The sequence below is a fragment of the Streptomyces purpurogeneiscleroticus genome, assembly GCF_020024005.1.
Taxonomy (GTDB): domain Bacteria; phylum Actinomycetota; class Actinomycetes; order Streptomycetales; family Streptomycetaceae; genus Streptomyces; species Streptomyces purpurogeneiscleroticus.
In genome coordinates, this window is record NZ_NHSG01000176.1 from 1 (window position 1) to 40,696 (window position 40,696).

A 40,696-nucleotide genomic window follows, 5' to 3' on the forward strand; every position below is an offset into this window, starting at 1 on the left:
CGTGCGGGCCGTAGGAGCCGGCCGGAGGAGGCGGTGGCGCGGGCACGGAGTCCGTACCGGTGCCCCCGGGCATACCGGGCGCCGCGAGCGTCGGGGAGTACGGGGACGGCGGCGCGGCGGCCGTCACCGTGGCCGGCTGCCCGCCGCTCGCGACCGCCGCCAGCATCCCCGCCAGCTCGTCCGCCGGCAGCCGCTCGCGCGGATCCTTGCGCAGCAGCCCCGCCAGTACGGGCGCCAGCGGGCCCGCCCGGCGCGGCGGCGGCAGCTCCTCGTCGACCAGCGCGCGCATCGTGCCCAGCGGCGTCTCCTCATGGAACGGCGGCGCACCCTCCACCGCCGTGTACAGCGTCACGCCCAGCGACCACAGGTCCGACTCCGGGCCCGGCGTCCGCCCGAGCGCCCGCTCCGGCGCGAGGAATTCGGGCGAGCCGATCAGCTCGCCGGTCAGGGTCAGCGCGGAGGACCCCTCGACCGTCGCGATCCCGAAGTCGGTGAGCACCACCCGGCCGTCGTTCGCGAGCAGGACGTTGCCCGGCTTGACGTCGCGGTGCAGCACGCCCGCCGCGTGCGCCACCCGCAGGGCGGCCAGTACCTCGGCGCCGATCCGGGCCGCGCGCTCGGGGGACAGCGGCCCGTCGGCCGCCAGCGTCTCGGCGAGCGAGAGGCCGCGGATCAGCTCCATCACGACCCAGGGGCGGCTGCCCTCGGTGACCACGTCGAAGACGGTCACGACATTGCGGTGCGCGATCCGGGCCGCGGCCCGGCCCTCCCGCTCCAGCCGCGCGTAGAGCAACCGTTCCTCGTGCGCGGGCAGTTCGCGCGGCGCCCGCACCTCCTTGACGGCCACCTCGCGGCCCAGCAGCTCGTCCCGGGCCCGCCACACCGCGCCCATCCCGCCGCGGCCCAGCTCGTCCAGCAGGCGGTAGCGGCCCGCCAGTACCCGTTCGTTCCCCGCACCTGTGTCCATGGCACGAGCCCCCTCGACCCCGCAAAAGGAGCGATGTGGGGAAAACGTACCCCTGTCCGTCGCCGTTGCCGCCCCTTCGGCGGCAATCCGGCAGCGATACGGAGAGGGGCACCGCGCCTTGTGATGACGCTCCGTCATGGGGGGCGCACGCTCGGGACCACCGTGTGCCCCCGTACGCCGTCAACTCGGCCTGGAGTAGGTGCGGTACGCGGACGTTCCGTATGGTGTTGGTCAACGCCCTTGCGGGGCAGGTGAATACTGATACCGGGCTGCGCGAAGGGCGTGCGGGAGAGATAGGGTTACCCTGCCCGGGCCGGGTGCCCTCGTACGGGTGGGGAGTGTCATGGAACAGATTGCAGTACGCAGCAGGCCGCGAGTGCCTGCCATCACATGCGGCGGCGCGTCCAGTGCGCGTCTGGACCGCCATCTCGCGGTGCTCGGCGGACCGGCGATACCGCAGCGGGAGACCGAAGGCGCCACGTCGCTGATGCAGGAGATCACCAAGCGTGACCACGCGCGGACGCGGAAGAGCCGCGGGGCGCGGGTGTCGCTCTTCGCGCCGCTGCGCCGGCTGCGCCGGTCGCTCTTCGGCGGTCACGGCTGAGCGGGGCCGCGCCGAGCGGTGCTCCGGTGCGCCCCGAGTGCGCCCCGTCAGCTCCCCGCCGCTGATCCGGCCCCGTCCGCGGGCCCCGGAACCGCCCGGCCCCGGCCACCGCATCCCAGTGCCACGGTCGTACGCGCCCGTCCTTCTCCCGGCCAGTCCGGGGGCGGAACGGGCGCGTTCGGCGTTTCCGGCGGCCGCGAGCGAATGGCAGTGGCCGGTGAGCGGTATCGGCACGCCGGATCGCCTGCTGACGCGTACCGGATCAGTGCCGGATCACCGCCTCACTCGTAACGGTGATCTCTCACCGGGCTGTTGACGTGACGATCATTCCGCGCCAGGGTGCAGTCGCTTGCCCCGTACAACCATCTTTGCCGCGGGAGGCGCCGGTGTGTGATCTGCACGACGACCACGAGCACAAGCACGGGCACGACGCGGGGGCGGTCCCCGGCGGGCTCAGCAGACGCAGAATCGTTCAGCTGCTGGGGGCCGCGGGGGTGAGCACGGCGGCCATGAGCGCCGCCGCCGACCCCGCGATGGCCGCGGCGTCCGACGCGGCCGCCGCCGACCCCGACGGATACCGGGCGCCCAAGGGGCTCGCCGAGGACTCCCCGGCCAAGGCCGCCGCGCTGGCCTGGATCGACGACCAGCGGGCGAGGATCACCGGCCTGGACGACGAGATCTGGGAGAACGCCGAACTCTCGCTCCGCGAATGGAAGTCCTCGCTCGCCGAGGCGGACTTCCTCAAGGCCGCCGGTTTCGATGTGGAGTTCGGCACGGCCGGCTTCCCGACCGCCTTCACCGCCACCTTCCGGCACGGCAAGGGCGGCCCGGTGCTCGGCTTCAGCGGCGAGTACGACGCGCTGCCGGGGCTGTCGCAGCGGAGGGGCGTGGGCCACCACGACCCGCTGGAGTACGTCCACGACCCGTTCGCGCCCGGGTACGGGCCCGGCCACGGCTGCGGGCACTGTGCCCTGGGTACCGCGGCGGCGGCCGCGGCCGCGGCGGTCGCCAAGGCCGCCACGGCGCACGGCCTCGACGTGACGGTGAAGTTCTTCGGCTCCACCGCCGAGGAGCAGCTGATCGGCAAGACGTACGCAGTCAGCAAGGGCGTGTACGACGGGCTGGACGCCTTCCTGGACTGGCATCCGTCAACGTCCAACGCGACCGGCTGGGGCTCGTCCACCGCGATGACCGCGATCACCTTCACCTTCCTCGGCGTCGCGGGCCACGGCGGCACCCCGCTCGGCAACAAGAGCGCGCTGGACGCCTCGGTGATGATGGCGACGATGTCGGAGTTCCTGCGCGAGGAGAACCTCGCGCCGTCCGGCCGGCTGCACTGGGTGATCAACAACGGCGGTGACATCCCGAACGTCACCCCGGAGATCTCCGAGATCTCGTACTACGTGCGCGAGGGCAGCCCGGAGCGGGTCCAGGTTCTGCTCGACAAGGTCATCGAGGTGTCCGAGGCGGCCGCCAAGGCCAGCCGGACCACCGTCCGGCACCGGATCACCTCGGCCTGCTGGAACCAGCTGCCGTCCCGGTCCTTCGCCGAGCTGATGCACGACAACATGCGGAAGGTCGGCCCGCCGGAGTTCACCGACGAGGCCCAGCGGCTGGCCAAGGACCTGCAGAAGTCGCTCGGCCTGCCCGAGAAGGGGCTGCACGACAAGATCGGCGAGCTGACCCCGCCCAACCCGGTGTTCATGGGCGGCGGTTCCACCGATGTCGCCGACATCAGCTGGAACGTGCCGACCGTCTCCATGGGCGCGGCCCTCGCGCCCATCGGCACGAAGATGCACACCTGGTCGACGGCCGCCTGCGCCGCGGCGGCGCCCGGCCACGCGGCCCTCCTCGCGGCGGCGAAGTACCTCGCGGCGACCGCGGTGGACCTGATCACCCAGCCCGCGCGGCTGAAGGCCATCAAGGAGGAGTTCGCCGAGCGGACCAAGGGGGTGCGCTGGAAGACCGCCCTCCCGGACGGCTACGAGCCGCCCATGTACGAACCGCCGCAGTGGTTCCTGGAGAAGACCGGCCAGTCCTGGCCGCCGCCGAACATCACCTGGCCCCCGAAGCGCGTGGTGAGCAACGAGAAGTTCAGCTCGCTGGGGCCGGAGCTCGCGCCGCAGAAGTAGCCCCTGCTAGAGCAGCGCGAACTGGCCGTCCGGGCCCTCCTCCTGGTGGTCCAGGACGGAGGCCGGGCGGCGCGCCGCCGCGGGGGGCGGAAGGACGCCCGCGGCGGTCAGCTCCGCGGCGCCGACGGGGGTGGCCGCGGCGAGCGCGGTAGTGAAACTGCCCTGCTCGGGGACGAGTTCGCCGAGCAGGGCCAGTACGGTGATCAGCTCCAGGAGGTCGGTGGTCCACTCCTGGGGCCAGGCGGCGGGGCGCACCGCCTCCAGCGTGCCCGGCTCGACGGCGCCCGTACGCCGCTCCAGCCACGCCTCCAGGACGCGGACGCCGCCCGCGTGCGCGTCCCAGGCGGCGGCCGGCACGGGGGAGATCCGGCCCCCGCCGATGTCCAGCGCCTCCTCCTCCGCGTCGTACGCGAGCTCCGTGGGCAGCCCCCGGGCGGGCAGCGCGGCGCGGACGTACGGGCGGCGGCCGCCGGGCAGCCGGGGGCGCTCGCCGGAGCCCGCGCCCCGGGTGTGCAGCCGGATCAGCTCGCGCCCCAGCGCCACCCCGCGCGCCCACAGGTCCGGGTCCGCGGTGAGCGGGACGGCGATGCCGCCGCCGTCGTGCCGGGCGGTGGCGGTGAGGTAGGCGAAGGCGTCCTCGGCGGTGACGGGGTGTCCGAGGCGGTCGCCGAGGTGGTCGAGGAGGCCGGGCGCGAGGTTCGGTTCGGTGCCCGCGGGGCGGCGGTACAGGGGGCGGACGCGGCCCTGGCGGCCGACGGGCAGGACCGCCGAGACGGCGAGGGCGGGGCCGGTGTCCTGCGGGACGCGCGGCTGCTCGACGGCGAAGAGCTGGGCGGCGTCCGCGACCCGCCACAGCTCGGGCCGGGCCGCGTCGATCAGCCGGTGGTCGGGCAGCAGCCACAGCTGGTCGTACGCGCCGTGCCGGACCCGCACCGGCTCCGGGCAGGGCGCGTCGCCCGCGACCAGCCGGGCCAGCCGGCCGGTCGTGGTGGCCCGGCCGGGGAGCTGGCCGACCGCGGTGTGCAGCGTGCGGGCCCGGGACGGGCGGAAGAGCCGCTCGCGGTCCGCGAGGCCGTCGGCCCGCAGCAGCGCGTCCCAGCGCGCCCGCAGCGACCCGGTGTCCGGCGCCATGATCCAGGCCCGGCCGAGCCGCGGCGCGGCGACGGACCACGGCATCAGGTCGGACAGCAGGGGCACGTCCTGCTTGGCCGTCACGCGGCAACCCTCCCGGACGGTTCGGATGACCCCGGCATCGTAACCACGCCCCCGGAACCGGCGGCAGGGTCGCTCAGAGCAGTGTCAGTGGGCGTCCAGCGTCACCGTGAACGAGAAACGGTCGCCCCGGTAATGGATGCGCGCCACATCCACCACCTGCCCCGCCTCGTCGTACGTAATGCCCGTGTAGTGCAGGATCGGGCTGAGGAGCGGGACATCCAGCAGCCGTGCGGTCTCCGGGTCCGCCAGCCGCGCCTCCACGGTGTCGGTGATCCGGCCGATCCGTACGCCCACCGTGTCCCGCAGCACCTTCGTCATCGGGTGGCGCTCCAGCTCGGCCGGGTCGATGCGGGCGGCGACGTCCGGGCGGATGTGGTTGACGGCGTGGTTGGTCGGCTCGCCGGTCCGCTCGTCGCTGCGCAGCCGCCGGTACACGCCGACCTCCGGCAGCCCGGGGAAGTGCTCGGCCAGCTCCGGCGGCACCGGGCCCGTGCCGTGCTCCAGCAGCTCGCTCACCATGCCGGACTGCTGGGCGACGATCGCGTCCACGGAGCCCAGCAGCCGTACCGGGGCGCCGCGCCGCGCGGCGGGCTCGATGAACGTGCCCCGCCGCCGGTGCCGGCTGATCAGCCCCTCGGTCTCCAGTTCCTTCAGGGCCTGCCGCATGGTCAGCACGCTCACCCCGTAGTGCGCGGCGAGCGTCTCCTCGGTGGGCAGCCGCAGCGGCGCCTCGGGGTGGCGGCCCAGTATCGAGGCCCGCAGCGACTGCGAGACCTGGTACCACAGGGGCAGCTTGCGGTTCAGGGCGAGCGAGTCGGGCGCGAAGGTCGTCACGGCGGGCTCCGGTCAGGGACGGCTGTCTTCTCCGGGGAATCCTCCCTCGGACCCCCACTGGCGTTCGAGACCCTGCCATACGTCGTCGTAGCCCCGTTGCAGATGGTCGGCGCCCGCGGCCTGCTCGGTGAGCAGCACCGGCCAGCGCGTCTCGAACATGAACGCCAGCCCGTCGTCGACCTTCTGCGGCTTCAGCTCGGCGGTGCTCGCCTTCTCGTACGTCGCGCGGTCGGGTCCGTGCGCGGACATCATGTTGTGCAGCGACCCGCCGCCGGGCACGAAGCCCCCCTTGCCGCCGGTCTTGGCGTCGTACGCGCCCTCGATGAGGCCCATGTACTCGCTCATCACATTGCGGTGGAAATAGGGCGGCCGGAAGGTGTTCTCGCCGACCAGCCAGCGCGGTGCGAAGACCACGAAGTCCACGCCGGCCAGGCCCGGGGTGTCGGACGGGGAGGTGAGCACCGTGAAGATCGACGGGTCCGGGTGGTCGTACGAGATCGTGCCGAGGACGTTGAAACGGCGCAGGTCGTAGACGTAGGGGACGTGATTGCCGTGCCAGGCGACGACGTCCAGCGGGGAGTGGTCGTAGGTCGCGGTCCAGAGGTTGCCGCAGAACTTGTTGACGACCTCGTGCGGGCCCTCGACGTCCTCGTATGCGGCGACGGGAGCCAGGAAGTCCCGTGGGTTCGCCAGCCCGTTGGCGCCGATCGGGCCGAGGTCGGGGAGCTGGAAGGGGCGGCCGTAGTTCTCGCAGACGTACCCGCGGGCGCTCGCGTCCAGCAGTTCGACGCGGAAGCGGACGCCACGCGGGATCAGTGCGATATGGCCCGGTTCTGCGCGCAGCAGCCCGAATTCCGTGCGCAGCAGCAGCCCGCCGCGTTCCGGGACGATCAGCAGCTCACCGTCGGCGCTGCTGAACACCCTGCGTTCCATGGACGAGTTGGCGTGGTAGAGGTGCACCGCCATGCCGCTGCGCTCGGTGACGTTGCCGTTGCCGCCCAGCGTCCACAGTCCGGCGACGAAGTCGGTGCCGGGCGCGGGCTCGGGCAGCGGGTCCCAGCGCAGCCGGTTGGGGTCGGGCACCGTCCCGGTGAACGGGGCGGCGCGCACTCCGCCGTTGTCCGCCCGTACGAACGGCGGATGGGCCGCCGAGGGGCGGATGCGGTACAGCCAGGAGCGGCGGTTGGCGGCCCGCGGCTCGGTGAAGGCGGTGCCGCTGAGCTGCTCCGCGTACAGGCCCAGCGGGGCGCGCTGGGGGGAGTTGCGGCCGGTGGGCAGCGCGCCGGGGACCGCCTCGGAGGTGTGTTCGTTCCCGAACCCCGAGGAGTGGGCCAGTCCCTCGGCCGTCTTCCTCGCCCGCTCCTCGCCCGTGCCTGTCATCGCGTGCTCCCGCCGCTCAAGGAATCCTGTGCATGACCCTAGGATTGGCGCCCTGGCCCGTCAACGGAAACGCCCGGGGGTGCTCCCGCGAGAGGCGGGAACCGGCCGGAGGGCGTGCAGGATGGAGCACGTGGATACCCCGTCACTCCGCCGCGCCCCGGTCCAGCGACGCAGCGCCGAGCGCCTGACCCGCATCCTCGACGCCTGCGCCGAAGTCCTCGACGAGCAGGGGTACGAGGACCTGAGCACCCGCGCGGTGGCCGCCCGGGCCGAGGTGCCCATCGGCTCGGTCTACCGCTTCTTCCCCAACAAGCGCGCGATGGCCGAGGCGCTGGCGCTGCGCAATCTCGACGGGTACGCGGAGCGGGTCACCGCCGGGCTCGCGGCGGCCGGTGACCGGCTGGACTGGCGGTACGCCATGGACGTGGTGATCGAGGAGTACCTCGTCATGAAGCGGTCCGTGCCGGGCTTCGCGCTGGTGGAGTTCACCGTGCCGGCGCCGCAGGCCACCCGGGAGGCGAATCACCGCGTCGCCGACCGGCTGCTCGCGCTGCTGGCCGGGCCGCTCGGCCTGGACCCCGCGGAGGAGCGGCTGCGGACCGCGTTCCTGGTGGGCGTGGAGGCGGCGGACGCGCTGGTGCAGCTGGCCTTCCGGGTCGCGCCCGAGGGCGATCCGGGGATCGTCGCGGAGACCAAGGAGCTGCTGCGGGCGTACCTGGGACGGGTGCTGGACTGAGCGCTGCGCGTCGCCGCCCCTATTGACCTGGGGTTTTGCTCGTATTGCTCGCGCGTCAAGGTCTTGTTAACAAAAGTTCGCCGCCCCTAACGTCACCACGACCGCCACCCCCTGGCAGGTGTTCAAGGGCGAACGTGAGGTACCCCCAATGCTGACAATCCTCGGGTTTGTCATGATTGCCACCTTCTTGGTGCTGATCATGATGAAGAAGATGTCGCCGATAGCGGCGCTCGTGCTCATCCCCGCACTGTTCTGCGTCCTGATCGGACAGGGCGCGAACCTTGGTGACTACGTCATCAAGGGCATCGGCGACCTGGCCCCGACCGCCGCGATGCTGATGTTCGCGATCATCTACTTCGGAGTGATGATCGACGTCGGCCTCTTCGACCCGATCGTCCGCGGCATCCTGAAGTTCTGCAAGGCCGACCCGGTCCGCGTGGTCGTGGGCACGGCCCTGCTCGCCGCGATCGTCTCGCTCGACGGCGACGGCTCCACCACCTTCATGATCACCGTCTCGGCGCTGTATCCGCTCTACAAGCGGCTGAAGATGAGCCTCGTGGTGATGACCGGCGTCGCCGCCACCGCCAACGGTGTCATGAACACGCTCCCCTGGGGCGGCCCCACGGCCCGTGCCGCGACCGCGCTGAAGCTGGACGCCGGCGACATCTTCATCCCCATGATCCCCGCGCTGGCCACCGGCCTGCTCGCCGTCTTCGTCCTCGCCTACGTGCTGGGCCGCCGCGAGCGCAAGCGGCTGGGCCTGCTCACCCTGGACGCCCCCGGCAGCGCCAAGGTCATCGCCGAGAACGCCGAGGTCACCGAGAAGGAGACGGTCCTCGTCGGCGCGGGCGCCGGCGGCAAGGGCGGCACCACCGGCCGCACGCTCCCCACCGGAGGCTCCGCCGGAGCCGGCGGCACGGACCACGGCCCGGCGCCCGAGGAGGAGTTCCAGGTCCTGGACCCGCACCGCGCCACCCTGCGCCCCAAGCTGTACTGGTTCAACGCCGCTCTCACCCTCGCGCTGCTCACCCTGCTGATCATGCAGGTGCTGGACATCCCGGTGCTCTTCCTGCTCGGTGCGGCCATCGCGCTCACCGTGAACTTCCCGCACATGAAGGACCAGAAGGCGCGCATCGCCGCGCATGCCGAGAACGTCCTGAACGTCTCCGGCATGGTCTTCGCCGCCGCCGTCTTCACCGGCGTGCTCACCGGCACCGGCATGGTCGAGCACATGGCCCGCTGGCTGGTCGGCAACGTCCCCGACGCGCTCGGCCCGCACATGGGCCTGGTCACCGGCCTGCTCAGCATCCCGCTGACGTACTTCATGTCCAACGACGGCTTCTACTTCGGCATCGTCCCGATCCTCGCCGAGGCCGGCGCAGCCCACGGTGTGGGTGCCCTGGAGATCGCCCGCGCCTCCCTCGTCGGCCAGGCTCTGCACATGTCCAGCCCGCTCGTCCCCGCCGTCTACGTCCTGGTCGGCATGGCCAAGGTCGAGTTCGCCGACCACACCAAATTCACCGTGAAATGGGCCGCGCTCACCTCGCTGGTGGTGCTCGGCGCCGGACTCCTGTACGGAATCATCTGACCCATGAACACTCCGACGCCCGGCAGGGGCTGGCTGCTGCGCCTCGTTCTCACCTTCTCCTTCGCCCAGGCGGCGGTGAGCATGGCACGGCCCGCCGTCTCCTACCGGGCGCTCGCGCTGGGTGCCGACGAGACCGCCGTCGGCGTCATCACCGGCGTGTACGCGCTGCTGCCGCTGCTGATCGCGGTCCCGCTGGGCCGCCGCACCGACCAGGGCCGCTGCACGCCCCTGCTGGCCGTCGGCATCGCGCTGATCACCGGCGGCTGCGCACTCAGCGGCGTGGTGGCCTCGCTGCCCGCGATGGCCGCCTGGAGCGGGGTGATGGGCCTCGGCCACCTGTGCTTCGTGATCGGCGCCCAGTCCATCGTCGCCCGGCGCAGCGCCCCCGAGGAGCGCGACCGCAACTTCGGCCACTTCACCATCGGCGCCTCGCTCGGCCAGCTCGTCGGGCCGGTCGGCGCGGGGCTGCTGATCTCCGAGCACGACGGCGCGATGGCCCGCACCAGCGCCACCGCGCTGCTGGTCTCCGCGGCCGCCGCGGCCTGCGCCTGCACCGCCCTGTGGCGGCTGGAGCAGCGGCAGGAACGGCGAGAAGGTGCACCCGCGGGCGGTACGCCGCGCGCCGCGGCCCGCCGCGTACCGGTCCTCGGCATCCTCCGCACCCGCGGCGTCGGCGCCGGCATCTTCATCAGCCTCTCGGTGCTCTCCGCCACCGACATCCTCACCGCCTACCTCCCGGTCGTCGGCGAGGCCCAGCACATCGCGCCCGCCACCATCGGCCTGCTGCTGAGCCTGCGCGCCGCGGCCACCATCGCCTGCCGGCTGGTGATGACCCCGATGCTGCGGCTGCTCGGCCGTACCGCGCTGCTGACCACCACGTGCGCGGCGGCGGCCCTGCTGTGCGCGGCCATCGCCGTGCCGCTGCCGGTCTGGGCGCTGGCCCTCGTGCTGGCCGCGCTGGGCTTCTGTCTGGGCGTCGGCCAGCCGCTCTCCATGACCACCGTCGTGCAGGCCGCCCCCGACGACGCCCGCTCCACGGCCCTCGCCCTGCGCCTCACCGGCAACCGGCTCGGCCAGGTCGCGGCGCCCGCCGGCGCGGGGCTCGCCGCCGGTGTCGCGGGCGCCGCCGCGCCCTTCGTGCTGCTCGGCGTGCTGCTGCTGGGCTCGGCCGTGATCGCGGTACGGGTGCCGCGCGGGCCCGGCGTGCCCGGCAGGACGGCCGCCAGGGCCACGGAGGCGCGCGCGTGCCGTCCTAAAGCGCGGCGATCTGGGCGCGGGAGCTGAAGCCGAGCTTGGCGAGGATGTGCTCGATGTGCGAGTCGACGGTCCGCTTGGAGATGACGAGCTTCTCGGAGATCTCCCGGTTGGTGAGGCCCTGGGCGACCAGCGCCGCCACCTGACGCTCGCGGGGGGTGAGTTCGTCGGCCGGGCTGCCCGGCCGGACCGGCAGCTCCGGCATCTTCGTGAGGTCCTCGTCCAGCGCCAGGTCCACGGCCTCGGCCAGTGACAGCGAGCCGCCCTCGGCGAACGCCCGGTGGAACGCGTCCGCGCCCAGTGCCTGGCGGGCCAGCTCGGCCGCGCTGCCGTGCAGCTCGTGCAGCACCGGGATGCCGAACCGGGCTTCCTTGGCGGCCTTGCGCCACAGCACGTCGGCAGCGCCCTGCAGGGTGCCCACCCGCTCGAAGTGGCCCTGCTCGGCGGCGTACCAGGCGAAGCCCTCCAGGAAGTGCGCGATGCCCATCGTGTCGCGCAGGGCGGCCTTGGAGTGGATGCCCTCGCGGCAGCACTCGATGCTCTGCGCGCACTCGCCCTTCAGCCACAGGCCGACGCTCTTGACCCACAGTGCCCAGCTGCGCGACCAGTGCTCCTGCGGATGGGCGGCGTTGCGGCGCAGGGATTCGTCGCACAGGGCGATGCCCTCGCCGATGCCGCCGGTGACGAAGTGGGCGAAGGCGAGGTGGAAGGCGGTGATCAGCAGGGCCACTTCGTCGCCTGCTTCGGCCATGCGCCGGCGGGCGTCGTCGTATCCCTCGATGACGCCGTCGATGGTGCCGCGGAAATAGCGGGCGTGGTGCCGGAAGGCGAGCGTCCAGGCGAGGCCGCGGGCATCGCCGGCGCGGGCGGCGATCTCCTCGGCCTCGTCGAGCAGCGCCCAGTTGTCGCCCCGCTCGCCCTGGACGTCCAGATACCAGCTGGTGAGCCAGAGCGCCTTGACGCGTTCGGGAGTCGGTTCGCGGCTGCCTTCGAGGGCGCGGCGCAGCCAGTGGCGGCCCTCGGTGTACAGACCGGTGCACTGCCAGTAGCCCCACAGCCGGGTCGCGAGGCACAGGCCGTCGTACGCCAGGCCCGGGATGGTGGCGCACGCCTCCAGCGCGGCCCGCAGGTTGGCCTGGTCGCAGCGGAGCCTGCGTACCCAGGCGAGCTGGGCGTCGCCGGTCCATTCGGCGTCGAACTGCCCGGTCCGGTCGAGGAAGTAGGCCGCGTGGCGCTTGCGCAGGTCCGCCTCCTCCGCTCCCGCGGCGAGCCGGTCCCGGCCGAACTCGCGGATCGTGTCGAGCATCCGGTAACGGGTGCCCACCTCGGTCTCCACGCGCAGCACGACGGACTTCTCCACCAGTCCGAAGAGCGCGTCGAGGATCTCCTCGGCCGGGAGCGTGCGCTCGTCGGCGCACACCCCTTCCGCCGCCTCCAGGCTGAACTCCCCGGCGAAGACGGAGAGCCGGGTCCACAGCACCCGCTCCTGGGGAGTGGACAGATCGTGACTCCAGCCGATGGTGGTCCGCAGCGTCTGATGGCGGGGCACAGTGGTGCGGCGGCCGCCGGTGAGCAGCAGGAAGCGGCGGTCGAGCCGGCCGAGGATCTCCTCCAGGGACAGGGCGCGCAGCCGGGACACGGCCAGCTCGATGGCGAGGGGGATGCCGTCCAGGCGGCGGCACAGGGACGTGGCGTCGGCGAGGTTGTCGTCGGTGAGGGTGAATCCGGGTACGGCCGCGGCGGTGCGGTCCGCGAAGAGCTGCAGGGCGTCGGAGCGTGCGCCGGGCCGGTCGCGCCGGGCCGCCGCGTCGTCCGGGCCGCCCTCCACGGACAGCGGGGGAATGGGCAGGACGTGCTCGCCCGCAATGTCCAGCGGCTGCCGGCTGGTCGCGATCAGCCGCACGTCCGGCGCGGTGCGCAGGAGCTCGTCGGCGAGCAGCGCGCACGCGTCGATCAGATGCTCGCAGGTGTCGAGGATGATCAGGGCCTTCTTGTCCTCCAGGCAGGTGGTGAGGACTTCCATGGCGGGCCGGGCGGCCTGCTCGGGCAGATCGAGCGCGGCCGCCACGGTGTTGGGCAGCAGCTCGGGTTCGGTGAGCGCGGAGAGCGGTACGAGATGGACCCCGTCCGGGAACCGGTCGCGCAGCTGATGCGCCACGCGCACCGCCGTACGGGTCTTGCCGACCCCGCCGGGGCCGGTGAGGGTGACCATGCGGAAGCGGTCGAGCACCTCCACGACCTGCGCGATCTCCCGCTGTCTGCCGATGAAACTGGTCGTCTCGGCGGGCAGCTCGCCGCTGCGCCGGCGCCCGGTGTCCTGGACCATGCGCGTCGCCACCCCGTACGTCGGAACTCGTGAATGGTGCTGGATGGCGCGCACGGTAGCGGCGGCGCGTGGGGCGTGCGTCCCTTCCGCCGACTGCCACCCGCCGGAAAGGCGGGAGTGGGATACTGCGCCGCCCGTCACCCGTATCTGTCGAGATGGGACCCTTGGCAGGGTGGCGCCCCGCAAACTAGCGGCGATAGTTTGTACGACGCGGCGTATGAGCGGCCGCTTAGCGCACCTGACGACCACCCTCGGGAGGACGCCGAGATGAAGGCACACGACGGCATGTACATCGACGGAGCCTGGCGGGACGCGGCGGGGGGCGACACCATCGAGGTGCGCAACCCCGCCGACGAGCAGGTGATCGCCACCGTTCCGGCCGGCACCGCGGCCGACATCGACGCCGCCGTACGGGCAGCGCGCGCCGCCCTCCCCGGCTGGCGCGCCACCGCGCCCACCGAGCGCGCCGCCAAGCTTGCCGCGCTGGTCGAGCAGCTCAAGGCGCACGCCGACGAGATCGCCGAGACCATCACCGCCGAGCTGGGCTCGCCGAAGTCCTTCGCCGCGAACGTGCAGACCGGCATGCCGATCGCGGTGACCGCCTCGTACGCCCAGCTCGCCGCCGAGCACTCCTTCGAGGAGCGGCTCGGCACCTCGACCGTGCTGCACGAGCCGGTCGGCGTGGTCGGCGCGATCACGCCCTGGAACTACCCGCTGCACCAGATCACCAACAAGGTCGCCCCGGCGCTCGCCGCGGGCTGCACCGTCGTCCTCAAGCCCGCCGAGGACACCCCGCTCACCGCCCAGCTCTTCGCCGAGTGCGTGGACGCGGCGGGCATCCCGGCCGGCGTCTTCAACCTCGTCACGGGCCTCGGCACGGTCGCGGGCCAGGCGCTCGCCGAGCACGAGGGCGTGGACCTGGTCTCCTTCACCGGCTCCACCGCGGTCGGCAAGAAGATCGGCGCCATCGCCGGCGGCGCCGTCAAGCGCGTCGCGCTGGAGCTGGGCGGCAAGTCCGCCAACGTCATCCTGCCTGGCGCCGACCTCGCCAAGGCCGTGAAGGTCAACGTCGCCGACGTCATCCGCAACTCCGGCCAGTCCTGCAACGCGCTGACCCGCATGCTCGTCCACGAGGACCAGTACGAGGAGGCCGTCCGGCTCGCCGCCGACATCGTCGCCAAGTACGTGCCCGGCGACCCCAACGATGAGGCGAGCCGCCTCGGCCCGGTCGTCAACGCCAAGCAGCGCGACCGGGTCCGCGGCTTCATCGCCAAGGGCCAGGAGGAGGGCGCGCGCCTGGTCACCGGCGGCGCCGAGGCCCCCGAGGGCCTGCCGGCCGGCTACTACGTCCGCCCCACCGTCTTCGCCGACGTCACCCCCGGCATGACCATCGCCCAGGAGGAGATCTTCGGGCCGGTCATCTCGATCATGAAGTACCGCGACGAGGACGAGGCCCTGGAGATCGCCAACGGTACGGTCTACGGCCTCGCCGGCGCCGTCTGGGCCAAGGACCAGGAGACCGCGGTGGCCTTCGCGCGCAAGCTGGACACCGGCCAGGTCGACATCAACGGCGGCCGCTTCAACCTCCTCGCGCCCTTCGGTGGGTACAAGCAGTCCGGCGTCGGCCGCGAGCTGGGCCCGCACGGCCTGACCGAGTACCTCCAGACCAAGTCGCTCCAGCTCTGAGCGGCCCGGGGCGCCGGCCCGTACCGGCGCCCCGCCCTCTCATCCGCAGTTTCCGCCCGTACTCCGCACTCCCCACCGAGGAGACCGCACCGTGGTCCGCGCTGCCGTACTGCCCGCCGTCAACGCCCCGCTGGAGATCGCCGAGATCCAGCTGCCCGATCCCGGACCCGGACAGATCCGGGTCAAGCTCGCCGCGGCCGGGGTCTGCCACTCCGACCTGTCGCTGTCCAACGGCACGCTCAAGCAGCCCGTCCCCGCGGTCCTCGGCCACGAGGGCGCGGGCACCGTCACCGCCGTCGGCGAGGGCGTCACCGGCCTCGCGCCCGGCGACCCGGTCGTCCTCAACTGGGCGCCGTCCTGCGGCGAGTGCCACTTCTGCGGGCTGGGCGAGGTGTGGCTGTGCGCCAACTCGGCCGCGGCCGCCGCGAAGCCGTACGCACAGCGCGCTGACGGCAGCGAGCTCTACCCGGGCCTGGGCACCGCCGTGTTCGCCGAGGAGACGGTGGTCGCGGCCCACGCGGCACTGCCGCTTCCGGAGGGCGTACCGCTCACCGAGGCCGCCCTGCTGGGCTGCGCGGTCCTCACGGGCTGGGGCGCGGTGCACAACTCCGCGCAGGTCAGCGCGGGGGAGTCGGTCGTCGTCTTCGGCGTCGGCGGCGTCGGCCTGGCCACGCTCCAGGCCGCGCGGATCGCGGGCGCGGGCCCGATCATCGCCGTCGACGTCTCCCCGGCGAAGGAGGAGCTGGCGCGCGCGGCCGGCGCCACGGACTTCCTGGTGGCGGCGGACGACACGGCCAAGTCGATCCGCAAGCTCACCGGCGGGATCGGCGCCGACGTCGCCCTCGAATGCGTCGGCCGCGCCGACACGATCCGTACCGCCTGGTCCTCGACCCGCCGCGGCGGCCGGACCACGGTCGTCGGCGTCGGCGGCCAGGACCAGCAGGTCACCTTCTCCGCGCTGGAGCTCTTCTACTTCGGCCGCACCCTCTCGGGCTGCGTCTACGGAAACAGCGACCCCGCGAAGGACCTCCCGGTCATCGCCGGGCACGTCCGCAGCGGCGCGCTGGACCTGTCCGGGCTGGTCACCGAGCGGATCGGCCTGGAGGGCATCCCGGCCGCCTTCGACGCCATGCTCGCGGGCAAGGGAGGCCGCGCGCTGATCGTCTTCTGAGGACCTGACGCGGTCCGACCGACCCCCGGGAGCGACCGCCCCGGGGGCCTTCGGGGTGCCCGGACATGCCGCGCCGGCCCGGGCAAAGCCCCGCCCATCCCGCCGTAAAAACTCCTGCTGTGCAGTCCGTTGACGCCCGTACCAGCCGGTCGGTACGGTCACCCGCAATCACGGCGCCGCCCCCCGTTCCCCAGCACCCCTCGGAGCGTGCACGCATGGACACGGCCTCCTCCGCGACACCGAGCCCCGCCCCGGCCCCCACCGCCCGGCACCGCCGCAAGGTGGCCACCGCGGCCGCTCTGGCGTCCGCCGTCGAGTGGTACGACTACTTCGTCTTCGGCATCGCCGCGGCCCTGGTACTGGGCCACGCCTTCTTCCCGTCCGGAAGCCAGGTCGCCGGCGTGCTCGCCGCGTTCGCGACCTTCGCGGTCGGCTTCCTCGCCAGACCCATCGGCGGCGTCATCGCCGGCCAGCTCGGCGACAAACGCGGCCGCAAGCCCATGCTCGTCCTGGCGCTGACCCTGATGGGCCTGGCCACGACCGGCATCGGCCTGCTCCCCACGTACGAGACGATCGGCATCGCCGCGCCGATCCTCCTGGTCCTGCTGCGCATCGTGCAGGGCATCGCGGTCGGCGCCCAGTGGGGCGGCGCGATGCTGATGGCCACCGAGTACGCCCCCGAGGGCAAGCGCGGGCTGTACGGCTCGCTGGTCCAGCTCGGCGTGCCGATCGGCGTGGTCACCGCCAACACCGTCTTCCTGGTGGCCGGCGCGGTCGTCGGCGACGCGGAATTCGCCGCCTGGGGCTGGCGGCTGCCGTTCTTCGTCGGCGTCCTCGTCCTGGTCCTCGCCTGGTACATCCACACCCGCGTCGAGGAGACGCCCGAATTCCGTGACGCGGAGCGCCGGCTCGCCGCCGCCGAGCAGCAGGCGGAAGCCCAGCGCTCGCCGCTGCGCACGATCCTCCGCCAGCACCTCGGCACGGTCCTGCTGGCCGGCGGCAGCTTCACGGTGAACACCGCGACGTTCTACATCCTGATCACCGGCGTACTGGACTACGCGACCCGCGAGCTGGCCATGCAGCGCACGGCCGTGCTGACCGTCTCCCTCCTGGTCAGCCTCACTCAGCTCGCCTTGATCCCGGCCGCCGCGGCGCTCTCGGACCGGGTCGGCCGGCTGCGGATCTACACGATCGGCGCGGTCGGGCTGCTGGTCTGGGCGATACCGATGTTCCTGCTGATCGACACCGCCTCGCTGGTGTGGCTGGCCGTCGGCACGTTCATCGCCAGTTGCTTCCTGAGCATCATGTACGGGCCGCAGGCCGCCCTGTTCGCCGAGCTGTTCTCGGCGGAGATGCGCTACACGGGGGCCTCGCTCGGCTACCAGATCAGCGCCGTCCTCGGCGGCGGTCTGGCGCCGTTCCTGATGGTCCTGCTGCTGGAGGCGAGCGGCACTTCGATGGCGGTCTCCGGCTACATCATGGTGCTCGCCGTGATCGCGCTGGGCTCCATCGCCGTACTCGCCAAGCGCGCCAAGCGGGCGGCCGCCGAGGCCGCCGCGCCCCCGGCTACGCAGCCGCGGCCGGCGGAGTAGCGGGGCCCGTCGGGGCCCCGGACGCCGCGGGCTCGCCGGCCTTCCGCAACCGCGGGAAGGCCGGCACCGCGACCAGGAAAGCCAGCGTGGTCAGCACGAACGGCCAGGTGAAGGTGTGCCCGCCGGACGGGGCGAAGAGCGCGGCGGTCGCCGAGGTCAGGATGGTCGCCGCGGTCGCGCCGGTCACCGCGTACGCCAGCGACCAGCCGTCGGTGGCCAGGAAGACGCCGCCCAGCGCCATCGTGACGAGCACCGCGTTGTATCCCATTCCGCCGTCGGTGATCTGCCCGGCGGGCGCGCCCAGCAGCCAGCCCGCCGCGATGCCCACCACGCTGCCCAGGCAGGCCAGCGCGCCCAGCCGGCGGTCGGCGACGAAGATGCCGAGGAGGAAGAGCGCGCCGACGTACCACTGCGGCATGAAGAAGATCTGGGCGATGTTCGAGAAGAAGGCGTGCCAGAGGTCGGACCAGGTGAGCGCGGTCCGGCCGGACGCCGGGCGGGCGAGCGTGGCCAGGCCGGGGCCCTGGTGCCAGACGCGGACGAAGCCGGGCGCCGCGATGGTCATGGCGCTGGCGGTGACGCAGTACGGCAGGGTCAGCGTGGGCAGGTTCCACGGGCGCAGCAGCGTGCCGACGGCCCCGGTGAGCACGGTGACGACCACGCAGCCGCCCGCCGCCAGCAGCGCCGTGGAGAGATGGCCGGCGCCCAGGAACGCGGCGAACCCCACCGCCACCAGGCAGGAGTTGAAGCCCTCCAGGCCCGCGGTGACCCGGTCGCGGGCGACCCCCAGTGCCTGTGCCGTCAGGGCGCCCAGCGCGGCGCCGCCCAGTCCGTAGGCCCCGTACTCCCAGCCCGCCGCGCAGAGCGCGACCGTGAAGACCACCCCGGCCAGGGCGCTGGACAGGAAGTCGACCTGTGCCTGGCCGCGCAGCACACCCAGCAGAAAGGCGTGGGGACGCCGGACGGGTATCGGCTGGTTCACATGGGTCTCCTGTCGCGACGCGGTGCGTAACGGACGACCCGGATATTACTGAGGTGTTACCGACACCTCACAGGGAGGTGCGACGTACTGAGAGGAGTCCGGTCAGGAGACCGGCTGGTACTGCAGCGCCAGCCCGTCGACCAGGGCCCGCAGGCCGGACTCGAAGGCACCCTCGTCGACCTGCTGCTGGTGCTCGGCGAGCAGATGGGCCTGGCCGAGGTGGGGGTAGTCGGCGGGGTCGTAGGCGGCCGCGTCGTCGACGAAACCACGGGCGAAGGAGCCCAGCGCCGAGCCCGCCACGAAGTACCGCACCATCGCGCAGACCTTGGTGGCCTGCGCGGGCGGCCAGCCGGCCTCGACCATGCCGCCGAACGCCGCGTCGGCCATCTTCAGGCCCGCCGGGCGGCGGCCGGGCCCCTGGGCGAGGAACGGCACGAAGTTCGGGTGCGCGGCGAGCGCCGCGCGGTAGGAGCGGGCCCACTCCAGCAGCCCGCGCCGCCAGTCCCCGTCGGGGCCAAAGCCGGAGACGTCGACCTTGGCGATCACCATGTCCGCCGCGGCGTCCAGGATCTCGTCCTTGGTCGTGAAGTGGTTGTACAGCGACGGTCCGCTCACCCCGAGTTCGGCGGCGAGCCGCCGGGTGGACAGCGCCTGCAGTCCTTCCTCGTCGATGAGCGCGAGGGCCGCCGTGACGATGCGCTCACGGCTCAGCAGGGGCTTGCGGGGTCGGGCCATGACGCACATAGTAGAGGCTGCCGCCGAAAAACTAGCAGTGATAATTAAGGGCGGTGGCGCCTCCTCATGGGCGCCGCCCGCCGTGGTCACCGCCACCGTTCAGAGGAAGACGCACATGAACCTCGAACTCAATGAGGAGCAGGCCGCCGTCCGGCAGCTCGCCAAGGACTTCGTCGACCGCGAGGTCGCCCCGCACGTCACGGAGTGGGACCGCGCCGAGCAGGTCGACCGCGGAATCGTGAAGACCATGGGCGACCTGGGCTTCCTGGGCCTGACGATCCCTGAGGAGTACGGCGGCTCCGGCGGCGACCACTTCGCGTACGCGCTGGTCACCGAGGAGCTGGGGCGCGGCGACTCCTCCGTGCGCGGCATCGTCTCCGTCTCGCTCGGCCTGGTCGCCAAGTCCATCGCCGCCTGGGGGAGCGAGGAGCAGAAGGAGCAGTGGCTGCCCCGGCTCACCTCCGGTGAGGCCCTCGGCTGCTTCGGCCTCACCGAGCCCGGTACCGGCTCCGACGCGGGCAACCTCACCACCCGGGCCGTCCGCGACGGCGGGGACTGGGTGATCAACGGTACGAAGATGTTCATCACCAACGGCACCTGGGCCGACGTGGTGCTGCTCTTCGCCCGTACCGGTGCTGCGCCCGGCCACAAGGGTGTCAGCGCCTTCCTCGTCCCGACCGACACCCCGGGTCTGTCTCGCCGCGAGATCCACGGCAAGCTGGGCCTGCGCGGCCAGGCCACCGCCGAGCTGGTCCTGGAGGACGTGCGGGTCCCGGCCTCCGCGATGATCGCCCCCGAGGGCAAGGGCTTCTCCGTCGCCATGTCCGCGCTGGCCAAGGGCCGGATGTCGGTCGCGGCCGGCTGTGTGGGTATCGCGCAGGCCGCGCTGGACGCCGCCGTCGGGTACGCGGGCGAGCGCGACCAGTTCGGCAAGACCATCGCCCACCACCAGCTCGTCCAGGAGCTGCTCGCCGACATCGCGCTGGACGTGGACGCGGCCCGGCTGCTGACCTGGCGGGTCGCCGACCTCATCGACCGCGGGAAGCCGTTCGTCACCGAGGCGTCCAAGGCGAAGCTGTTCGCCTCCGAGGCGGCGGTACGCTGTGCCAACAACGCCTTGCAGGTCTTCGGCGGGTACGGCTACATCGACGAGTACCCGGTCGGCAAGCTCGTCCGGGACGCCCGGGTGATGACGCTCTACGAAGGCACCAGCCAGATCCAGAAGCTGCTCATCGGGCGCGCGCTGACGGGGGTCTCCGCCTTCTGACCGGAGCCCGCCTCCCGAGGACATGGCTCCCAGGACCTAAGCGCTTGCTCAGTCCTGGGGTATGGTGTTCGATCTGATGGCCCGCCGCGGACGGACCGCGGCGGACCGCCAGGATCGGAGTGCGCGATGGGAGCGGAGCGGGCGGACGAGGCCGCAGGGGAATGGGCCGAGGTGGCTCCGGACGCGGCCCAGCGGCTGGTCGGGGCTGCCGTCGAGGCGTTCGCGGAGCGCGGCTACCACGCCACGACCACCCGTGACATCGCCGGGCGGGCCGGCATGAGCCCGGCCGCGCTCTACATCCACTACAAGACCAAGGAAGAGCTGCTCTATCGCATCAGCGTCACGGGTCACGAGCGGGCGCTGAAGATCATGACAGCCGCGGCCGGCGCCGAGGGCACGGCCGCCGACCGGCTGCGCTGCGCGGTACACGCCTTCGCCAGCTGGCACGCCGAGCGGCACACGACCGCGCGCATCATCCAGTACGAGCTGAAGGCGCTGAGCGAGGAGCACTACGCCGAGATCGCGGATCTGCGGCGGAAGACCGACCGGCTGCTGCGGGAGATCATCCAGGACGGCGCGGACGCCGGGGAGTTCACCGTGCGGGACGTGCCCGGCACGACGCTGGCGGTGCTGTCGCTGTGCGTGGACGTCGCCCGCTGGTTCACCGCGGACGGCAAGCGCACGCCGGACCAGGTCGGCGAGCTCTACGCCGACCTGGTACTGGGCATGGTGGGCGCCCGGCGCCCGTGAGCGCTGTGCGCCTTACAGGTAGAAGCGGCTGACCGACTCCGCGACGCAGACCGGCTTGTCGCCGCCCTCGCGCTCCACGGTCACCGTCGTCGTCAGCTGGACGCCGCCCGGCACCTCGGTCACCTCGGCGATCTTCGCGGTGGCGCGCAGCCGCGAGCCGACCGGCACGGGGGAGGGGAAGCGCACCTTGTTCGTGCCGTAGTTGATGCCCATCTTGACGTTGTCGACGCGCATCAGCTGCGGTACGAGGGCGGGCAGCAGCGACAGCGTGAGGTAGCCGTGCGCGATGGTCGTGCCGAACGGCCCGGCCTTCGCCTTCTCCTGGTCGATGTGGATCCACTGGTGGTCGCCCGTGGCGTCGGCGAACAGGTCGATCCGCTTCTGGTCGACCTCCAGCCAGTCGCTCGGGCCGAGCTCCTCGCCGACGGCTCCACGCAGTTCTTCCAGCGAACCGAACACTCGGGGGTCTGCCATGTCCGTATGCCTCCTCATCGACTAAGCGCTTGCTCAGCTTGCTGTGCAGATCCTCCGCTGTCAACGGCTCGTCGCTTCGCACACCCCGTAGGCTGGCCGACGTGCCCCAGCTTTCCCGTAAGGTCCACGAACTCACCGTCGGCCAGCTCTCGGCGCGCAGTGGCGCCGCCGTCTCCGCCCTGCACTTCTACGAGTCCAAGGGGCTGATCAGCAGCACCAGAACGGCGGGCAACCAGCGCCGGTTCACCCGTGACGCGCTGCGCCGCGTCGCCTTCGTCCGGGCGGCGCAGCGCGTCGGCATCCCGCTCGCGGTGATCCGTGACGCGCTCGCCGAGCTGCCGGAGGAGCGCACGCCCAACCGCGCCGACTGGGCCCGGCTCTCCGAAGCCTGGCGCAGCGAGCTGGACGAGCGCATCAACCAGCTGCAGGAGCTGCGCGACAGGCTGACCGACTGCATCGGCTGCGGCTGCCTCTCCCTGGAGAAGTGCGCGCTCTCCAACCCGTACGACGAGCTCGGCGAGCAGGGGACGGGCGCGCGGCGGCTGCGCGTGGACCGTGCGGCGGGGGACGGGCGGAGCACGCCCGGACCTACCCGGTGAACAGCTGCGTCATCTTGAGCGTCAGCTCGTACAGCCCGTAGGCGAAGGGCAGTCCGACCCACAGCCAGACGAGGACGAGCAGGGCGGTGCGGCGGCCGGTCACCGGGCGGCTCCTTCTTCCTGTGCTTCCCGGTGCTCCGGCACCGGTTCGTGGTGGCGGGGATGCACCGGCCGGACCAGCTCGTTGGCGACGAAGCCGATGACCAGCAGGCCGATCATGATGAAGAACGACGTGGTGTAGAGGTCGGGGCCGCTGCGCCCGGCGGCGTGCTGGGAGTCCGCGATGGCGTTGACGATCAGCGGGCCGAGGACGCCGGCGGTGGACCAGGCGGTGAGCAGCCGCCCGTGGATCGCGCCGACCTGGTACGTGCCGAAGAGGTCCTTCAAGTACGCGGGGACCGTGGAGAAACCGCCGCCGTAGAAGGACAGGATGACGACCGCGCAGCCGACGAAGAGCGGCTTGGACGTGTCGCCGGTCAGTGCCAGTACGAGATACAGCAGCGCGCCGACGCCGAGGTAGAGCCGGTAGATGTTCTTGCGGCCCACCAGGTCGGAGGTGGTGGACCAGGCGAACCGGCCGAGCATGTTGGCGAGCGAGAGCATGCCGACGAAGCCGGCCGCCGCTGCCGCGCTCACGGGCGTCGCGGTGTCCGCGAAGAAGTCCGCGATCATCGGCGCGGCCTTCTCCAGGATGCCGATGCCGGCCGTGACGTTCATGCAGAGGACGACCCACAGGCACCAGAACTGCGGGGTGCGCAGCGCGTTGCGGGCGGAGACCTGGGCGGTGGTGACCAGGGGGCGCCGGGCGGTCCGGGCGGGCGCGGCTCCCGGGGGCCGCCAGTCGTCCGGGGGTACGCGGACCAGCAGCACGCCCAGCGACATGAAGACCGCGTACACCAGGCCCATCACGAGGAAGGTCCGCGCAATGCCGGAGGAGTCGGCGCCGAGCGCGTCCAGCAGCCCGCTGGACCAGGGAGAGGCGATCAGCGCGCCGCCGCCGAAGCCCATGATGGCGATGCCGGTGGCCATGCCGGGGCGGTCCGGGAACCACTTGATCAGTGTGGAGACGGGGGAGATGTAGCCGATGCCCAGGCCGATGCCGCCGATGAAGCCGTAGCCGAGCACGACCAGCCAGTACTGGCGGGTGGCGGCGCCGAGCGCGGCGACCAGGAAGCCGGAGCAGAAGCAGAGGGTGGAGACGAGCATGGCCCAGCGCGGGCCGCGCCGTTCGACGAGCGTGCCGCCGAACGCCGCCGACAGGCCGAGCATCACGATGGCGAGCTGGAAGGGGAGCGCGGAGGCGGTGCCGGAGAGCCCGAGCGAGGACTCCAGCGGGGGCTTGAACACGCTCCAGGCGTATGCCTGGCCGATGGCGAGGTGGATGGCGAGCGCGGCGGGCGGGACGAGCCAGCGGCTCCAGCCCGGCGGGGCGACGGTGGCGGAACGGGCGAGCGGGAGCATGCACGGGAACGTACAACGTTCATGCACTCGCGGGAAGAGGCCCTCAAGTGCGATGCCGCGGTGCCTCCTGGGCGGTTCGCGGGCGGCGCGGGTCCCCCGTACCGGTGCGTCCGGTCCCACGTCCGCCTGATGCGGCAGGTGCGCGCCCGGCGCCCTGCCGTTTCCCCCTGTGCTGCACCCTGTTGCCGGGTGCTGCCCCGTGCTGCCGCGTGCCGGCCGTGGCTCAGGCCGCGGCGAAGGCCCGGTCGGCGTTGGCGCGCCGGGCGGCGGAGAGCACGGCGGTGGTCAGGACCGCCGACGGGGTGACTACTCCGCATTCCTGACAGACCGGCCCGTTCACCGAGTGCGCCCCGTCCGTGTGCCAGACGAAGCGCCGGCCCCCGCACACCGGGCAGTCCTCGCGCTGCCGGCCCGACTCCATGGCCGCGATCACCCGGCGCAGCACTTCGGCCAGGCGTGCGGTCGGATGCCGGTGCGGTGACTCGCAGGGCACGATGTCGCACCCGCCCCAGGTGCGCAGGTGCCATTCGTGCAGGGCGCCCGGCTGCCGGATGCCCTCGTGCTTCTCACGCCGCCTCCGGGCGGCGAAGTCCTCTTCATAAGCGAGCCAGAGGTTGCGTGCCTCCTCCAGTTCCGCCAGGGCGGCCATGAGCCTGCCCGGGTCAGGGTTGCGGTCCTGCGTCCCGATGCCTGCGCGGGTGCACAAGTGATGCCAGGTCGCCCGGTGCCCGTACGGGGCGAACCGTTCGAGGCACTTGCGCAGCGCCGTCCGCCGCTGGGTCGCGACGAGCCCGGGGTTGCGGACCTGCTCGGCGAGAGCTCTGAAACCGGCCAATTCATCCCACCTCCGTGGGGAGGAACCCGACTGGACATGGAATGGACGTAACGGAACGGCATCCGGATCCATCGAACTGCCGTGCGAGAAAGGGGTGTTACCTGGGGTGTAGAGGTGGTGCGTGGGAGAAGTGAGGGTTGAACGAAAGTTGACTGTTGTTCATCTTCCGCCGTGGATTTACCGACGGTAACGTCCAGCGCACCCGCCTCCCAAGGAGCAGGAATGCGACGACGTACCGGAGGACGCGCCGCTGCCGCCGTGGCAGCGGTGTGCGCCCTGGGGGCCAGCGCCCTGGCACCCCTCCCCGCCGCGGCGGCCACCGCGGACCCGCCACCCGTCACCGACCACTGCCGGGGCCAGTGCGCCGACATCCTGCCGCCCGGCGAGAACGGCAACGCCACCCTCGCCGAGATCCTCGGCAACAAGCTCTTCGGCACCCGCCCCGCGCACGCCTCCGACCAGCTCGGCCCGTACAACGATCTGAACGGCGGCCACCAGTCGCTCACCGACGACACCCTGAAGAACTTCTTCAACGACGCCTCCTTCGGCGTCCCCGAGGGCCAGGTCGGCAAGGTCACCCGGCCGCGCGACGACGTCACGATCACCCGTGACAAGAAGACGGGCGTGCCGCACATCAAGGGCACGACCCGCTACGGCACCGAGTACGGCGCGGGCTACGCCGCGGCTCAGGACCGGCTGTGGCTGATGGACCTCTTCCGGCACATCGGCCGCGGCGAGCTGACCTCCTTCGCCGGCGGCGCGCTCGCCAACCAGGGCCTGGAGCAGGAGTTCTGGCCCAAGGCCCCGTACACCGAGCAGGACCTGAAGGACCAGGTCGAGGCCATCCGCGAGAACAACGGGCCGCGTGGCGAGCAGGCCATGGCGGACGCCCAGGCGTACGTCGACGGCATCAACGCCTACCGCGAGAAGTCCAAGAAGGGCCGCTACTTCCCCGGCGAGTACGTGCTGACCGGGCACGTGAACGCCGTCACCAACGCCGGGGAGATCAAGCCCTTCCAGCTCACCGACCTGATCGCCCTCGCGTCCGTCGTCGGCGGGCTGTTCGGCAACGGGGGCGGCGGCGAGGTACCGCAGGCGCTCGCGCTACTGCAGGCGCAGCAGAAGTACGGCGTCGAGAAGGGCACCGAGGTCTGGGAGTCCTTCCGCGAACGCAACGACCCCGAGGCCGCGCTGACACTCCACGACGGCCAGTCCTTCCCGTACGCGGTCAAGCCGGAGAACGCCAAGGGCACGGCGCTGCCCGACCGGGGCTCGGTCACGCCCGAACCCCTGGTGTACGACCGGAAGGGCGCGGCCACCGCCAAGAGCGACCCGCCGCAGGCCGACGTGCGGACCCCGAAGAAGCTCAAGCCCCTGGAAGGCGTCTTCAAGGACGGCGTGCTCCCGAAGGGCAGCTTCGACGCCACCCGGCACCGCGGCATGTCCAACGCCCTGCTGGTCTCCGGGAAACACACCGCGAGCGGCCACCCGGTCGCCGTCTTCGGGCCGCAGACCGGCTACTTCGCCCCGCAGCTGCTGATGCTCCAGGAGATCCAGGGGCCGGGCATCAGCGCCCGCGGCGCGTCCTTCGCGGGCGTCGGGATGTACGTCCAGCTCGGCCGCGGCCAGGACTACGCGTGGAGCGCCACCTCCGCGAGCCAGGACATCACCGACACCTACGCGATCGAGCTGTGCAACGCCGACGGGTCCGAGCCCACGAAGGACTCCACGTCCTACCGCAAGGACGGCCGGTGCGTGCCCATGGAGAAGCTGGAGCGCACCAACTCCTGGAAGCCGACCGTCGCCGACCCCACGGCCGCCGGCTCGTACCGTATGCAGGTCTATCGGACCGACTACGGCGTCGTGACGCACCGCGCGACCCTCAAGGGCAAGCCCGTCGCCTACACCGCGCAGCGCTCCACCTACCGCCACGAGGCCGACTCCATCATCGGCTTCCAGATGTTCAACGACCCGTCCTACGTCAAGGACGCCAAGTCCTTCCAGCGGGCCGCACAGCACATTGGATACGCCTTCAACTGGTTCTACGCCGACTCCGAGGACATCGCGTACTACAACAGCGGCCTCAACCCCGTCCGCAACCCGGACGTCGACCCGTCCCTCCCGGTCCGCGCGGAGAAGGCGTACGAGTGGAAGGACTGGGACCCGAAGACCAACACCTCCGCGTACACCCCGCCCGAGGAGCACCCGCGGTCGGTCGGCCAGGACTACTACATCTCCTGGAACAACAAGCAGGCCAGGGAGTACGACTCGGCCGGCTTCGGCAACGGCTCCGTGCACCGCGGCAATCTCCTCGACGACCGGGTGAAGGAGCTCGTACGGGACGGTGGCGTCACCCGCGCCTCCCTGACCCGCGCGATGAGCGAGGCCGCCGTCACCGACCTGCGCGGCGAGGACGTGCTGCCGGAGCTGCTCAAGGTGCTGCGCTCGGCGCCGGTCGACGACCCGCAGGTCAGGACCGCGGTGCAGCAGCTCGACGCCTGGCGTAAGGACGGCGCGCAGCGCCGTGAGACCAGCCCGGGATCGAAGACGTACGCCCACTCCGACGCCGTACGGATCATGGACGCCTGGTGGCCCCTGATGATCGAGAAGGTGTTCGCGCCGGGCCTCGGGGACGGCCTCTACGACGCGCTCAAGGCCAACCTCGCCATCGACGAGTCGCCCTCGGCCGGGCACGGGCCGACCGGCAGCCACGCCGGCTCCGCCTTCCAGTACGGCTGGTGGTCCTACGCCGACAAGGACCTGCGCGCGGTGCTCGGCGAGAAGGTCCGCGGCGGCCTGGCCGAGCAGTACTGCGGCAAGGGCGACGTGGACGCGTGCCGCGGCACGCTCGTCAGCACGCTGCGCGAGGCGGCCGCGAAGACCGCCGAGCAGGTCTACCCGGGCGATGACGCCTGCAAGGCCGGTGACCAGTGGTGCGCGGACGCCATCATCCAGCGCGCGGTCGGCGGCCTCACGCACGACCCGATCGGCTGGCAGAACCGGCCCACCTATCAGCAGGTGGTGGAGTTCCCGAGCCACCGCTAGGCGGCCCGGGGAAGCGGTGCGGTGCGCGGAGCTGTGGGGGCTTCGCGCACCGCACTTTGCGCTCTGTCCTGTCAGGCGCGGCCGATCCGGCCCGCCTCCAGGACCACCCGGGCCAGCTCCGGGTGGCAGATGTCGCTGTGCGCGCCGGCCGGCGGCGCGCCGCGCCGGACCACGGCGGCGGCGTCCACGTTCACGCACCCCGGCGACGTCGGCAGCTCTTCGCCCAGCCGGATCCGCCGCGTCCCGTCCACGCCCTGGATGCCGTTGAACCCGTTCGCGCCCCACCGGTCGAACACGCCGAGGAAACTGGCGGAGTCCCCGGCCAGCTTCGAGGCCAGCGGGTAGAACGTGCCCAGCGCGTCGTCGTGCCGGGAGTAGCAGCACACCAGCGGGCCGTCGATCCGCTCCTGCGCGCCGTCCAGCGTCCCGGCGCGCGCCCGGTCGTGCGGCAGCTCCGCGCAGAACGCGTAGTGCGAGAAGGCCCCTTGCAGCAGCGTCACCGACTTCACGTGCCGCGCGTTTGGCGGCATCCCGCGCAGCGCGTACGAGACCAGCCGGGCGCCGAAGGAGTGCCCGGCCAGGTGCACCCGCAGCCCGGCCGGCTCGTCCGCCAGCCGGCCGAGCACCGGGCCCAGCCCCAGCTGGCCGATCGTCCCGGCGCGCCGCTTCATGCCGTAGTACGCGCCCTGCCGGAGCATTTCGTGGGCGCCGTTCCACATCCGGGTCAGCCCGCCGCCGAACAGCGGCCGCTGCTCGGCGTCCACGGCCTCGCCCGGCCACACCGCCACGCCCGCCGACCGCAGCGCCGCCGTGAAGACCTCGCAGACCTCCAGCGGGTCGTCGGTCAGCATGCCGGGCATCCCGTCCCCGCCGTCCGCCGCGAACAGCAGGTCCGGACTGTCCTGCCGGACCGAGACCAGCTCCCGCACCAGCCGCGCGAACTCGTCGAACGCCGAGCGTGCGTCGGGCCGCTCCGACAGCAGCTGCGCGAGCCGCTCCAGCACCATCTCCCGGCCCGGGAACGCCTGCGCCAACTGGTGCCGCAGGGCGTCCTCCAGTACCGGTTCGCCGGCGGCCGCGGCGTGCGCCGCTGCCCGGCCCGGCGGCGAGGGGCCGAAGTCGGGGATCGGCTCGTCGGTGAAGCGCAGCGCCGGCCAGATCACCCCCGCGTACCCCACCCGGGCCCGGCTGCCCGCCAGCAGCTCCGGGAAGGGTTCGAAGAAGCGGGTGTACAGCCGGGTGGCCATCGACCGGTCGTTGTTCCACCCGTGCGCGAGCACCACGAGATCGGTCAGCCGCTCCCGCGCCGCCCCGGCGAGCAGGGCGTCGCGTTGCCGCGGATCGACGTCCCCGTCGGCGTCAAACGTCAGTTCCCAGTACGGCTCCACCCCGACACCCGCCATGACGACCCCCTTCGCTGCCGCTCGTGCAGCGCATCGTCCTGCGCATCGGCCGTTCCCGCCATACGCAGGTCTACGGCGAACGCCGGAGGCCCCCGGGGGTCAGGCCAGCTCGCGCTCCTTGGTCTCCGGCAGCACCAGGACGCACAGCAGGGAGACCACGGCCATCGCCGAGACGTACCAGCCGACGGAGGAGGACCCGAAGGCGGACTGCAGGCGGGTGGCGATCAGCGGGGAGACCGCGCCGCCGAGTACGCCGCCGAGGTTGTAGGCGAGCGAGGCGCCGGAGTAACGGACCTTGGTACCGAACAGCTCGGGCAGGTAGGCGCCCATCGGCCCGTACACCACGCCCATGCAGAACAGGGCGCCGCCCAGGGCGAGGGCCATCAGCACCGGCGACTCGGTGTCCAGCAGCGGGAAGAGGACCAGGCCCCAGACGACGGCGAGTCCGCAGCCGGCCAGGACGAGCTTGCGGCGCCCGGCGCCGTCGGAGCGGGTCGCGGCGAGCCAGGTGCCCGCGGCGAGGAAGAGGCAGGCGACCAGGGACAGGGCCAACATGGTGTTGCGGGAGACACCGAGGGTGCCGGTGGCGTAGGAGAGGCAGTACGTCGTGGCCGTGTAGAAGAGCCCGTACGCGATGATCATGCCGCCCGCGCCGAGCAGCAGCTCGCGCCAGTGACCGCGGATCACGTCCAGCGTGGGGACCTTGCTGGCCTCCTGCGCGTCCATCACCTTCGCGAAGACCGGCGTCTCACTGATCTTCAACCGGACGAACAGACCGACCGCCACCAGCAGGAACGACAGCAGGAACGGGATCCGCCAGCCCCAGGACAGGAACGCCCCGTCGTCCAGCGACGCGGACAGCAGCCAGAAGATGCCGGTCGCGGCGAAGAACCCGACGGACGGGCCCAGTTGGGGGAACGCGGCGTACAGGCCGCGCCGTTTCTTCGGGGCGTGCTCGACCGCGAGCAGCGCCGCGCCGCCCCACTCGCCGCCCAGGCCGATGCCCTGAATGAAGCGGAGCAGGATCAGCAGCAGCGGGGCCCAGATGCCCAGCGTGGCGTAGCCGGGCAGCAGCCCGACGAAGGCCGTGGACAGGCCCATCAGCAGCAGCGAGACGACCAGTACGGACTTGCGGCCCACCCGGTCGCCGAAGTGCCCGAAGACGATCGAGCCGAGCGGCCGCGCCGCGAACGCCACCGCGTAGGTGGAGAAGGAGGCGAGGGTGGCGTTGACCGGGTCCAGGGTCGGGAAGAACGCCTGGTTCAGTACGAGCGCGGCCGCGGTCCCGTAGATGTAGAAGTCGTAGAACTCGATGGCCGTCCCGATGAACGACGCCACGGCCACCCGCCGCAGGCTCTCGGGGCTGCTCTCGCCGCCGGCGGGTCCGGCCGTGGTCTCTTCTGCTGTCGCTTCGCTGTGCACGAGCCGCATGCTCACGGTCGTTGTACTGGGCAGTCAATAGGTGGGACTCGTGGTCTCAACCATTGAGACAGTTTCGTGCGGCTCCGGCCGTCCGGCTCAGTGGTAACGCAGGTAACCGGCGCGCAGCGCACGGAACTTGGCGAGCTCCGCCTGCCAGGCGCCGACGACCTCGTCCGTCCCGGCGCCCGCGTCGATCATCGTGCGCACCTTGTCCGAGCCCGCGAGCCGGTCGATGCCGTTGTCCGGGCGCCAGGCGAACCCCTTCCACACCTTCTTCGCGGTCACCAGCAGCGCGATGCCCGTACGCACCGGATCGAACGCCGCCCGGTCCTGGACGTGCAGCTGCACGCCGCCGATCGTCTTCCCCTGGAACTTGGAGAACGTCGGCGCGAAGTACGCCTCACGGAAGCGGACCCCCGGCAGCCGCTCGGCGTTGACCGTCTCGGCCCACTTCCGGTCGATGCCCTCCGCGCCGAGCAGCTCGAACGGCCGTGTCGTGCCCCGCCCTTCGGAGAGGTTCGTCCCCTCGAAGAGACAGGTGCCGGAGTAGACCAGCGCGGTGTCCGGGGTGGGCATGTTCGGGCTGGGCGGCACCCACGGCAGCCCGGTCGCGTCGAAGAAGTCGGTGCGCCGCCAGCCCTTCATCAGGACCGTGTCCAGCCGTACCGCCTTGCCGGCCGCCGCGGGCACGAACCGCTCGTTGAAGAGCAGCGCCAGCTCCGCCACCGTCATCCCGTGCGCCTGCGCGATCGGCTCCCGGCCGACGAAGGAGGCGTACTTCTTGTCCAGCACGGGGCCGGACGCGTCGCGCCCGGTCACCGGGTTCGGCCTGTCCAGCACGACGAACCGTTTCCCTGCCATCGCCGCCGCCACCATGCAGTCGTACAGCGTCCAGATGTAGGTGTAGAAGCGCGCGCCCACGTCCTGGATGTCGAAGACCACCGTGTCGACCCCCGACTCGGTGAAGATGTCCGCCAGCGCCCGGCCGCTCTTCTGGTACGTGTCGTGCACCGGCAGCCCGGTCGCCGGGTCGGTGGACTTCCCCTCCGAACCGCCCGCCTGCGCCGTGCCGCGGAAGCCGTGCTCGGGCCCGAACACCGCGGTCAGCCGCACGCCCTTGTCCGCGTGCATCACGTCCACGAGGTGCTGTACGTCCTGGGTGACGCCGGTCGGGTTGGTGACCACGCCGACCTTCTGCCCGGACAGCAGCGCGTATCCGTCGGTGGACAGCCGGTCGAAGCCGGTCCGTACCCGGCGCCCGGCGGACGGTGGGGGAGCCGCCGACGCCGTGCCCGGGGCACCGGCGATCGCGCCGGTCATTGCGCCGGTGACCGTCAACAGGGTCCGTCTGGACAGGGCCATGCGCACACCTCCGTGATCGGGGTTCGTGTGCTGTGACGCTAACGCGCGCGAGGCCGCACGGGAACGCGCCGCACGCGGTGCGTCGGACCCTTCCCTTCGCACATACCGACTGGTTAGTCTGCCGTTCGGTCGTGATGCCGGTCGAGCCGAGGGAGACACACGTGGAAGCCGTGCGGGACAAGACCGTGGTGGTCACCGGGGCGGGCGGCGGCATCGGTGCCGCACTCGCGGCCCGCTTCACCGCCGAGGGCGCGCGGGTCGTCGTCAACGACCTGGACAAGGAGAAGGCCGACCGCACCGCCGCCGAACTGGGCGCCATCGCGATCCCCGGCGACGCCTCGGCGATCGTCCCGGCCGCGCGCGAGGCCCTCGGCGGCCGCATCGACATCTTCTGCGCCAACGCGGGCGTGGGCACCGGCGGCGGCCCCGAGGCGCCCGACAGCGACTGGGACTTCGCCTGGGACGTCAACGTCATGGCCCACGTACGGGCCGCGCGCGAGCTGATACCGGAGTGGCTGGAGCGCGGCGGCGGCCGCTTCGTCGCCACCGTCTCGGCCGCCGGCCTGCTCACCATGATCGGCTCCGCGCCGTACAGCGTGACCAAGCACGCCGCGTACGCCTTCGCCGAATGGCTCTCCGCCACCTACCGGCACCGCGGCATCGACGTGCACGCCATCTGCCCCCAGGGCGTACGCACGGACATGCTCAGCAACACCGGGTCCGCCGGCGACCTCGTCCTCACCGCCGGAGCCATCGAGCCCGCCGCGGTCGCCGACGCGCTCTTCGACGCGATCACCGAGAACCGCTTCCTGGTCCTGCCGCACCCGGAGGTCGCCGGTTACTACGCGGCCCGCGCCGCCGACCCCGACCGCTGGCTCGGCGGCATGAACCACCTCCAGCGCAAGCTCGAAGCCGCCGGGGAAGCCGGCGCCTGAGCGGCGCACGAGCACAGCACCGTACGGCGCGGCGGGGACGGCCGCGCCGTACGGCACACCGGAACCGAGTACCGACACCACCGGGACGAGAAGAGAGAAGGGCCGCACGCCGATGACGTCGTACCAGGACATGCCGTGGCTGTCGCAGCTGAACGAGGCACAGCGCGCCCCCGTGCACCCGCACCCCTCCACCCTGCACGCCTTCAAGGAAGCGGTCCGCCGGGTCCCCGACCGGACCGCGCTGGCCTACTTCGACGGCCGGCTGTCCTACGCCGAGACCGACGCGCTCTCCGACGGCATTGCCGCCTACCTGTGCGACCGCGGCTTCCGGCACGGGGACCGTGCCGCGATCATGCTGCAGAACACCCCGCACTTCGTCCTCGCGCTCTTCGGCGTCTGGAAGGCGGGCGGCGTCGTCGTCCCCGTCAACCCCATGTACAAGTCCGGCGAGATGACCCACGTCCTCACCGACGCCGAGGTCACCGCCGTCGTCTGCGCCGACCACACCTGGGACGGCTTCCTGCGCGACACCGCGGCCGCCGCCCCCTCCGTACGCATCGCCCTGACCGCCTGCGAACGGGACCTGCAGACCAGAGACGACGCCCGCGTGCTGCGCGGCGAGCGCCTCGGCCCGCGCGAGGGCGCCGACGACCTGCTGGCCACCGCCCGCGCGCACGAGGGGCGCGGCCCCGCCGCCGACGTCCCCGAGCTCACCGCCGACGACATCGCCTTGATCAGCTACACCTCGGGCACCAGCGGCACGCCGAAGGGCGCCACCAACACCCACGGCAACATCTCCTACAACGCCGAACGCCAGCGCACCGGCCTCGGACTCCCCGACGGCGCCACCTACTTCGCGCTCGCGCCGCTCTTCCACATCACCGGCATGGTCTGCGAACTGGCCTCCTGCGTCACCGGCGGCGGCACCCTGGCGCTCGCGTACCGCTTCGAGGCCGGCGTCGTCCTGGACGCCTTCCTGGAGCACCGCCCGGCCTTCACCGTCGGCCCCTCCACCGCCTTCATGGCCCTGATGGCCCACCCGGACGTCTCCCGCGACCACTTCTCCTCCTTCACCACCCTCTCCTCCGGCGGCGCGCCGCTGCCGCCCGCCCTGGTCGAGAAGTTCCGCGCGGAATTCGGCCCGTACATCCGCAACGGGTACGGCCTCACCGAGTGCACGGCCCCGTGCGCCAGCGTGCCGCCGCAGCTCGAAGCGCCCGTCGACAAGGCATCCGGCACCCTCGCGGTCGGCGTACCGGGCCCCGACACGGTCGTCCGGATCATCGACGACCAGGGCCGGGACGTGCCCTTCGGCGAACACGGCGAGATAGCCGTCCGCGGGCCCCAGGTCGTCCCCGGCTACTGGCGCCGCCCCGACGCCACCGCCGAGGCGATCCCCGACGGCGAGCTGCGCACCGGCGACATCGGCTTCATGGACGCCGACGGCTGGCTGTACGTCGTCGACCGCAAGAAGGACATGATCAATGCGTCCGGCTTCAAGGTCTGGCCGCGCGAGGTCGAGGACGTGCTCTACAGCCACCCCGCCGTGCGCGAGGCCGCCGTCGTCGGCGTGCCGGACGACTACCGCGGTGAGAGCGTCAAGGCGTACGTCAGCCTGCGCTCCGGCGAGGCCCCGGACCCCGCCGAGCTGGCCGCTTACTGCAAGGAACGGCTGGCCGCGTACAAATATCCCCGGGAGGTGGAGGTCCTGCCCGAACTGCCGAAGACGACGAGTGGCAAGATCCTCCGACGGGAGCTGCGCAACCGCGGCTAGCCTCCGGTGAACGAGCACGTCAGTACGGAGAAGGACAGGTGAGGGCGATGGCCGGCACGACGGACGGGAGCACGAAGCCCGTGGCACAGCGGCTGCTGGCCACCGCCACCCGGCTCTTCGCCGAGCAGGGGTACGACCGGACCTCGGTCCAGGAGATCGTCGAGGCGGCGGGCGTCACCAAGGGCGCGCTGTACCACTACTTCGGTTCCAAGGACGATCTTCTGCACGAGGTCTACGGGCGGGTGCTCCGCCTCCAGCAGGAGCGCCTGGACCGGTTCGCGGGCGCCGACGCGCCGGTGGAGCAGCGGCTGCGGGACGCCGCCGCGGACGTCGTGGTCACCACGATCGAGAACCTCGACGACACGAAGATCTTCTTCCGCTCCATGCACCAGCTCTCGCCGGAGAAGGACAAGCAGGTACGCGCCGAGCGCCGCCGCTACCACGAGCGCTTCCGCGCGCTCATCGAAGAGGGCCAGCACGCCGGCGTCTTCACCACCGAGGTCCCCGCCGACCTGATCGTCGACTACCACTTCGGCTCGGTCCACCACCTCGGCACGTGGTACCGCGAGGGCGGCCCGCTGACGCCGCGGGAGGTCGCGGATCACCTGGCGGACCTGCTGCTGCGGGCGCTGCGGCCGTAACGGCAAGGGGAAGCGCCCCCACGTTCGCCGTGGGGGCGCTTCCGTATGGGTCACACGTACTTCTTGATCTCCCGCCGTGCCAGCGACCGCTGGTGCACCTCGTCCGGGCCGTCCGCCAGGCGGAGCGTCCGCGCGCCGGCCCACAGTTCGGCGAGCGGGAAGTCCTGGCTGACGCCGCCCGCGCCGTGCAGCTGGACCGCCTGGTCGATGATGTCCACGACCGTGCGCGGCGTGGCGATCTTGATGGACTGGATCTCCGTGTGCGCGCCCTTGTTGCCGACGGTGTCCATCAGCCACGCGGTCTTCAGGACGAGCAGCCGCAGCTGCTCGACGGCGACCCGCGCGTCCGCGATCCACTCCTGGACGACGCCCTGCTGGGCGAGCGGCTTGCCGAAGGCCGTACGCGCCACCGCCCGCTTGCACATCAGCTCGATCGCCCGCTCGGCCATGCCGATCAGCCGCATGCAGTGGTGGATCCGGCCGGGGCCGAGGCGGGCCTGGGCGATGCCGAAGCCGCCGCCCTCCTCGCCGATGAGGTTCGCGGCCGGGACGCGTACATTCTCGAAGAGCACCTCGGCGTGGCCGCCGTGGTAGTGGTCCTCGTACCCGTAGACCTGCATCGCGCGCTTGACCGTCAGGCCAGGCGTGTCGCGCGGGACGAGGACCATCGACTGCTGGCGGCGGATGTCCTCGCCGTCCGGGTCGGTCTTGCCCATCACGATGAAGATCTGGCACAGCGGGTTCATCGCGCCGGAGATGTACCACTTGCGGCCGTTGATGACGTACTCGTCGCCGTCCCGCGCGATGTGCGTCTCGATGTTGGTGGCGTCGGACGAGGCCACGTCCGGCTCGGTCATCGCGAACGCGGAGCGGATCTCGCCCGCCAGCAGCGGCTGCAGCCACTGCTTCTGCTGCTGCTCGTTGCCGAACTGGGCGAGTACTTCCATGTTGCCGGTGTCCGGTGCCGCACAGTTCAGCGCGGTCGGCGCGAGCTGCGGGCTGCGGCCGGTGATCTCGGCGAGGGGCGCGTACTGGAGGTTGGTGAGCCCGGCACCGTGCTTCGCATCCGGCAGGAACAGGTTCCACAGCCCCTGCTTGCGGGCCTCCGCCTTCAGCTCCTCCACGATCGCCGGGGTGTCCCAGGGCGAGGCGAGCGCGGCCCGCTGCTCGTGCGCGATCTGCTCGGCGGGGTAGACGTGCTCGTCCATGAACGCGAGCAGTTTCTCGCGCAGCTCCTGCGTGCGGGCGTCGAATGCGAAGTCCATGAGCGTGCTCAGCCTTCCTTCACGGGGGACAGGGTGGAAAGAGTGCGGCGGCCGTTCTCGATGAAGCGCGGCACGACCTCGCCGATCCGGTCGAAGCCGGCGCCGACGGTCTGCCCGAGCGTGTAGCGGTAGTGGATGCCCTCGAGGATCACCGCGAGCTTGAAGTACGCGAACGCGGTGTACCAGGCGACCTGCGAGACATCGCGCCCGGACCCGGCCGCGTACCGCTCGATGAGTTCGCCCGGCTCGGGGTGTCCGGGGGCGCTGCGCGTCGTGGTGACGGGCGAGTCGGGGGACTCCTCCTGCTCGCTGTACATGGCCAGCAGGCCCAGGTCGGTGAGCGGGTCGCCGAGCGTGGACATCTCCCAGTCCAGTACCGCGGCGATCCGGTCGTCCGCGCCGACCAGGACGTTGTCCAGGCGGTAGTCGCCGTGCACGATCGCGGGCGCGGGGGAGTCGGGCAGCTTCCTGCCGAGCGCCTCGTGGAGTTCGTCGATGCCGGGCAGGTCCCGGTTCCGGGACGCGGCGAGCTGCTTGCCCCAGCGGCGCAGCTGCCGCTCCAGGAAGCCGTCGGGCCGCCCGAAGCCGCCCAGGCCCACCGACTCCGGGTCGACGGCGTGCAGGTCGACGAGGGTGTCGACGAGGCGGAGGACGATGTCGCGGGTGCGCTCGGGGCCGAGCGGCCGCAGCTGCTCGGCCGTACGGTACGGAGTGCCGTCCACGAGCTCCATCACGTAGAACGGCGCCCCGATGACCTCCTCGTCCTGGCAGAGCGCGAACGTTTCCGGCACCGGCACCCGGGTATCGTGCAGCGCGCTGATGACGCGGTGCTCGCGGGCCATGTCGTGCGCGGTGGCCAGGACGTGGCCGAGCGGCGGGCGGCGGACGACCCAGCGCCCCGTGCCGTCGGTGACGCGGTAGGTGAGGTTGGACCGGCCGCCCTGCACCAGCTCGGCGCTCAGCGGGCCCGCCACCAGGCCCGGGCACTCCCGGTCCAGATGGGCGCGGAGCCGCCCCAGGTCGAGGCCGGGCGGGTTGTCCTTGCTCATCGTGCGCCTCCGTGTGCTGACCGGTGGAGTGGGACCGTCCACGATCATGCCGACTAGTCGGTATGGCGTCCAGAGGGCGGAGTGGACCGGTTGGGGACGAGGGGTGTTCCGCGCGTCACACAGGGGCGCGATCGCCTCGCGCCCGGCCCGGCCCCTACAGCACGATCCCCGCGCCCAGCCCCACCAGTACCAGCGTGCAGGCCGTTGCCAGCAGGGCCGTGCGGGCGGTCATCGTGCGCGGCGGGCCCGCCGACGGGGGCGCGGCCAGGGTGCGCATCCGGATGTGCGCCGCAGTGAGGAAGACCAGACCCGCGAGGACCAGCAGGGCGACGAGGACGACCTCCGTCCCGGTGGGTTCGAGGGTGAGCAGCACCTGCCGCCAGGCCAGTACCACGACCACCGCGCAGGACAGCGTCGTACGCCGCCACGCCATCCGGGTCCGCTCGGGCTGCAGCCCCGGATCCCGGGTGTGGCTCGCACCCTCTTCCGTGCCGCCCGTCATCAGCGGGTCCAGCCCAGCAGTACGACCACCGCGATGGCCACCGCCAGCAGGCCGACGCCCGCGCCCAGCAGGGACGGGAAGCGGGAGGCCGGCAGGTCCTCGCCGCGCCGCATCGCCCGCTCGCAGCGCACCCAGTGGCTGACCGAGCGCAGGGCGCACAGCGCGCCGCCCGCGAGCAGCGCCACAGTGAAGACCGTGCGCACCGTCTGGTGCAGCGACGGCAGGAACTGGTCGACCGCGAAGCCGCCGCCGATCAGCGCGAACGCCGTGCGCAGCCACGCCAGGAACGTGCGCTCGTTGGCGAGCGAGAAGCGGTAGTCGGGGGTGGATCCCTCGTTGCGGATCCGCGCGGGCGCGAACCACAGGCGCAGGTCGGCGGCGAGCGCCCGCATCCGGTCCGTGAAGATCATGTTTCGCACCTTATCCGGCGGCCGGCCGTCCGGCGGCCTCCCAGTCCCGCAGCCGCCGGAACGCCTCCAGGCCGTCCGGCACCCACTGCCATTCGGGCAGCCGGCGCTCCAGTTCCTCGTCCGTGAGGAACGTGTGCCATGCGACCTCCTCCGCCTGCGGGTTCACCGGCAGCGTGCAGCGCACCTCGTAGAGCGCCGACCACCACGTGTGCTCCGGTGTCTCGTAGAGGAACCGGAACAGTGGTACGGGGCGGGGGAGCCCGGAGACGCCGAGCTCCTCCTCGGCCTCGCGCAGCGCCGCCTCGTCGTACGACTCGCCCGCTCCCACCACGCCGCCGACCCACATGTCGTAGTGCGAGGGGAAGATCAGCTTCTGCGCCGTGCGGCGGTGTACGAAGATACGGTCCTGCTCGTCGCGGACCAGGATGAAGGTGGAGCGGTGCCGCAGCCGGCGGGCGTACGCCTCGCCGCGCGGGGCCTGCCCCACGACCTGATCGTTCTCGTCCACGATGTCGAGGAGTTCGTCCGCGCTGAGCGGCTGCTGATCAGTCATGGGGCCATGCAATCAGACGCCCCCTGCGGTCATCACGCGCCGCGGGTCACTGGCCCATGACGTACTTCACCGTCGGCCCCGTGGTCCAGCCGCCGTCCACCGCCAGTTCGGCGCCGGTCACGTACGACGCGGCGTCGGAGAGCAGGTACACCACCGCGCTCGCGATCTCGTGCGGCTCGCCGACCCGGCCCATCGGGGTGTTGGGGTAGTTGCCCTCGCCCTTCTGGATGCCGACGCCGGCCGTCATCGGGGTGTAGGTCATGCCCGGGTGGACGGAGTTGACGCGGATGCGGTCCGTACCCAGCTCCACGGCGGCCACCTTCGAGAGGCCGCGCACGCCCCACTTGGACGCGCCGTAGCCGCCGGTCATGGCCAGGCCCATCAGGCCGGCCGCCGAGGAGATGTTCACGATGGAGCCCGCGCCGCGCTGCCGCATCAGGGGGATGACCGTCTTCATGCCGATGAAGACGCCGGTGAGATTGACGTCGAGCACCTTGCGGAAGAAGTCGACCGAGAGGGTCTCCAGCGGCTGGCCGGTGGATATGCCCGCGTTGTTGACCAGCCCGTCGAGGCCGCCGAACTCCGCGACCGCGAAGTCCGCCACGCGCTGCCAGTCCTCCTCGGACGTCACGTCGTGAGTGCGGAAGCGGGTCCGGTCGCCCAGCGCCGCCGCGGTCGCCTCGCCGTCCTCCGCCAGGACATCGGTGAGCACGACGTTCGCGCCGGCGTCGACGGCCTGCTTCGCGGCCTCGGCGCCCAGCCCGCGCGCGCCGCCGGTGATGAGAATGGTCTTGCCGGTCAGATCGGTCATCGTGCACTCCTGGGTCGGGGAGCGGGGCGTCCCCGCTCCGGTGCGGGGGCGCGCAGCAGCGCCACCGTGGTCGTGACGAGGTCGGCGAGGAACACGGCCTCGGTGGTGAGCGGGCGGGTGCCGTCGAGGTACTGCCGGGCCCGGTCGGCCAGCGCCGCGCCGATCAGCGTCAGCGCGAGGTCCGTGCGCTCCAGCCGGATCGCCTCGGGCAGCCCGTCGGCCGCGAGGGAGGTTTCGATCCGCTCGATCAGCTGCCAGTAGGCGGTGCCCGCGAGCGTCGGGTGCGGCGTCCGCGTACGGATGCCGCTCTCGTGGCTGAGCTGCGCGGAGATCCGCAGGCAGCGCAGCCCCCGTACGTCGGTCAGCTGCGTCGCCTCTGCCGTGACGAGCGCCTCGATCAGCTCCTCGAGGGACGGCTCGGGCAGTGCCTCCAGGAGGGGCGCGAGCGCCGCTTCCGTACGGGCCAGCCGGCCGGCCATCACCGCGTCCAGCAGGCCCGCGCGGGAGCCGAAGTGGTACTGCACCGCCGAGGGGTTGCTCTGGCCGGCCAGCCGCACGATGTCGCGGGTCTGCGCGCCGTCGACGCCCTGCGCCGCGAAGATCTCCTCCGCGGCGCGGATCAGCTTTTCCCGGGTCTCCGACCCTGACGTCCTCGCCATGGCGCCATATTAATGCTGGGCATTATTAAAAGCCACGCTTTTTCGTGACGGATGCGTCACCGGTCCTTCGTGATCTCCGAACGGGCCGTGCTGGTGGGGGCGTTGGCGGCGTTCGGTTCGCCGGACGGGGGTTGACGGGAACCACTGGTGCCGCTTTGCTGTCTGTGATCACCCCGTGTCGATCCGTTCATCGAACCTGCACATGCCTGCCCCTGTGCGGGGCACCGGAGGGAAGAGCGCCGTGGAGAGACCCCTGGTATGACTCCACCGCCCCCAC

General features: G+C 72.1%; 36 protein-coding genes. 15 read left to right on the plus strand and 21 right to left on the minus strand.

Going from position 1 to position 40,696, the window contains the following annotated elements:
• Positions 1 to 967, minus strand: a 967-nt coding sequence (locus tag CCS38_RS10685) for a serine/threonine-protein kinase (RefSeq protein ID WP_223732984.1), incomplete at its 3' end; no start/stop codon positions are given.
• 343 nt (positions 968 to 1,310) lie between these two features.
• On the opposite strand from CCS38_RS10685, the gene CCS38_RS10690 reads away from it, so the two are divergent.
• Entirely contained in the window at positions 1,311 to 1,571 is a 261-nt protein-coding gene (locus CCS38_RS10690; RefSeq protein WP_030252229.1) for a hypothetical protein, read from the plus strand.
• A gap of 386 nt (positions 1,572 to 1,957) precedes the next feature.
• Positions 1,958 to 3,703 carry an amidohydrolase gene (locus tag CCS38_RS10695; protein ID WP_223732985.1) on the plus strand — a complete coding sequence of 582 codons (1,746 nt, stop codon included), beginning with the start codon at positions 1,958 to 1,960 and terminating at the stop codon, positions 3,701 to 3,703.
• 6 nt (positions 3,704 to 3,709) lie between these two features.
• Here CCS38_RS10695 and CCS38_RS10700 read toward each other — a convergent pair whose 3' ends face one another.
• From CCS38_RS10700 to hmgA, 3 genes are all read right to left on the minus strand, one after another.
• A complete protein-coding gene (locus tag CCS38_RS10700; RefSeq protein ID WP_223732986.1) occupies positions 3,710 to 4,918 on the minus strand; it encodes a type ISP restriction/modification enzyme in 1,209 nt (402 codons plus the stop codon).
• Between the two features lie 84 nt (positions 4,919 to 5,002).
• Positions 5,003 to 5,752 (minus strand): GntR family transcriptional regulator, encoded by a 750-nt coding sequence (locus tag CCS38_RS10705; RefSeq protein WP_223732987.1) that lies wholly within the window; start codon positions 5,750 to 5,752, stop codon positions 5,003 to 5,005.
• A gap of 12 nt (positions 5,753 to 5,764) precedes the next feature.
• Positions 5,765 to 7,132, minus strand: coding sequence for a homogentisate 1,2-dioxygenase (gene hmgA / locus CCS38_RS10710; protein ID WP_223732988.1), 1,368 nt, complete (start codon positions 7,130 to 7,132; stop codon positions 5,765 to 5,767).
• A 121-nt stretch (positions 7,133 to 7,253) separates the two neighbouring features.
• On the opposite strand from hmgA, the gene CCS38_RS10715 reads away from it, so the two are divergent.
• The 3 genes from CCS38_RS10715 to CCS38_RS10725 all read left to right on the plus strand — a co-directional run bounded on the left by CCS38_RS10715 (position 7,254) and on the right by CCS38_RS10725 (position 10,740).
• Positions 7,254 to 7,868 carry a TetR/AcrR family transcriptional regulator gene (locus tag CCS38_RS10715; protein WP_223732989.1) on the plus strand — a complete coding sequence of 205 codons (615 nt, stop codon included), beginning with the start codon at positions 7,254 to 7,256 and terminating at the stop codon, positions 7,866 to 7,868.
• A gap of 148 nt (positions 7,869 to 8,016) precedes the next feature.
• Positions 8,017 to 9,456 (plus strand): CitMHS family transporter, encoded by a 1,440-nt coding sequence (locus tag CCS38_RS10720; RefSeq protein WP_223732990.1) that lies wholly within the window; start codon positions 8,017 to 8,019, stop codon positions 9,454 to 9,456.
• Between the two features lie 3 nt (positions 9,457 to 9,459).
• Positions 9,460 to 10,740, plus strand: coding sequence for an MFS transporter (locus tag CCS38_RS10725; protein ID WP_223732991.1), 1,281 nt, complete (start codon positions 9,460 to 9,462; stop codon positions 10,738 to 10,740).
• Here the strand turns inward: CCS38_RS10725 and CCS38_RS10730 are convergent.
• Entirely contained in the window at positions 10,709 to 13,036 is a 2,328-nt protein-coding gene (locus CCS38_RS10730; protein WP_223732992.1) for a helix-turn-helix transcriptional regulator, read from the minus strand. The two genes, CCS38_RS10725 and CCS38_RS10730, sit on opposite strands and share 32 nt — an antisense overlap.
• Positions 13,037 to 13,303: 267 nt before the next feature.
• Here CCS38_RS10730 and CCS38_RS10735 point away from each other — a divergent pair, with 267 nt between their 5' ends.
• The 3 genes from CCS38_RS10735 (at position 13,304) to CCS38_RS10745 (ending at position 17,485) form a co-directional block, all read left to right on the plus strand.
• Positions 13,304 to 14,722, plus strand: a complete 1,419-nt coding sequence (locus tag CCS38_RS10735) for an aldehyde dehydrogenase family protein (protein WP_223732993.1) — start codon at positions 13,304 to 13,306, stop codon at positions 14,720 to 14,722.
• Between the two features lie 91 nt (positions 14,723 to 14,813).
• Positions 14,814 to 15,893: a Zn-dependent alcohol dehydrogenase gene (locus CCS38_RS10740; RefSeq protein WP_223732994.1), complete on the plus strand. Its 1,080-nt coding sequence runs from the start codon at positions 14,814 to 14,816 to the stop codon at positions 15,891 to 15,893.
• A 215-nt stretch (positions 15,894 to 16,108) separates the two neighbouring features.
• Positions 16,109 to 17,485: an MFS transporter gene (locus CCS38_RS10745; protein ID WP_223732995.1), complete on the plus strand. Its 1,377-nt coding sequence runs from the start codon at positions 16,109 to 16,111 to the stop codon at positions 17,483 to 17,485.
• On the opposite strand, the gene CCS38_RS10750 is transcribed toward CCS38_RS10745, so the two are convergent.
• Together CCS38_RS10750 and CCS38_RS10755 are read right to left on the minus strand one after the other, a co-directional pair.
• Positions 17,460 to 18,467 carry an urea transporter gene (locus CCS38_RS10750; protein WP_223732996.1) on the minus strand — a complete coding sequence of 336 codons (1,008 nt, stop codon included), beginning with the start codon at positions 18,465 to 18,467 and terminating at the stop codon, positions 17,460 to 17,462. The genes CCS38_RS10745 and CCS38_RS10750 overlap by 26 nt on opposite strands.
• 102 nt (positions 18,468 to 18,569) lie before the next feature.
• Positions 18,570 to 19,202 (minus strand): TetR/AcrR family transcriptional regulator, encoded by a 633-nt coding sequence (locus tag CCS38_RS10755; protein ID WP_030252196.1) that lies wholly within the window; start codon positions 19,200 to 19,202, stop codon positions 18,570 to 18,572.
• Between the two features lie 115 nt (positions 19,203 to 19,317).
• On the opposite strand from CCS38_RS10755, the gene CCS38_RS10760 reads away from it, so the two are divergent.
• Together CCS38_RS10760 and CCS38_RS10765 are read left to right on the plus strand one after the other, a co-directional pair.
• Positions 19,318 to 20,469, plus strand: coding sequence for an acyl-CoA dehydrogenase family protein (locus CCS38_RS10760; RefSeq protein WP_223732997.1), 1,152 nt, complete (start codon positions 19,318 to 19,320; stop codon positions 20,467 to 20,469).
• A gap of 126 nt (positions 20,470 to 20,595) precedes the next feature.
• On the plus strand, positions 20,596 to 21,219 hold the full coding sequence (locus CCS38_RS10765; RefSeq protein WP_223732998.1) for a TetR/AcrR family transcriptional regulator: 624 nt from the start codon (positions 20,596 to 20,598) through the stop codon (positions 21,217 to 21,219).
• Between the two features lie 12 nt (positions 21,220 to 21,231).
• Here the strand turns inward: CCS38_RS10765 and CCS38_RS10770 are convergent, their stop codons facing one another.
• Complete coding sequence (locus CCS38_RS10770; RefSeq protein ID WP_223732999.1) at positions 21,232 to 21,693, minus strand: MaoC family dehydratase; 462 nt, start codon at positions 21,691 to 21,693, stop codon at positions 21,232 to 21,234.
• A gap of 101 nt (positions 21,694 to 21,794) precedes the next feature.
• Between CCS38_RS10770 and soxR the strand changes: the two genes are divergently transcribed.
• On the plus strand, positions 21,795 to 22,292 hold the full coding sequence (gene soxR / locus CCS38_RS10775) for a redox-sensitive transcriptional activator SoxR (RefSeq protein ID WP_223733000.1): 498 nt from the start codon (positions 21,795 to 21,797) through the stop codon (positions 22,290 to 22,292).
• Here the strand turns inward: soxR and CCS38_RS35840 are convergent.
• The 3 genes from CCS38_RS35840 to CCS38_RS10785 all read right to left on the minus strand — a co-directional run bounded on the left by CCS38_RS35840 (position 22,282) and on the right by CCS38_RS10785 (position 24,588).
• A complete protein-coding gene (locus tag CCS38_RS35840; RefSeq protein WP_417828981.1) occupies positions 22,282 to 22,395 on the minus strand; it encodes an MFS transporter small subunit in 114 nt (37 codons plus the stop codon). The genes soxR and CCS38_RS35840 overlap by 11 nt on opposite strands.
• Positions 22,392 to 23,753, minus strand: coding sequence for an L-lactate MFS transporter (locus CCS38_RS10780; RefSeq protein ID WP_223733001.1), 1,362 nt, complete (start codon positions 23,751 to 23,753; stop codon positions 22,392 to 22,394). The genes CCS38_RS35840 and CCS38_RS10780 overlap by 4 nt, the downstream gene beginning before the upstream one ends.
• Before the next feature lie 223 nt (positions 23,754 to 23,976).
• Positions 23,977 to 24,588, minus strand: coding sequence for a hypothetical protein (locus tag CCS38_RS10785; protein ID WP_223733002.1), 612 nt, complete (start codon positions 24,586 to 24,588; stop codon positions 23,977 to 23,979).
• A 222-nt stretch (positions 24,589 to 24,810) separates the two neighbouring features.
• On the opposite strand from CCS38_RS10785, the gene CCS38_RS10790 reads away from it, so the two are divergent.
• Positions 24,811 to 27,633 carry a penicillin acylase family protein gene (locus CCS38_RS10790; RefSeq protein ID WP_223733003.1) on the plus strand — a complete coding sequence of 941 codons (2,823 nt, stop codon included), beginning with the start codon at positions 24,811 to 24,813 and terminating at the stop codon, positions 27,631 to 27,633.
• A 71-nt stretch (positions 27,634 to 27,704) separates the two neighbouring features.
• On the opposite strand, the gene CCS38_RS10795 is transcribed toward CCS38_RS10790, so the two are convergent.
• From CCS38_RS10795 to CCS38_RS10805, 3 genes are all read right to left on the minus strand, one after another.
• On the minus strand, positions 27,705 to 29,036 hold the full coding sequence (locus CCS38_RS10795) for a serine-threonine protein kinase (RefSeq protein ID WP_223733004.1): 1,332 nt from the start codon (positions 29,034 to 29,036) through the stop codon (positions 27,705 to 27,707).
• Between the two features lie 99 nt (positions 29,037 to 29,135).
• Entirely contained in the window at positions 29,136 to 30,458 is a 1,323-nt protein-coding gene (locus CCS38_RS10800) for an MFS transporter (RefSeq protein ID WP_223733005.1), read from the minus strand.
• A 96-nt stretch (positions 30,459 to 30,554) separates the two neighbouring features.
• Positions 30,555 to 31,820, minus strand: coding sequence for an exo-beta-N-acetylmuramidase NamZ family protein (locus CCS38_RS10805; protein ID WP_223733006.1), 1,266 nt, complete (start codon positions 31,818 to 31,820; stop codon positions 30,555 to 30,557).
• Positions 31,821 to 31,981: 161 nt separating this feature from the next.
• Here CCS38_RS10805 and CCS38_RS10810 point away from each other — a divergent pair, with 161 nt between their 5' ends.
• The 3 genes from CCS38_RS10810 (at position 31,982) to CCS38_RS10820 (ending at position 35,170) form a co-directional block, all read left to right on the plus strand.
• On the plus strand, positions 31,982 to 32,755 hold the full coding sequence (locus tag CCS38_RS10810; protein WP_223733007.1) for an SDR family oxidoreductase: 774 nt from the start codon (positions 31,982 to 31,984) through the stop codon (positions 32,753 to 32,755).
• 112 nt (positions 32,756 to 32,867) lie between these two features.
• Positions 32,868 to 34,529 (plus strand): AMP-binding protein, encoded by a 1,662-nt coding sequence (locus CCS38_RS10815; protein ID WP_223733008.1) that lies wholly within the window; start codon positions 32,868 to 32,870, stop codon positions 34,527 to 34,529.
• Positions 34,530 to 34,576: 47 nt separating this feature from the next.
• Positions 34,577 to 35,170, plus strand: coding sequence for a TetR/AcrR family transcriptional regulator (locus tag CCS38_RS10820; protein WP_223733009.1), 594 nt, complete (start codon positions 34,577 to 34,579; stop codon positions 35,168 to 35,170).
• Positions 35,171 to 35,220: 50 nt separating this feature from the next.
• On the opposite strand, the gene CCS38_RS10825 is transcribed toward CCS38_RS10820, so the two are convergent.
• From CCS38_RS10825 to CCS38_RS10855, 7 genes are all read right to left on the minus strand, one after another.
• On the minus strand, positions 35,221 to 36,435 hold the full coding sequence (locus CCS38_RS10825; protein ID WP_223733010.1) for an acyl-CoA dehydrogenase family protein: 1,215 nt from the start codon (positions 36,433 to 36,435) through the stop codon (positions 35,221 to 35,223).
• Positions 36,436 to 36,443: 8 nt separating this feature from the next.
• On the minus strand, positions 36,444 to 37,484 hold the full coding sequence (locus tag CCS38_RS10830) for a phosphotransferase family protein (RefSeq protein ID WP_223733011.1): 1,041 nt from the start codon (positions 37,482 to 37,484) through the stop codon (positions 36,444 to 36,446).
• A gap of 154 nt (positions 37,485 to 37,638) precedes the next feature.
• Positions 37,639 to 37,986, minus strand: a complete 348-nt coding sequence (locus CCS38_RS10835) for a DUF202 domain-containing protein (protein WP_223733012.1) — start codon at positions 37,984 to 37,986, stop codon at positions 37,639 to 37,641.
• Positions 37,986 to 38,396, minus strand: a complete 411-nt coding sequence (locus CCS38_RS10840) for a YidH family protein (RefSeq protein WP_223733013.1) — start codon at positions 38,394 to 38,396, stop codon at positions 37,986 to 37,988. Before CCS38_RS10840 ends, CCS38_RS10835 begins: the two co-directional genes overlap by 1 nt.
• Before the next feature lie 10 nt (positions 38,397 to 38,406).
• On the minus strand, positions 38,407 to 38,949 hold the full coding sequence (locus CCS38_RS10845) for an NUDIX hydrolase (protein WP_223733014.1): 543 nt from the start codon (positions 38,947 to 38,949) through the stop codon (positions 38,407 to 38,409).
• Between the two features lie 46 nt (positions 38,950 to 38,995).
• Positions 38,996 to 39,760 (minus strand): glucose 1-dehydrogenase, encoded by a 765-nt coding sequence (locus CCS38_RS10850; RefSeq protein WP_223733015.1) that lies wholly within the window; start codon positions 39,758 to 39,760, stop codon positions 38,996 to 38,998.
• Complete coding sequence (locus CCS38_RS10855; RefSeq protein WP_223733016.1) at positions 39,757 to 40,419, minus strand: TetR/AcrR family transcriptional regulator; 663 nt, start codon at positions 40,417 to 40,419, stop codon at positions 39,757 to 39,759. The genes CCS38_RS10850 and CCS38_RS10855 overlap by 4 nt, the downstream gene beginning before the upstream one ends.
• Between the last annotated feature and the right edge of the window lie 277 nt (positions 40,420 to 40,696).

Bases quoted from the DNA above. Each gene is read 5' to 3' on its own strand.
- CCS38_RS10690 (WP_030252229.1), top strand. From the start codon at position 1,311: ATGGAACAGATTGCAGTACGCAGCAGGCCGCGAGTGCCTGCCATCACA.
- hmgA (WP_223732988.1), bottom strand. From the start codon at position 7,132: ATGACAGGCACGGGCGAGGAGCGGGCGAGGAAGACGGCCGAGGGACTG.
- CCS38_RS10715 (WP_223732989.1), top strand. From the start codon at position 7,254: ATGGAGCACGTGGATACCCCGTCACTCCGCCGCGCCCCGGTCCAGCGA.
- CCS38_RS10720 (WP_223732990.1), top strand. From the start codon at position 8,017: ATGCTGACAATCCTCGGGTTTGTCATGATTGCCACCTTCTTGGTGCTG.
- CCS38_RS10725 (WP_223732991.1), top strand. From the start codon at position 9,460: ATGAACACTCCGACGCCCGGCAGGGGCTGGCTGCTGCGCCTCGTTCTC.
- CCS38_RS10730 (WP_223732992.1), bottom strand. From the start codon at position 13,036: ATGGTCCAGGACACCGGGCGCCGGCGCAGCGGCGAGCTGCCCGCCGAG.
- CCS38_RS10735 (WP_223732993.1), top strand. From the start codon at position 13,304: ATGAAGGCACACGACGGCATGTACATCGACGGAGCCTGGCGGGACGCG.
- CCS38_RS10745 (WP_223732995.1), top strand. From the start codon at position 16,109: ATGGACACGGCCTCCTCCGCGACACCGAGCCCCGCCCCGGCCCCCACC.
- CCS38_RS10755 (WP_030252196.1), bottom strand. From the start codon at position 19,202: ATGGCCCGACCCCGCAAGCCCCTGCTGAGCCGTGAGCGCATCGTCACG.
- CCS38_RS10760 (WP_223732997.1), top strand. From the start codon at position 19,318: ATGAACCTCGAACTCAATGAGGAGCAGGCCGCCGTCCGGCAGCTCGCC.
- CCS38_RS10765 (WP_223732998.1), top strand. From the start codon at position 20,596: ATGGGAGCGGAGCGGGCGGACGAGGCCGCAGGGGAATGGGCCGAGGTG.
- CCS38_RS10770 (WP_223732999.1), bottom strand. From the start codon at position 21,693: ATGGCAGACCCCCGAGTGTTCGGTTCGCTGGAAGAACTGCGTGGAGCC.
- CCS38_RS10780 (WP_223733001.1), bottom strand. From the start codon at position 23,753: ATGCTCCCGCTCGCCCGTTCCGCCACCGTCGCCCCGCCGGGCTGGAGC.
- CCS38_RS10790 (WP_223733003.1), top strand. From the start codon at position 24,811: ATGCGACGACGTACCGGAGGACGCGCCGCTGCCGCCGTGGCAGCGGTG.
- CCS38_RS10795 (WP_223733004.1), bottom strand. From the start codon at position 29,036: ATGGCGGGTGTCGGGGTGGAGCCGTACTGGGAACTGACGTTTGACGCC.
- CCS38_RS10805 (WP_223733006.1), bottom strand. From the start codon at position 31,820: ATGGCCCTGTCCAGACGGACCCTGTTGACGGTCACCGGCGCAATGACC.
- CCS38_RS10815 (WP_223733008.1), top strand. From the start codon at position 32,868: ATGACGTCGTACCAGGACATGCCGTGGCTGTCGCAGCTGAACGAGGCA.
- CCS38_RS10820 (WP_223733009.1), top strand. From the start codon at position 34,577: ATGGCCGGCACGACGGACGGGAGCACGAAGCCCGTGGCACAGCGGCTG.
- CCS38_RS10825 (WP_223733010.1), bottom strand. From the start codon at position 36,435: ATGGACTTCGCATTCGACGCCCGCACGCAGGAGCTGCGCGAGAAACTG.
- CCS38_RS10830 (WP_223733011.1), bottom strand. From the start codon at position 37,484: ATGAGCAAGGACAACCCGCCCGGCCTCGACCTGGGGCGGCTCCGCGCC.
- CCS38_RS10835 (WP_223733012.1), bottom strand. From the start codon at position 37,986: ATGACGGGCGGCACGGAAGAGGGTGCGAGCCACACCCGGGATCCGGGG.
- CCS38_RS10840 (WP_223733013.1), bottom strand. From the start codon at position 38,396: ATGATCTTCACGGACCGGATGCGGGCGCTCGCCGCCGACCTGCGCCTG.
- CCS38_RS10845 (WP_223733014.1), bottom strand. From the start codon at position 38,949: ATGACTGATCAGCAGCCGCTCAGCGCGGACGAACTCCTCGACATCGTG.
- CCS38_RS10850 (WP_223733015.1), bottom strand. From the start codon at position 39,760: ATGACCGATCTGACCGGCAAGACCATTCTCATCACCGGCGGCGCGCGC.
- CCS38_RS10855 (WP_223733016.1), bottom strand. From the start codon at position 40,419: ATGGCGAGGACGTCAGGGTCGGAGACCCGGGAAAAGCTGATCCGCGCC.